The sequence below is a fragment of the Mesorhizobium sp. M0028 genome (assembly GCF_040323855.1).
In the GTDB taxonomy this organism is placed as follows: domain Bacteria; phylum Pseudomonadota; class Alphaproteobacteria; order Rhizobiales; family Rhizobiaceae; genus Mesorhizobium.
Map to the genome: position 1 here is coordinate 57374 of NZ_JAMYVG010000018.1, position 55814 is coordinate 113187.

56 protein-coding genes (2 of these 56 running past the window's edge) are annotated in these 55814 nt (G+C 63.4%); 34 read left to right on the top strand and 22 right to left on the bottom strand.

The annotated features are described in order from the left end of the window. The 3 genes in view from xdhB to uraH are tightly spaced (at most 1 nt apart) and all read right to left on the bottom strand, a layout consistent with a single transcriptional unit that may run on beyond the window. A protein-coding gene (gene xdhB, locus NKJ93_RS25535) for a xanthine dehydrogenase molybdopterin binding subunit (protein WP_352548005.1) crosses the window boundary here: on the bottom strand, window positions 1–91 show its beginning. Its footprint begins 2261 nt before the window's first position; only the first 91 of its 2352 coding nucleotides appear in the window; the start codon lies at window positions 89–91; its stop codon lies off the left edge, out of view. Then, window positions 91–1572 (bottom strand): xanthine dehydrogenase small subunit, encoded by a 1482-nt coding sequence (xdhA, locus tag NKJ93_RS25540; protein ID WP_352547949.1) that lies wholly within the window; start codon window positions 1570–1572, stop codon window positions 91–93. Before xdhA ends, xdhB begins: the two co-directional genes overlap by 1 nt. A 1-nt stretch (window position 1573) precedes the next feature. Next, a complete protein-coding gene (gene uraH, locus NKJ93_RS25545) occupies window positions 1574–1948 on the bottom strand; it encodes a hydroxyisourate hydrolase (RefSeq protein ID WP_023676223.1) in 375 nt (124 codons plus the stop codon). Between the two features lie 173 nt (window positions 1949–2121). On the opposite strand from uraH, the gene puuE reads away from it, so the two are divergent. From puuE to NKJ93_RS25595, 10 genes are all read left to right on the top strand, one after another. After that, the gene (gene puuE / locus NKJ93_RS25550; protein ID WP_023718080.1) at window positions 2122–3555 is read left to right on the top strand and encodes an allantoinase PuuE; all 1434 of its coding nucleotides are present in this window, start codon (window positions 2122–2124) and stop codon (window positions 3553–3555) included. Between the two features lie 63 nt (window positions 3556–3618). Beyond that, window positions 3619–4467 (top strand): bifunctional allantoicase/(S)-ureidoglycine aminohydrolase, encoded by an 849-nt coding sequence (locus NKJ93_RS25555; RefSeq protein ID WP_023718081.1) that lies wholly within the window; start codon window positions 3619–3621, stop codon window positions 4465–4467. After that, window positions 4464–4967: an ureidoglycolate lyase gene (locus tag NKJ93_RS25560; protein ID WP_023718082.1), complete on the top strand. Its 504-nt coding sequence runs from the start codon at window positions 4464–4466 to the stop codon at window positions 4965–4967. The genes NKJ93_RS25555 and NKJ93_RS25560 overlap by 4 nt, the downstream gene beginning before the upstream one ends. Beyond that, on the top strand, window positions 4967–5560 hold the full coding sequence (locus tag NKJ93_RS25565) for a nucleoside deaminase (protein WP_023718083.1): 594 nt from the start codon (window positions 4967–4969) through the stop codon (window positions 5558–5560). Before NKJ93_RS25560 ends, NKJ93_RS25565 begins: the two co-directional genes overlap by 1 nt. An 85-nt stretch (window positions 5561–5645) precedes the next feature. Further along, window positions 5646–7628, top strand: coding sequence for a CocE/NonD family hydrolase (locus NKJ93_RS25570; protein ID WP_352484367.1), 1983 nt, complete (start codon window positions 5646–5648; stop codon window positions 7626–7628). Window positions 7629–7783: 155 nt separating this feature from the next. Then, window positions 7784–9370: an ABC transporter substrate-binding protein gene (locus NKJ93_RS25575; RefSeq protein WP_352484366.1), complete on the top strand. Its 1587-nt coding sequence runs from the start codon at window positions 7784–7786 to the stop codon at window positions 9368–9370. A 16-nt stretch (window positions 9371–9386) separates the two neighbouring features. Next, window positions 9387–10346, top strand: coding sequence for an ABC transporter permease (locus NKJ93_RS25580; protein ID WP_023718086.1), 960 nt, complete (start codon window positions 9387–9389; stop codon window positions 10344–10346). A gap of 11 nt (window positions 10347–10357) precedes the next feature. Further along, window positions 10358–11185 (top strand): ABC transporter permease, encoded by an 828-nt coding sequence (locus NKJ93_RS25585; protein WP_023718087.1) that lies wholly within the window; start codon window positions 10358–10360, stop codon window positions 11183–11185. Then, on the top strand, window positions 11185–12870 hold the full coding sequence (locus NKJ93_RS25590) for an ABC transporter ATP-binding protein (protein ID WP_023718088.1): 1686 nt from the start codon (window positions 11185–11187) through the stop codon (window positions 12868–12870). The genes NKJ93_RS25585 and NKJ93_RS25590 overlap by 1 nt, the downstream gene beginning before the upstream one ends. A gap of 8 nt (window positions 12871–12878) precedes the next feature. After that, a complete protein-coding gene (locus NKJ93_RS25595) occupies window positions 12879–13718 on the top strand; it encodes an alkaline phosphatase family protein (RefSeq protein WP_023718089.1) in 840 nt (279 codons plus the stop codon). An 81-nt stretch (window positions 13719–13799) separates the two neighbouring features. Here the strand turns inward: NKJ93_RS25595 and NKJ93_RS25600 are convergent, their stop codons facing one another. Further along, window positions 13800–14804, bottom strand: coding sequence for a zinc-dependent alcohol dehydrogenase family protein (locus NKJ93_RS25600; RefSeq protein ID WP_352547952.1), 1005 nt, complete (start codon window positions 14802–14804; stop codon window positions 13800–13802). A gap of 602 nt (window positions 14805–15406) precedes the next feature. Further along, window positions 15407–15823 carry an NUDIX hydrolase gene (locus NKJ93_RS25605; RefSeq protein WP_031193706.1) on the bottom strand — a complete coding sequence of 139 codons (417 nt, stop codon included), beginning with the start codon at window positions 15821–15823 and terminating at the stop codon, window positions 15407–15409. Between the two features lie 192 nt (window positions 15824–16015). Here NKJ93_RS25605 and NKJ93_RS25610 point away from each other — a divergent pair, with 192 nt between their 5' ends. The 4 genes from NKJ93_RS25610 to NKJ93_RS25625 all read left to right on the top strand — a co-directional run bounded on the left by NKJ93_RS25610 (window position 16016) and on the right by NKJ93_RS25625 (window position 19310). Continuing rightward, entirely contained in the window at window positions 16016–16579 is a 564-nt protein-coding gene (locus tag NKJ93_RS25610) for a sigma-70 family RNA polymerase sigma factor (protein WP_352484364.1), read from the top strand. Further along, window positions 16576–17244, top strand: a complete 669-nt coding sequence (locus NKJ93_RS25615; protein WP_352484363.1) for an anti-sigma factor — start codon at window positions 16576–16578, stop codon at window positions 17242–17244. The genes NKJ93_RS25610 and NKJ93_RS25615 overlap by 4 nt, the downstream gene beginning before the upstream one ends. Continuing rightward, complete coding sequence (locus NKJ93_RS25620; protein ID WP_023718346.1) at window positions 17234–18691, top strand: S8 family serine peptidase; 1458 nt, start codon at window positions 17234–17236, stop codon at window positions 18689–18691. The genes NKJ93_RS25615 and NKJ93_RS25620 overlap by 11 nt, the downstream gene beginning before the upstream one ends. A 184-nt stretch (window positions 18692–18875) precedes the next feature. After that, window positions 18876–19310 (top strand): YybH family protein, encoded by a 435-nt coding sequence (locus tag NKJ93_RS25625; RefSeq protein WP_023718345.1) that lies wholly within the window; start codon window positions 18876–18878, stop codon window positions 19308–19310. 302 nt (window positions 19311–19612) lie between these two features. Here NKJ93_RS25625 and NKJ93_RS25630 read toward each other — a convergent pair whose 3' ends face one another. Continuing rightward, the gene (locus NKJ93_RS25630; protein WP_352484362.1) at window positions 19613–20107 is read right to left on the bottom strand and encodes a DUF8737 domain-containing protein; all 495 of its coding nucleotides are present in this window, start codon (window positions 20105–20107) and stop codon (window positions 19613–19615) included. Between the two features lie 81 nt (window positions 20108–20188). Between NKJ93_RS25630 and NKJ93_RS25635 the strand changes: the two genes are divergently transcribed. Next, window positions 20189–21097 carry a LysR family transcriptional regulator gene (locus NKJ93_RS25635; RefSeq protein ID WP_023718344.1) on the top strand — a complete coding sequence of 303 codons (909 nt, stop codon included), beginning with the start codon at window positions 20189–20191 and terminating at the stop codon, window positions 21095–21097. Window positions 21098–21169: 72 nt separating this feature from the next. Here NKJ93_RS25635 and NKJ93_RS25640 read toward each other — a convergent pair whose 3' ends face one another. Then, entirely contained in the window at window positions 21170–22192 is a 1023-nt protein-coding gene (locus NKJ93_RS25640; RefSeq protein WP_023718343.1) for a substrate-binding domain-containing protein, read from the bottom strand. Window positions 22193–22555: 363 nt separating this feature from the next. Between NKJ93_RS25640 and NKJ93_RS25645 the strand changes: the two genes are divergently transcribed. The 5 genes from NKJ93_RS25645 to NKJ93_RS25665 all read left to right on the top strand — a co-directional run bounded on the left by NKJ93_RS25645 (window position 22556) and on the right by NKJ93_RS25665 (window position 29115). Next, complete coding sequence (locus NKJ93_RS25645; RefSeq protein ID WP_352495220.1) at window positions 22556–23911, top strand: ABC transporter substrate-binding protein; 1356 nt, start codon at window positions 22556–22558, stop codon at window positions 23909–23911. A 227-nt stretch (window positions 23912–24138) separates the two neighbouring features. Beyond that, window positions 24139–25152: a carbohydrate ABC transporter permease gene (locus NKJ93_RS25650; RefSeq protein WP_023718341.1), complete on the top strand. Its 1014-nt coding sequence runs from the start codon at window positions 24139–24141 to the stop codon at window positions 25150–25152. 1 nt (window position 25153) lies between these two features. Next, window positions 25154–26308 (top strand): carbohydrate ABC transporter permease, encoded by a 1155-nt coding sequence (locus NKJ93_RS25655; protein WP_023718340.1) that lies wholly within the window; start codon window positions 25154–25156, stop codon window positions 26306–26308. Between the two features lie 4 nt (window positions 26309–26312). After that, the gene (gene bglA, locus NKJ93_RS25660; RefSeq protein ID WP_352591831.1) at window positions 26313–27977 is read left to right on the top strand and encodes a beta-galactosidase BglA; all 1665 of its coding nucleotides are present in this window, start codon (window positions 26313–26315) and stop codon (window positions 27975–27977) included. Window positions 27978–28002: 25 nt separating this feature from the next. Then, on the top strand, window positions 28003–29115 hold the full coding sequence (locus NKJ93_RS25665) for an ABC transporter ATP-binding protein (protein WP_352591834.1): 1113 nt from the start codon (window positions 28003–28005) through the stop codon (window positions 29113–29115). Window positions 29116–29194: 79 nt separating this feature from the next. Here the strand turns inward: NKJ93_RS25665 and NKJ93_RS25670 are convergent, their stop codons facing one another. The 9 genes from NKJ93_RS25670 to NKJ93_RS25710 all read right to left on the bottom strand — a co-directional run bounded on the left by NKJ93_RS25670 (window position 29195) and on the right by NKJ93_RS25710 (window position 36584). Then, window positions 29195–29434 (bottom strand): DUF680 domain-containing protein, encoded by a 240-nt coding sequence (locus NKJ93_RS25670; RefSeq protein WP_352495222.1) that lies wholly within the window; start codon window positions 29432–29434, stop codon window positions 29195–29197. A 67-nt stretch (window positions 29435–29501) separates the two neighbouring features. Further along, window positions 29502–29708, bottom strand: a complete 207-nt coding sequence (locus NKJ93_RS25675; protein WP_352495223.1) for a DUF680 domain-containing protein — start codon at window positions 29706–29708, stop codon at window positions 29502–29504. Window positions 29709–29777: 69 nt separating this feature from the next. Further along, window positions 29778–29981, bottom strand: coding sequence for a DUF680 domain-containing protein (locus NKJ93_RS25680; RefSeq protein ID WP_023718335.1), 204 nt, complete (start codon window positions 29979–29981; stop codon window positions 29778–29780). 441 nt (window positions 29982–30422) lie between these two features. Further along, window positions 30423–31169: an FAD-binding oxidoreductase gene (locus NKJ93_RS25685; protein WP_352495224.1), complete on the bottom strand. Its 747-nt coding sequence runs from the start codon at window positions 31167–31169 to the stop codon at window positions 30423–30425. Continuing rightward, complete coding sequence (locus tag NKJ93_RS25690) at window positions 31166–31777, bottom strand: molybdopterin-dependent oxidoreductase (RefSeq protein ID WP_352495225.1); 612 nt, start codon at window positions 31775–31777, stop codon at window positions 31166–31168. The genes NKJ93_RS25685 and NKJ93_RS25690 overlap by 4 nt, the downstream gene beginning before the upstream one ends. A gap of 132 nt (window positions 31778–31909) precedes the next feature. After that, window positions 31910–33448, bottom strand: a complete 1539-nt coding sequence (locus NKJ93_RS25695) for a DegQ family serine endoprotease (protein WP_023718332.1) — start codon at window positions 33446–33448, stop codon at window positions 31910–31912. A gap of 366 nt (window positions 33449–33814) precedes the next feature. Continuing rightward, the gene (locus tag NKJ93_RS25700; protein WP_352495226.1) at window positions 33815–34540 is read right to left on the bottom strand and encodes an MBL fold metallo-hydrolase; all 726 of its coding nucleotides are present in this window, start codon (window positions 34538–34540) and stop codon (window positions 33815–33817) included. Window positions 34541–34556: 16 nt separating this feature from the next. Next, window positions 34557–35723 carry a diphosphate--fructose-6-phosphate 1-phosphotransferase gene (locus tag NKJ93_RS25705; protein WP_352451606.1) on the bottom strand — a complete coding sequence of 389 codons (1167 nt, stop codon included), beginning with the start codon at window positions 35721–35723 and terminating at the stop codon, window positions 34557–34559. A 96-nt stretch (window positions 35724–35819) separates the two neighbouring features. Beyond that, window positions 35820–36584, bottom strand: coding sequence for a L,D-transpeptidase (locus tag NKJ93_RS25710; protein ID WP_352484715.1), 765 nt, complete (start codon window positions 36582–36584; stop codon window positions 35820–35822). Between the two features lie 188 nt (window positions 36585–36772). Between NKJ93_RS25710 and NKJ93_RS25715 the strand changes: the two genes are divergently transcribed. The 3 genes from NKJ93_RS25715 to xylB all read left to right on the top strand — a co-directional run bounded on the left by NKJ93_RS25715 (window position 36773) and on the right by xylB (window position 40377). Further along, window positions 36773–37396, top strand: coding sequence for a LysE family translocator (locus NKJ93_RS25715; protein WP_023718327.1), 624 nt, complete (start codon window positions 36773–36775; stop codon window positions 37394–37396). Between the two features lie 9 nt (window positions 37397–37405). Further along, window positions 37406–38731, top strand: a complete 1326-nt coding sequence (locus NKJ93_RS25720; RefSeq protein WP_352547958.1) for a tetratricopeptide repeat protein — start codon at window positions 37406–37408, stop codon at window positions 38729–38731. 191 nt (window positions 38732–38922) lie between these two features. After that, entirely contained in the window at window positions 38923–40377 is a 1455-nt protein-coding gene (gene xylB / locus NKJ93_RS25725; protein WP_352591837.1) for a xylulokinase, read from the top strand. Window positions 40378–40586: 209 nt separating this feature from the next. Here the strand turns inward: xylB and NKJ93_RS25730 are convergent, their stop codons facing one another. Continuing rightward, window positions 40587–40949 carry a nuclear transport factor 2 family protein gene (locus NKJ93_RS25730; protein ID WP_352484709.1) on the bottom strand — a complete coding sequence of 121 codons (363 nt, stop codon included), beginning with the start codon at window positions 40947–40949 and terminating at the stop codon, window positions 40587–40589. 110 nt (window positions 40950–41059) lie between these two features. Between NKJ93_RS25730 and xylA the strand changes: the two genes are divergently transcribed. Beyond that, window positions 41060–42385: a xylose isomerase gene (gene xylA, locus NKJ93_RS25735; RefSeq protein ID WP_023718323.1), complete on the top strand. Its 1326-nt coding sequence runs from the start codon at window positions 41060–41062 to the stop codon at window positions 42383–42385. A gap of 127 nt (window positions 42386–42512) precedes the next feature. Here the strand turns inward: xylA and NKJ93_RS25740 are convergent, their stop codons facing one another. Next, window positions 42513–43145, bottom strand: a complete 633-nt coding sequence (locus NKJ93_RS25740) for a TetR/AcrR family transcriptional regulator (protein WP_352484707.1) — start codon at window positions 43143–43145, stop codon at window positions 42513–42515. Window positions 43146–43238: 93 nt separating this feature from the next. On the opposite strand from NKJ93_RS25740, the gene NKJ93_RS25745 reads away from it, so the two are divergent. Both NKJ93_RS25745 and NKJ93_RS25750 read left to right on the top strand, forming a co-directional pair. Then, complete coding sequence (locus NKJ93_RS25745; RefSeq protein WP_023718321.1) at window positions 43239–43895, top strand: O-methyltransferase; 657 nt, start codon at window positions 43239–43241, stop codon at window positions 43893–43895. A gap of 166 nt (window positions 43896–44061) precedes the next feature. Then, window positions 44062–44271, top strand: coding sequence for a hypothetical protein (locus tag NKJ93_RS25750; RefSeq protein WP_023718320.1), 210 nt, complete (start codon window positions 44062–44064; stop codon window positions 44269–44271). Window positions 44272–44277: 6 nt separating this feature from the next. On the opposite strand, the gene NKJ93_RS25755 is transcribed toward NKJ93_RS25750, so the two are convergent. Continuing rightward, window positions 44278–45258 carry a GlxA family transcriptional regulator gene (locus NKJ93_RS25755; RefSeq protein ID WP_352591840.1) on the bottom strand — a complete coding sequence of 327 codons (981 nt, stop codon included), beginning with the start codon at window positions 45256–45258 and terminating at the stop codon, window positions 44278–44280. A gap of 76 nt (window positions 45259–45334) precedes the next feature. Between NKJ93_RS25755 and bcoG the strand changes: the two genes are divergently transcribed. From bcoG to NKJ93_RS25790, 7 genes are all read left to right on the top strand, one after another. Then, entirely contained in the window at window positions 45335–46246 is a 912-nt protein-coding gene (bcoG, locus tag NKJ93_RS25760) for a 3-dehydrocarnitine:acetyl-CoA trimethylamine transferase BcoG (RefSeq protein ID WP_023718318.1), read from the top strand. Window positions 46247–46283: 37 nt separating this feature from the next. After that, window positions 46284–46913 (top strand): HD domain-containing protein, encoded by a 630-nt coding sequence (locus NKJ93_RS25765; protein ID WP_352484703.1) that lies wholly within the window; start codon window positions 46284–46286, stop codon window positions 46911–46913. After that, window positions 46910–47983 carry a 3-hydroxyacyl-CoA dehydrogenase NAD-binding domain-containing protein gene (locus NKJ93_RS25770; RefSeq protein WP_023718316.1) on the top strand — a complete coding sequence of 358 codons (1074 nt, stop codon included), beginning with the start codon at window positions 46910–46912 and terminating at the stop codon, window positions 47981–47983. The genes NKJ93_RS25765 and NKJ93_RS25770 overlap by 4 nt, the downstream gene beginning before the upstream one ends. A gap of 4 nt (window positions 47984–47987) precedes the next feature. Continuing rightward, window positions 47988–49151 carry an acyl-CoA dehydrogenase family protein gene (locus NKJ93_RS25775; protein ID WP_352484702.1) on the top strand — a complete coding sequence of 388 codons (1164 nt, stop codon included), beginning with the start codon at window positions 47988–47990 and terminating at the stop codon, window positions 49149–49151. A gap of 64 nt (window positions 49152–49215) precedes the next feature. Continuing rightward, window positions 49216–51294: an acetate--CoA ligase family protein gene (locus NKJ93_RS25780; protein WP_352484700.1), complete on the top strand. Its 2079-nt coding sequence runs from the start codon at window positions 49216–49218 to the stop codon at window positions 51292–51294. Next, the gene (locus NKJ93_RS25785; protein WP_352484699.1) at window positions 51287–52069 is read left to right on the top strand and encodes a carnitinyl-CoA dehydratase; all 783 of its coding nucleotides are present in this window, start codon (window positions 51287–51289) and stop codon (window positions 52067–52069) included. The genes NKJ93_RS25780 and NKJ93_RS25785 overlap by 8 nt, the downstream gene beginning before the upstream one ends. 219 nt (window positions 52070–52288) lie before the next feature. Further along, complete coding sequence (locus NKJ93_RS25790; RefSeq protein ID WP_352591843.1) at window positions 52289–53227, top strand: alpha/beta hydrolase; 939 nt, start codon at window positions 52289–52291, stop codon at window positions 53225–53227. Window positions 53228–53273: 46 nt separating this feature from the next. On the opposite strand, the gene NKJ93_RS25795 is transcribed toward NKJ93_RS25790, so the two are convergent. From NKJ93_RS25795 to NKJ93_RS25805, 3 genes are all read right to left on the bottom strand, one after another. After that, entirely contained in the window at window positions 53274–53540 is a 267-nt protein-coding gene (locus tag NKJ93_RS25795) for a hypothetical protein (RefSeq protein WP_352591846.1), read from the bottom strand. A gap of 98 nt (window positions 53541–53638) precedes the next feature. Then, window positions 53639–54424 (bottom strand): DUF899 domain-containing protein, encoded by a 786-nt coding sequence (locus NKJ93_RS25800; RefSeq protein ID WP_352591849.1) that lies wholly within the window; start codon window positions 54422–54424, stop codon window positions 53639–53641. Window positions 54425–54585: 161 nt separating this feature from the next. Continuing rightward, window positions 54586–55140: an autotransporter gene (locus NKJ93_RS25805; RefSeq protein ID WP_352591852.1), complete on the bottom strand. Its 555-nt coding sequence runs from the start codon at window positions 55138–55140 to the stop codon at window positions 54586–54588. A gap of 100 nt (window positions 55141–55240) precedes the next feature. Here NKJ93_RS25805 and NKJ93_RS25810 point away from each other — a divergent pair, with 100 nt between their 5' ends. Then, window positions 55241–55814 carry the 5' portion of a GntR family transcriptional regulator gene (locus NKJ93_RS25810; RefSeq protein WP_352591855.1) on the top strand. The gene runs 173 nt beyond the window's last position, so 574 of the gene's 747 nt are visible here — the first part of the coding sequence; it begins with the start codon at window positions 55241–55243; its stop codon lies beyond the right edge, outside the window.

The following is a 55814-nucleotide window of genomic DNA, read 5'->3' on the forward strand; positions in this document are numbered from 1 at the left end:
CATGCTTGTGCGCGGAATCATGGCGCTGATCGGTGGCGACGCCGCCGGCGATTTTTTGCGCCTTCAAGTTCGGAGTGGCGTGCTTGTTCATCATGCCGCCTCGTGCCGTGATACCTGGATCGGCGCCCGGGTGCCCATGGTTTCGGCAAAGAAGCGCAGCAGCAGGTTGCGCGCCGCCAGCGCCCGGTATTCGGCGCTTGCCCGCATGTCGGTCAGCGGGGTGAAATCGCCGGCGTACGCGGCCATCGCCGCCTCGACCGTCGCTTCCGTCCAGGGCTTGCGAAGCAATGCCTTTTCTACGCCAAAGGCGCGCTTCGGCGTTGCCGCCATGCCGCCATAGGCGATGCGTATCTCCGCCACCGTGCCGTCCGCGGCCAGCGTCAGGAAAAACGCGCCTAGCGCTGCGGTGATGTCTTCGTCGCGGCGCTTGGTGATCTTGTAGACGGCAAATTTCGTCTCGCTGCCCGGCAGCGGAACATGCACGGCCTCGACGAATTCGCCGGGCTGCCGGTCCTGTCGGCCATAGGCGATGAAAAAATCTTCGAGTGGGATCGTCCGCCGCTTGTGGCCGCGACGCAGCGTCATGCGGGCACCGAGTGCGATCAGCGGCGGCGGCGTGTCGCCAATCGGCGAACCGTTAGCGATATTGCCGCCGATGGTGCCCATGTTGCGCACCTGATCGCCGCCGATGCGGTCGAACAGCGGGCCTAGCGCCGGGATGCATTTTGCCAGCGTCGAGAAGGCTTCGCTATAGGTGACACCGGCGCCGATCGAGATGACGCCCTTGTCCTCGGACATCCCGCACAGACCATCGAGATTGCCGATGAAAACCGCCGGCGAAATATCGCGCATGTGCTTGGTCACCCAAAGGCCGACATCGGTCGAACCGGCGACGATAGTGGCGCCCGGCTCCTCGACCAGCACGCTGGCGAGATCGTCGGCATTGGCCGGCACGATCAGCCGCTTGTTGCCGGAGCCGATCTCAATGCGCGAACCGTCCTTCATCGCGTCGAGCTTGGCCGTGACTGCCTTGCGCTCGGCCGCCAACGGATCCTTTGCCGCCTTGCCGTAGCTGGAGATGGCACGTGCGGCGCGCATGATCGCCTCGTAGCCGGTGCAGCGGCAGAGATTGCCTTGCAGTGCCTTTTCGATGGCGGCGTCCGACGGCTCCGGCGACCGCATCCACAGCGCATAAAGCGACATGACGAAACCCGGCGTGCAGAAGCCGCATTGCGAGCCGTGGAAATCGATCATCGCCTGCTGCACGGGGTGCAGTTTTCCTGCGTCGCCGCGCAGATGCTCGATGGTCACGACATGCGTGCCGTCTAGCGAGCCAAGGAAGCGGATACAGGCATTGACGCTTTCATAGACCAGTGTTCCACCGGAGAGCCTGCCGACCAGCACCGTGCAGGCGCCGCAGTCGCCCTCGGCGCAACCTTCCTTGGTGCCGCGCAGCGAGCGGTCGAGCCGCAGCCAGTCGAGCAGTGTCTGGTCGGGTGCAACCGTGCCGAGCGCGACGTCCTCGCCATTGAGGATGAACCGGATTTCGTTGCGTGTCTTGATCCCGGCCATCTCAGCTTCCCCGGTAGGTCGAATAGCCGTACGGCGACAGAAGCAGCGGCACATGATAGTGCATCGGCTCGGCCATACCGAAGCGGATGGGCACATGGTCGAGGAAGGCCGGTTCCGGCAGTTTTGTCCCCTGCCGGCGCAGATAATCGCCGGCCGCAAAGACCAATTCGTATTCGCCGGTACGGAACTCCGCGCCGGCAAGCAACGGAGCATCGCAACGGCCGTCATCATTGGTGACGACCGTTTTCAGATGCGTCCGGGCCTGGCCGTCAAGATGATAGAGCTCAATCGACAGACCGGCCGCCGGTTTGCCGGCCGCGGTGTCGAGGACATGGGTCGTCAGGCGCCCGCCTTCGGCTTTCGACGTTTCCGCCACTGGCTGCTCCATTCCCTGCACAGTCGAACACTATTCATGAATTGTGCGCCAATTAAAGGCGATGCATAAGTCCCGGTCGAGCGGAGCGCGACAAAAACACTTTCAAAAATTTCGGGGGAATGCGCAGGCACTCCTTTCGACTATCCTGATCACAATTTCCGGCAGGAGCGAGAATGCGTTACGAACGAGACATGCGCGGCTACGGAGCCAATCCGCCGGATCCAAAATGGCCCGGCGGGGCGCATGTCGCGGTCCAGTTCGTCGTCAATTACGAAGAGGGCGGCGAGAATTGCGTCCTGCACGGCGACAAGGCCTCGGAGGCTTTCCTGTCGGAGATCGTCGGCGCCGCGCCCTGGCCCGGCCAGCGCCACTGGAACATGGAATCGATCTACGAATACGGCGCCCGCGCCGGCTTCTGGCGATTGCTGCGCCTGTTCAGCGCAGCACAGGTGCCGGTCACCTGCTACGGCGTCGCCACGGCCCTGGCGCGCTCGCCCGACCAGGTCGCAGCGATGCAGGAGGCCGGCTGGGAGATCGCCTCGCACGGGCTGAAATGGATCGACTACCGCGACCACGCGCCAGAAGACGAGCGCCGCGACATGGAAGCGGCGATACGGCTGCATTATGAGGTGACAGGCGCGCGGCCGACCGGCTGGTACACCGGCCGCACGTCGATCAACACGGTGCGTCTGGCGGCGGAAGAAGGCGGCTTCGACTATGTGTCGGACACCTATGACGACGAACTGCCCTACTGGTTCGAGCATGTGACACCGAACGGGTCGGCGAAGCCGCAGCTGGTCATCCCCTATACGCTCGACGCCAACGACATGCGCTTTGCCACGCCGCAGGGCTTCAACTCCGGCGACCAGTTCTTTGCCTATCTCAGGGATAGTTTCGACACGCTCTATGCCGAGGGCAAGGCAGGGCGGCCGCGCATGATGAATATCGGCCTGCACTGCCGCCTGGTTGGGCGGCCGGGCCGGGTCGCGGCACTGAAGCGCTTCATCGACTACGTCAAATCACACGACAAGGTCTGGCTGGCACGGCGCATCGACATTGCAAAACATTGGCAGGAGACGCATCCGTTCCGGTTGCCGGCATTGCGCCCGTCGAAAATGGAATTCGAGGCCTTCGTCCACGCATTCGGCGGCGTCTTCGAACATTCGCCGTGGATTGCCGAGCGCGCCTACGAGTTGGAACTCGGCCCGGCGCATGACAGTGCCGGCGGCCTGCACAACGCGCTCTGCCGCGTCTTTCGCGCGGCCAGCGAGGCCGAGCGGCTTTCCGTGCTCAATGCCCACCCCGACCTTGCCGGAAAACTGGCGCAGGCCAAGCGGCTAACCGCGGAATCCTCCAGGGAACAGGCTTCGGCCGGGCTAGACGCGCTGACCGACAACGAGCGCGAGCTGTTCGCAAAGCTCAATGCCGCCTACGTCACCGGTTTCGGTTTCCCGTTCATCATTGCGGTGAAGGGCAAGACCAAGGAGGACATCCTGGCCGAGTTCGAAACGCGTATCGGCAACAGCCGCGATGTCGAATTCGAAACCGCCTGCAGACAGGTCGAGCGCATCGCGCTGCTTCGTCTCAAGGACATGCTTCCACAATAGGCTTTGGCTGCCGCGATGGGCCCTGGCTTCCGCAACAGGCTTGAATTTATGGATATGATGAAAATGGCCGAGCGAACCTATTATGCGCCGCAGGGCGGACATCCCGGCCAGAGTGAATTGCTGACCGGACGCGCCGTGTTCACACAGGCCTATGCCGTAATCCCCAAAGGCGTGATGCAGGACATCGTCACCAGCGCCTTGCCGTTCTGGGATGGGACACGGGTCTGGGTGCTGTCGCGGCCGCTGTCGGGTTTTGCCGAGACGTTTTCGCAATACATCGTCGAGCTCGCGCCCGGCGGCGGCAGCGACCGGCCAGAACCGGATGATGATGCCGAGGGCGCGATATTCGTGGTTGAAGGCGAGCTGAGCGTGTCGCTAGCCGGAAAGAAGCATGTGCTCAGGCCGGGCGGGTTCGCGTTTCTGCCGCCAGCGAGCGGGTGGACGGTGCGCAACGAAAGCGGCGCTGCCGTCCGCTTCCACTGGATCCGAAAGGCTTACGATGCGGTCGACGGCATCGAGCTGCCGCAAGCGTTCTTCGCCAACGAACAGGATATCGTACCGACGCCGATGCCAGGTACCGAAGGCCGCTGGGCAACAACGCGCTTCGTCGATCCTGAAGACATCCGCCACGACATGCATGTCACCATCGTGACGCTCGAGCCGGGCGCGGTCATTCCCTTCGCCGAGACGCATGTCATGGAGCACGGGCTTTATGTGCTGGAGGGCAAGGCGGTCTACCGTCTCAACCAGGACTGGGTCGAAGTCGAGGCCGGCGACTATATGTGGCTGCGCGCCTTCTGCCCGCAGGCTTGTTATGCCGGCGGGCCAGGCAAATTCCGCTACCTCCTCTACAAGGACGTGAACCGCCACGCCAAGCTCGGCGGTGTGGGCATCGAGGGTCGCGCGCGGTGATCCGCATCGTCGCGCGGCCGCTGACCCGCGAGAATTTCGCCGAATTCGGCGACGTCATCGATATGGGCGGCGACAACCATTATCCGATCAATGGCGGCAAGGCCGAGCGCTATCACGATCTCGCCACCGCTGAAGCACGAGGGCCGAATGCGCACGTGCTGATCTCGATGGTGCGTGGCACGCCCTATGAGCTGCCGTTGAAGCTTACCATGGTCGAGCGCCATCCGTTTGGCAGCCAGGCCTTCATTCCGCTGTCACCACGGCCGTTCCTGGTCATCGTCTGCCATGACGGCGAGGAAGGCCCGGGCGAGCCGCATGCGTTCATCACCGCGCCCGGGCAAGGCGTCAACTATCCGCGCAATTTGTGGCACGGCGTGCTGACGCCGATCGGCGAGCCCCAGGACTTCCTGGTCGTCGACCGGGGCGGCGACGGCTCCAACCTCGAAGAGTGCCACTTCTCGCACGCTTATGAGATTCATCTTCCCGATGGGAGCCGGTGATGGCTGACATTTCGCTGATCGACCGCCTGCTCGACGTCATAGAGCACGACATCGTGCCGAAGACGGCGAAGGGTGTCGCGCATGGCAACAAGTTGTTCGGCGCGGCGATCCTGCGCAAGGACGACAGCTCGCTGGTGCTTGCCGAAACCAACAATGAGACGGAAAACCCGCTGTGGCACGGCGAGGTGCATTGCCTGAAGCGCTTCTACGAAATGCCGAAGGCCGAGCGCGTCGACACCGCGGATGCCATCTTTCTCGCCACGCACGAACCTTGCTCGCTCTGCCTGTCGGCGATCACCTGGACCGGCTTCGACAATTTCTACTATCTGTTCAGCCACGAGGATTCGCGCGACAGTTTCGCTATCCCGCACGATTTGAAGATCCTGAAAGAGGTCTTCACCCTCGATCCCGGCGGCTACAATGCCGAGAATGCCTATTGGAAGAGCTTTTCGATCCGCAGACTGGTACGATCGCTGTCGGGGCCTGAGCGCGAGCGGCTGGAGGCGCGGATCAGCGCCATCTCTGCAATCTACGACGAACTGTCCGGCGCTTACCAGGCGAGCAAGGCCGAAAACGACATCCCGTTGAATTGACGCGGATTGACCAGCCGAATTCGTTGGCTGGCCCACGACGACATCCTGCGGACTCCATCATCTGGCGCTCCTGGAGTCTGCCGGCATGAAAATCGTCACTGAATTCCCACGAAAGATCGTCGAATTTCCGGATATGGGGATCGTCATGCCGGACGGCTGCCGGCTGTCGGCGCGGGTGTGGATGCCGGCCGATGCCGCCGACGATCCGGTGCCGGCAATCCTCGAACATCTGCCCTATCGCAAGCGCGACGGCACGATCTATCGTGATCAGCTGACGCATCCCTATTTCGCAGGCCACGGCTACGCCTCGATCCGCGTCGACATGCGCGGCAACGGCGATTCCGAAGGGCTGATGGACGATGAATATTCCGAGCAGGAATTGCAGGACGCTTGCGACGTCATAGCCTGGGCGGCGGCGCAGCCCTGGTGCAACGGCAATGTCGGCATGATGGGCATTTCGTGGGGCGGCTTCAACTGCCTGCAGGTAGCAGCCAAGCAGCCGGCGGCGCTGAAGGCGGTTATCAGTCTCTGTTCGACAGTCGACCGCTACGCCGACGACATCCACTACAAGGGCGGCTGCCTGCTGATCGAGAATTTCGGCTGGGCTTCGACCATGCTGTCCTATTCGTCGCGGCCGCCGGATCCGTTGCTGGCCGGCGACAACAGATGGCGCGAGCTGTGGCTGACCCGGCTGGAGAACCAGCCCTTCCTGGCGCCGCTGTGGTTGAAGCACCAGCATCGCGACGCCTATTGGAAGCGCGGCTCGATCTGCGAGGACTATTCCGCCATTCATGCCGCGGTGCTGTCGATCGGCGGCTGGCATGACGGTTATCGCAATACGATTTCCCATCTCGCCGCCAATATCGAGGCGCCGGTCAAGGGCATCGTCGGCCCGTGGATCCACAAATACCCGCATTACGCCGCGCCCGAACCGCGCATCGGCTTCCTGCAGGAGGCGTTGCGCTGGTGGGACCGCTGGCTGAAGGACCTCGACACCGGCGTAGAGGCCGACCCGGCCTACCGCGCCTATGTGATGGACAGCGTGCGTCCGGCGCGCTGGCATCCCGAGCGGCCGGGCCGCTGGGTCGCTGAAACGGAATGGCCGTCACCCAACATCAAGACGCAAGAGGTTGAGCTTATCGCTGAAGGCAACCACGCTATCGTCACTTCGCCGCAAAGCTGCGGCCTTGCCGGTGGCGAATATTTCCCCTTCACCTTTGGACCGGAACTGCCGGGTGACCAGCGCCCCGACGATGCGCTGTCGGTGTGTTTCGACCAGCCGGTGCTGAACGAAGCGATCGACATCGTCGGTGCTCCCGAAGTTGCGGTCAGGGGCTCGGCGGACCGGCGCCAGGCGAACATCGCGGTTCGGCTGTGCGACGTCCATCCGGACGGAGCGTCGGAGCTGATCTCCTACGGCGTGCTCAACCTGACGCATCGCAACTCGCACGAATTTCCCGAAGCGCTGGTGCCCGGCGAAATCGTCAACGCCCGGGTGGTGCTCGACCAATGCGCCTATCGCGTGCCGGCCGGTCACCGCTTGCGTGTGGCCATTTCCAACAGCTATTGGCCGATGATCTGGCCGTCGCCGGAGCCGGTCCGGCTGGAATTGTCGGCCGCGACATTGATGCTGCCGCTGCGCCCGCCGGCGACAGGCGACGAGGTCACCTTCCCCGCCCCCGAAGGCGCCACGCCCTGGGCAACCGAAACGGTCCGCGCCGCCAATTCCGAGCGTCATGTCGATCGCGACGAAAAGACCGGAATGATCACGCTTTCCATCGTCGACGATTTCGGTGAGGTGCGCGACCTGGAACACAGCCTTGCCAATGGCAGCATCGCGAGAGAGACGTGGGCGATCCATCCTGACGATCCGCTGTCAGCCTTGGGCAAGACGCATTGGACCCAGACGCTGTCGCGAAATGAATGGTCGGTGCGCACCGAAACCTTCGCCGAAATGCGCTCCGACGCGCAAAGCTTCATGGTTAGCGCCAGAATTGAAGCCTATGAAGGCGAGAAACTGGTCTTCGAGCGCGACTTCGAGGAGAATATCCCGCGGGTACTGCTTTGAGCACTTATAGCGATTGGTCCAATTGCGACGCACGATTTACGCCACGGCATGTCGCATTCGGTCTTGCTTACCCCTTTCCCTTACGGTCATTATTCTCCCGATTGAAATGAGAAAAAACGACCATAAGGTCGGACCAACAGAGTGAGGAACTCAACATGTCGAACGAACTGGAATATCTGAGCCGGCGCGTTGCGTCCGGCAAGCTGAGCCGTCGCGATTTTCTCGGCCGGGCGGCAGCGCTCGGCGTCACCGCAACCTTCGCCAATTCGCTGCTTTCCAGCGCTTCCCGCGCGGCGGGTCCGGTCAAGGGCGGCACGCTCAAGGCCGGCCTCGTCGGTGGCGAATCCACCAACAGCCTCGATCCGGCGCTGTTCATGACGCAGGTGCCGTTCGCCTTCGGCAAGATGTGGGGCGAACTGATCGTCGAGCTGTCTCCCGAAGGCAAGCTCGAGAACCGCATTGCCGAGGAGATCGGCTCGTCGGACGACGCCAAGACCTGGACGCTGAAGATCCGCGACGGCGTCGAGTTCCACAACGGCAAGAAAGTGACTGCAGAGGACGTGGCCGCCACCCTCGAACGCCATTCGGACGAGAAGTCGAAATCCGGCGCGCTCGGCTATATGAAAGGCATCGAGAGCATCAAGGCCAGCGGCAAGGAAGTGGTGTTGACGCTGAAGGAGCCGAATGCCGATCTTCCCTATCTGCTTAGCGACTATCACCTGATCATCCAGCCGAACGGCGGCAAGGACAAGGCCGATGCCGGCATCTCGGCGGGTCCTTACAAGGTCACCACCAACGAGCCCGGCGTGCGCCATGGCGGCGAGCGCTTCGCCAACTACTGGCAGGGCGACAAGATGGGCCATGCCGACCAGATCGAGATCATCGTCATCAACGACGCCACGGCGCGTACGGCGGCCCTGCAGGGCGGCCAGGTCCACATGATCAACCGCGTCGAGCCGAAGATCGTTGACCTGATCAAGCGTGTGCCCGGCGTCACCATCCGCAACCATTCGGGACCCGGCCACTACGTCTTCATCATGCACTGCAACACCGCGCCGTTCGACAACAACGATTTGCGCATGGCGCTGAAGCTGGCGATCGACCGCGAGGAGATGCTGAACAAGGTGCTGCGTGGCTATGGCTCGCTCGGCAACGACTTCCCGATCAATGCATCGTACCCGCTATTCACCGAGATCGAGCAGCGCAAATACGATCCCGACAAGGCCAAGTTCCACTACAAGAAGTCGGGCCATGACGGTGCCGTCCTGCTCCGGACGTCGGACGTCGCCTTCCCCGGTGCCGTCGATGCCGCACAGCTGTTCCAGCAAAGCGCGGCCAAGGCCGGCATCAAGCTGGAGATCAAGCGCGAACCGGGCGACGGCTACTGGTCGGAAGTCTGGAACAAGCAGCCCTTCTGCGCCTCCTACTGGGGCGGCCGGTCGACGCAGGACCAGATGTACTCGACTGCCTATCTGTCGACGGCCGACTGGAACGACACACGGTTCAAGCGTCCGGATTTCGACAAGATGGTGCTGGCGGCTCGCGCCGAGCTCGACGAGGCCAAGCGCAAGGCAATGTACCACGACATGGCTGTGATGGTGCGCGACGAGGGCGGCCTGATCCTGCCGATGTTCAATCAGTTCATCGACGCGACGGGCGCCAAGGTTACCGGCTGGGTGGATGATCCGCATCAGGAGTTGATGAACGGATATGCTCTCGCGAAGTGCTGGCTCGAAGCCTGAGCCCGGCCTTGCGGATATGTCCTCACCCATCGTGAAACTGGTGGCCCAGCGCATTGCGCTGGGCATCATCCTTCTATTGGCCGTTTCGGTCCTGATCTTCGCCGGCACCCAGATCCTGCCCGGCGATGTTGCGCAAGCCATTCTCGGGCAGTCGGCGACACCGGAGTCGCTCGCCAATCTGCGCGAACAGCTCGGGCTCAACGATCCGGCTTACATCCGTTATTTTCGCTGGCTCGGCGGCATTCTGACCGGTGATCTCGGCACGGCTATGTCGAGCGGTCAGGATATCGCAACCTCTATCAAGGGAAGGCTGTGGAACACACTGTTCCTCGCCTTCTGGGCGGCGGTCGTCGCGGTGCCGCTGGCGATCATCCTCGGGCTGATCGCGGTGCGCTACCGCAATGGCTGGGTCGACAAGCTGATCTCGGGACTGGCGCTGGCCTCGACGTCCTTCCCGGAATTCTTCGTCGGCTATGTGCTCGTCTTTTTCTTCGCGGTGCAACATCAATGGTTTCCCGCCATTTCCACCGTCTATGACGGAATGCCGTTCGGCGAGCGCATCCAGGCCATAGCACTGCCGGCGGCGGCGCTGACCTTGGTGGTGCTCGCCCATATGATGCGCATGACGCGCGCCGCGATCCTCAATGTCATGCAGTCGGCCTATGTCGAAACCGCCGAACTCAAGGGGCTTTCGGCCTTCGCCGTCATCCGCAGGCATGCCTTCCCCAATGCGATTGCGCCGATCATCAACGTCGTCATGCTCAACCTGGCCTATCTCATAGTCGGCGTCGTCGTTGTCGAGGTGATCTTCGTCTATCCGGGTATGGGCCAATATCTCGTCGACCACGTCACCAAGCGTGACGTGCCTGTGGTGCAGGCGGTCGGGCTGATCTTCGCCGCCGTCTACATCAGCCTGAACATCATCGCGGACATAGCGGCAATCGTCGCCAATCCGCGCCTTAGACATCCGAAATGAAGGGGTCGGGTATGCTCGTCATCAAACGCATCCCCATCCCGGCATTGATCGGCATCGTGCTGACGGCGCTGTTCGTTCTGGCGGCGATTTTTGCGCCGTGGATCGCGCCGCATGGCAATGCCGAGATCGTCAGCGACGTCCCTTGGGAACCGATGTCGGCGGCGCATTGGCTGGGCACCGACAATCTGGGCCGCGATCTGTTGTCGCGCATGATCTATGGCGCCCGCATCACCCTGTTCATCGCGGTGCTGGCGACCGCGCTATCGTTCTCGCTCGGCGCCATACTCGGCTTCTCGGCGGCGGTTTTCGGCGGCTGGTTCGACACGCTTCTGTCGCGTCTCGTCGATCTCCTGATGTCGATCCCGACGCTGATCATGGCCCTTGTCGTGCTTTCGGTGCTGCCATCCAATCTGGTGACGCTGATCCTGGTCATGGGCGTTCTGGATTCGACCCGCGTCTACCGCCTGTCGAGGGCGGTCGCCGTCGACATCAACGTCATGGATTACGTCGAGGCGGCCAAATTGCGCGGCGAAGGCAGCGGCTGGATCATCTTCCGCGAAATCCTGCCCAATGCGCTGTCGCCGCTGGTTTCGGAACTCGGCCTGCGCTTCATCTATGCCGTGCTGTTCCTGTCGACGCTGTCCTTCCTTGGGCTTGGCGTACAGCCGCCGGACGCCGATTGGGGCGGTATGGTCAAGGAAAACAAGGATGGTATCGTCTTCGGCATAGGCGCCGCCCTCATTCCGGCGGCGGCGATCGCAGCGCTGGCGATTTCCGTCAATCTCGTCGCCGACTGGGTGCTCAACCGCACGACAAGCCTGAAGGGAGGACGCGGGTAATGGCTGACAAGCAACCGAAGCCCGGGCAACCGAAGCCCGGGCAACCGAGGTCCGGCGTGCTGCTCGACATCCGCAATCTGCGCATCGAGGCCACGGTATATCCGCCGGGCGAGGCGCCGAAGAACATCGTGCTGGTGCACGATGTCTCGCTGACGCTCGAAAAGGGCAAGGTGCTCGGATTGATCGGCGAGTCCGGCGCCGGCAAATCGACCATCGGCCTGTCGTCGATGGGCTACGGCCGCGGCGGCGTGCGCATCACCGGCGGTGAGGTCATCCTCAATGGCCGCGACATCCTGAAGGGCGGCAACGAAGGGTTCCGCAAATTGCGCGGCCGCGAGGTCTGCTATGTCGCGCAATCGGCGGCAGCTGCCTTCAACCCGGCGCACAGGCTGATGGACCAGGTGGTCGAGGCAGCACTGCTGCACGGCACGGCGACGCGGGCCGAAGCCGAAAAGCGCGCCGTGGCGCTGTTCAAGAAGCTCAGCCTGCCGAACCCCGAAAGCATCGGCGAGCGCTTCCCCCACCAGGTGTCGGGCGGTCAGCTGCAGCGCGTGATGACGGCAATGGCGCTGTGCTCGGAGCCCGACCTGATCGTCTTCGACGAGCCGACCACGGCGCTCGACGTGACGACGCAGATCGACGTCTTGGCGGCGATCAAGGATGCCATCCGCGACACGCATGTCGCGGCGCTCTACATCACCCACGATCTTGCCGTCGTCGCCCAGGTATCGGACGAGATCATGGTGCTGCGCCACGGCCGGCTGGTCGAATGGGGCGGCACGCGCCAGATCATCAAGGAGCCGCGCCAGGAATACACCAACGCGCTGGTTTCAGTGCATGAGATCGAACATCAGGAGCAGAAGCCCGGCACGAGCCCGTTCCTGTCGGTCAAGAACATCACCGCCGCCTATGGCCGCAGCCACATCAAGGTGTTGAAGAACGTCTCGGTCGATATTTTCCCGGGCCAGACGCTGGCGGTGGTCGGCGAGTCCGGCTCCGGCAAATCGACGCTGGCGCGCGCCATCACCGGCCTCTTGCCGCCCGAACAAGGCACCGTCACCTTCGACGGGCGGCCGCTCGCCAACCGGCTTGCCGACCGGCCGAAAGAGGATCTGCGCCAATTGCAGATGATCTACCAGATGGCCGATGTGGCGATGAACCCGCGCCAGACGGTCGGCACCATCATCGGCCGGCCGCTGGAATTCTATTTTGGGATGCGCGGGCGCGAGCGCGACAAACGCGTCGCCGAACTGCTCGACAAGATTGAAATGGGCAAAGGCTATATCGACCGCTATCCGGCCGAGCTTTCGGGCGGCCAGAAGCAGCGCGTCTGCATCGCCCGCTCGCTCGCCGCCAAGCCGAAGCTGATCATCTGCGACGAGGTGACCTCGGCGCTCGACCCGCTGGTCGCCCATGGCATACTGGAGCTGCTGCTCGGGCTGCAGAAAGAGGAAAACGTCGCCTATCTGTTCATCACCCACGACCTGGCCACGGTCAAGTCGATCGCCGATTCAATCGCGGTGATGTATCGCGGCGAGGTGGTGCGCTACGGCGCCAAGAGCACCGTGCTGACGCCACCCTTCGATGCCTACACCGATCTTTTGCTGTCGTCGGTGCCCGAAATGGAGATCGGCTGGCTGGAAAAGGCGATCAAGGGACGGCGCATGGCCAGCGCGGGAAATTAGACACTCCCGTGGCGCTCAAGACAAAACTTTTGGTCATCATCCTCGACGGCGTGCCTTACCGGAACTGGCGGCGGCTGATGGGCAATCTCGAAGGCTGGGTGCAATCAGGCGAAGCCCGCGTATGGAAAATGCGCTCCGTCCTGCCGTCGACCTCGGCATCCTGCTACGCCTCGATCCACACCGGCGTGCCGCCCCAAGTGCACGGTATCCTGTCGAACGAGAACCGGTTTCGCGTCGAACAGCCTGATATTTTTTCCGAAGTCAGCAGGGCCGGCGGCAAGACGGGTGCGGTCACCCATTCCTACTGGTCCGAATTCTTCCGGGCCTATCCGTTCGACCTGGTCGAGGACATGGAGTTCGACGAGCCGGGCGGGCCGATCGGCCACGGCCGGTTCCACACCATGACCGGCTATAATGCCAGGAACCAGATGACGCCGAGCGACGTCGACCTGTTCGCTACCTTGACCATGCTGACCAGGCGCTACGGCATCGACTACGGCATCCTGCACAGCTGCACGCTGGACTCGATGGGCCACCGCTTCGGCCATGACTGCCATGAGATGGATCATGCCGTCTATGCAATGGACGCCATGCTCGCCGGCTTCCTGCCGCGCTGGCGGGAGGCCGGCTACGAGGTGATCGTCACCGCCGATCATGGCCAGACCGATCGCGGCCATCATGGCGGCCACGACGAGGAGATGCAGGATTTCGCACTTTACTACTTCGGATCCGGCGAGGGTCCGGAAGCCAAGACGCTGCTCGATCAGCTGCAGCTCGCGCCAACGGTGCTTGCGCGCCTCGGCGTGCCGGTGCCGGCGACGATGAAGGCAAAGCCATTTCTCGACTGATTGGTGCCTGGCCTGCTTTGCTTGCGGAGAACATAAAGCCGGTCGAAATGCGCGACGCCAAATGGAGGCCAGATACAGGAGTCAAAGTTCGAGACAGACCTTGCCAAAATGCTTTTGGGACTCGTAGTGCTTGAAGGCATTGGCGATCTCCTGCAGGGGAAAACCGCGGTCGATCGCAGGCTTCAAACGGTTGGCCTCTATGGCACGGATCATGTCGTTCTGGTCTGCCCTGCTGCCAATCGAGATTCCGCTGATCCTGATCTGATTGGAAAACAGGGCCGGGATCGAAACTTGCCCGGCAAAACCAGTCAAGACACCGATCAGTGCGATGTGGCCGCCCATCCTGCAAGCTGTTATCGACTGCGCCAATGTGCCGGGCCCGCCAACCTCGATCACATGATCGACGCCGCGTCCGTCCGTCAATACCCTTGCCTTCTGGCCCCAATCCGGCACCGCCTTGTAATTGACGACAATGTCGGCTCCAAATCGCTTTAACTTTTCCAGCTTCTCCTCCGATGAGGAGGTGGCAATAACCCGAGCGCCTGCAATTTTTGCGAATTGCAGCGCGAACAGCGATACACTTCCCGTGCCAAGGACCAGCACCGTATCACCAGGCTTCACCTGGCCGCACACCATCAGGGCTTTCCAGGCGGTGACGCCGGCACAAGTAAGCGTTGCCGCCTCCACATGCGTGAAGTCTGCCGGTGCCCTTGTGAAGGCATGCCAGGGCATGCACACATACTCGCGGGCATAGCCGTCAACATCATCTCCCAATTCGCCCTTCTTATTGGCTGGCGTCGGTTCGCCTGCCAGCCAATGGGGCCAATAGGTGCTGACGACGGCATCTCCGACCTTGAATTCTTGGACATCGTCTGAGACCGCAACCACCTCTCCGGCGCCATCGGACAGCGGGATACGGCCATCGGCGCACGGTTTCTTTCCCAGCGCCACCATACTGTCGTGGAAATTCAACGAACACGCTCGTATCCTGACAAGCAACTCACCCGGCCCTGGTTCTGGGCAATCTTCCTCGACCAGCTTGAGATTTTCCAAGCCTCCCGGCGCTTTCAGCCTAATCAATCTCATGGAAAGCTCCTTCCGACCGCGCAAGGCTTCATGCGCCCCACCACTCGCGTGGACGCTTGACCGCGGCGAACACCGCCATGGGCGACTGATCCACGAGAATCGCGGCCGCAAAGCTGTTGTTGGTCATAACATTTCGTTTCTTCAGGCTGGATTGCCATTTGCGATCGGGACCTTAGTCGCCCGGCAGCGGACTGTTGAGTTACAAAACTGTCGGGAATCCCTGCACGGCGATGGCGTCCAATTACGCCTCGCCCGAGGCTGAACGACTGCACCTTACCCGATGGTTATGAGCCGCCTTGTGGCCGCCGTCATTGCGAGCCTGACGGCCGAGACAGTATCGCTAAAAAGGGGGAGAACGGTACACTCTGGCAACCTCTCCGCTCTTCGGTTAGCCTCCGCAAATATCCGGCGGAGGCGGTGAACCCTTTTTGGGCCGATCAGCGACAGATGCCCGAAGTGGAGATCGGCGGGCTGGAGAAGGCGAATCAAGGGACGGCGGATGGCAAGCGCGGGAAATTGAGCACCTAGGGATTCCCTCGCGTCACGGGAAATGCCGAGGATCGGTGCGCGGATCACGTGCGAGAACGGGTACTTTCGGGAGGTCACGTCGCGGCGAGCTTTGCGAGCCGGCGATAATCGCAATCCACCAGATTGGGGAGGCGCTGAAGTTCCTCGACATCAAACCACCGGATCTCGGTGTGTTCCTCGCAAATGTTGCTTGGATCCCCGCCTTCCCAGCCGATGACCTTGAAAACGTGGTGCAACGCCTTCCCATAGAGCTCGGGATGGCGCTCTCCAATGCACCGCATCCAACCGAAATCTGTTGGCGTCACTCCAATTTCTTCCTGAATCTCGCGAACGAGTGCCTCTTCCAGCGTCTCTCCGGCTTCAACGCGGCCGCCGATCGTGTCCCAATGCCCAGGCCACGCGCTCTTCCAGGCAGCGCGAAGACCCATCAAGACCTTCCGGTCGTGGTTCACCAGCAATGCACCGACCGTAACTGTGGGATTCCTGATCATTTGCGGAGCGTATTCGCTGCAGCGATGTTTGCAAAGGCGGCGTCTTCCCTCCCCCGCAGGGAGAAGGAGAAAGCGCACCTCTGGCAACCTCTCCGCTCTTCGGTTAGCCTCCGCAAATATCCGGCGGAGGCGGTGAACCTTTTTGGGCCGATCAGCGACAGAGCAGGCAGGAGCCAGGCGGCTCGACCGGCGATGACAGCCGCGGAGACCGATCGCGCGCTCGTCGAGCGGGTCGCGAAGGGCGACCGTGCAGCCGTGCGGCTCCTGTTCATGCGCCACCACGCGCGGGTCTACCGCTTCGTGGCACGCCAGACGGGATCGGAACTGATGGCCGACGATATCGCGAACGAGGTGTTCCTCGAGCTCTGGCGGCAGGCGCCGGCCTTCGAGGGGCGCTCGGAGGTCTCGACATGGCTGCTCGGCATTGCCCGCTTCAAGGCGCTGTCCCTGCTACGCAGGAAGAAGGAAGACTGGATCGACGACGATGACGCGGCCCAGGTCGCCGACGGTGCCGACACGCCGGAAGTCGTGACGATGAAGGAAGACAAGGCCGCTGCCTTGCGACGCTTCATCGATGCCATGCCGGAAGAGCATCGCACGGTGATCGACCTTGCCTATTATCACGGGCAATCGGTGAGCGAGATCGGCGAGGTGCTCGGTATTCCGGTCGCCACGGTCAAGACCAGGATGTTCTACGCCCGCAAGAAACTCGGCGAAGCTCTCAAGGCCGCCGGTTACGACAGGGGGTGGCCATGAGCGCCGCTGAAAAAATGTCACGCCGCGACGAAATGGAAATGCTGCTGCCGTTTTATCTGAACGGCTCGCTGGAAGGCGCCGAGCTGGAAGCCATCGAGGAATGGCTGGAGAGCGATCCGGCGGCGATGGCCGCGCTTGGCGAGGCCGAGGCCGAATTCTCCGGCACTGCTGCCGCAAACGAGGCAATCCGCCCGCCGGCCGATGCGCTCAGCCGCTTTGCCAAGGCGCTCGACGCCGAGGCCGGCCCGGCCCGCGCGCCGGCGGCGTCGCCCTGGCTGGCGCAGGCCTGGAGCCGCTTCATGGCGGTGCCGGCCGGCGTCGCCTGGGCCGCGGCCGCGGTGCTGCTGGCCCTGGTCGTCGCGCAATCCTTTGTCCAGACCGGCAGCAGAGGTGGCGACTTCAAGATTGCCGGATCGGCAGACGATCTGGCCAAAATGCCGTTTGCACTGGTGAAGTTCAAACCGGATGCGAAGCTGTCCGATATCGTCGCTTTTCTCGACCAGAACCAGTTGAAGATCGCCGGCGGGCCGACCGCCGACGGTGTCTTCCGCCTCGGCGTTCCGGCCAAGACCGCCGCCGACTATCAGAAGCTGCTTGGCCTTATTGCCGCCCAGCCTTTCACCGAAGCTGCCCTGGAGGGAAGGAAACCGGCTGATGGCGGCTAAGGCGGTCATTCGATTGACGGCGGCGATGACAATCTTCGCCACGTCCGCGATGGCGCAGACCAACGACCCGAACCTCACCCAGGCGGAGATCGACTGCCTGAACCGGGCAAGTGCCGCCGGCACCGACTGCGCCAAGGACGGCGACGACGGGAAGGATAGCGGCGGCAAAACGCCGGCTAAGGCTTCAACGGTGAGTGCCGTGTTTCTTCCCGCGCTGATCGTCGACTTGTTCCCCAATCCTACCCTAGTCACCGAGGCGCCGATACCTCCCGGCAATACCGCGGCCCCGCCGACCGCTCCGCCTTCGGGCCTGCCGGCAATACCGGCGGCCGCGCCGGGCGGTCCGATCGTAGCACCCACCGATCTTGTCGCAACCGAGCCGCCGCGCGCCGTGATCGGCGATTTCGTGCCCGACGAGGTGCTGGTCACGGTCAATGGCGATGCCGGCGCGGTCCAGCAGATCGCCGCCTCGTTCGGCCTCGAAATACGCTCGCAGCGGCAGTCGCGGCTGCTCGGCAACACGCTGGTGCGCTTCGGCATTCCCGATGGCCGCCCAGTCGGCGTCGTGCTGGCGCAGCTTGCCGCCGACGGCCGCACTTTGCGGCGTGAGGCCAACCACGTCTATTCGCTGCAGCAGGCGGCCAGCATCGTCAATTATGCGTTCGAGCGCATCGCGCTCGACGCCAAGGAAGCCAGCGGCGAGAATGTCCGCGTCGGCGTCATCGACACCGGCATCGACGACAGCAATCCCGCGCTCTCCGGTGTCATCGCCGAGCAGTTCGATGCCATGCCCGACGTGCCGATCAAGGCACGCGACCACGGTACTTCGGTCGATGGACTGATCGCCGGCACCGGCGCGTTCAAAGGCATGGCGCCGGGCGCCAGGATCTATCACGCCCGCGCCTTCGAGGGCGGCAAGTCGACCATGGACGTCATCCTTTCGGCGCTCGACTGGGCGGCGGAGCAGGATGTCCGTATCATCAATATGAGCTTCGTCGGCCCGAAGAACGACCTGCTCGGCATCGCCTGCCGCAATGCGCGCGCGCTCGGCATCGTGCTGGTCGCCGCCGCCGGCAATAACGGGCCGAAGGCGCCCTATGGTTATCCGGCCGCCTTCGACGGCGTGATCGCGGTGACGGCCACCGATGCCAAGGACGGGCTGATGCCGCAGGCCAATCGCGGCGCCTACGTCTTCATCTCCGCTCCCGGCGTCGAGATGGTGGCGCCAAGCGGCGCCGGCTCGGATGTGGTGACCGGGACGTCCTTTGCAGCGGCGATCGTGACCGGCGCGGTCGCCAACCTGTTGCATGCCGCGCCCGACCGTTCGGCCGACTGGGTCGAGAAAGCACTGGCCGCCACGGCAAAGGATCTCGGCCCCAAGGGGCGGGACAATGATTTCGGCTTTGGGCTGCTGGACACCAAGGCGGCCGAGGCGGCCAAGGACTAAGTCTCGTGTTTGAACCGAGCCGTCTCATAACGCTGTCGCGAAACTTGTCTCACGCCGTGCTATAATGACCAAGCCAACCTGCACTACGCCGCCGTAGGGAAAATGCTTCACCGCTGCGGGCGCACAGAATGTAGACCTGTGGTCGCCAGTCCGGATCAGAAATAAAAACGACAGGGAGGATGACGTGTCCCTCGACGCCAGTGGCTTCGATCAAGCAGTTGAAGAATACCACCTGGCTCTGGATGAGTTCATGAAAGGAAACCCCGCGCCAGCGAAGAAGCTCTTTTCCCAACGAGACGATGTAACACTGGGCAATCCCTTTGGCCCTTTCGCTCATGGATGGAAGCAGGTCGTTGAGACGATGGAGCAGGCGGCATCGAACTACAGGGACGGCGACGCTAGCGGCTTCGAGAACATAGCGAAGTGTGTGACGTCTGAGCTGGCATACATCGTCGAAGTGGAGCGGCTCAGGTCCAAGGTTGGCGGTCGGAGCGATGTCACGCCTCTTGCGTTACGCGCGACGAGCGTCTTTCGCCCAGAAGATGGTCTGTGGAAGATTGTGCATCGTCATGCCGATCCGATAACGACGGCTCAGCCGGCCGATTCGGTACTCCGATAGCGGTTGTGGTATTGGGGAAGCGATCGATCTCCTTTGCTGCTGCAGCGCGGCTATTCTTCAGTCCGTTTTCTGCTAAGGGTTGGCCAGCGTCATCGGGCTCGCAGGGTCGGACGGCCGCTCTGGGTCGAACTCGGTCGCCGGGAGTGATCGAGTTTTGACCTTTACATCGGCGCGCCGGCCCTGGATGCCCTGACCACTGGTCGAACGGCCAGACCTCGCCGCGCGCGGCCTGCTCCGGCCGGAGATTCGCGACGCCAGCCGTTCGGCAATGCGCGCCGGCCAGGCGGATCGACTACGATGGCTTAAGTCGCGTTTTGCCGAGGACGCGCCAGAAAATAGAATGCGGCGATGTGCGTTATCATCAGCAGCGGTACGTAGATGATCGGGATCGCGTAGGTTGCGCCCAGTTCCCCCGCGCGTGCAGGAAGGCCGATCTGAATGGCGTGGTAATAGTCGACGATGAGGTCGACCGTCCCTACGACGTTGAAGGCGACGACCAACGGCCAGAAGAGCGGGCGTATCCTCACTGTGAGCAGCGCCAGCATGGCCAGCACGCCAGTCGCGAAATCGCCGTAGGCGGCAAACACGGCGAAATCGGCGGGCAGATTGGGGCTTACGACGCCCGGAACGATGAAGACGAGCCCGAAGAAGCGGAAGCTGTGCAGCGTAGCGATAGCACGTTGCGCTGCGACCCGGTCCATCGACCTGAGCCACGGCAAACCGTATGCGCCGAAGCAAAGCAGCCATGCGACATAGCCGAGAACAAGATGGGTTTGGAACACTATTTCCGTGGACATTTGGCCTTCTCTCAACAGTTGATTCACGCGGCTTTAAGCCCGCTACCGCAATTCGACTATCCGGTGTAATCACAACAACCTATGAAGCAGAACTACACAGTCCGACATGGTGCGCTGGAGGGCGTCGAGGCGTTCCTGGCCGTCGCCAGGCGCCGCAACTTCCGCCGTGCTGCCGCCGATCTCGGCGTGACGCCGTCCGCTGTGAGCCAAGCGGTGCGCGCGCTGGAAGCTCGCCTGGGTACGGCGCTGTTCGTCCGCACGACGCGGAGCGTCGGTTTAACCGAGCCTGGCCAGCGGTTCCTCGACCGTGCCGGCCCTGCATTCGAAGAGCTCGTCGCGGCCGGCGAGGCTGCCCGCGATATCGGCCAACGGCCGACCGGTCTGCTGCGTCTGTCTGTGCCCCGCGCCATCGTGCCATTGATGTTGGAGCCGGTGCTCGCGTCGTTCTGCCAAGCCTATCCTGAGATCGAACTGGAGATCGCCGTGAGCGACCAGATGGTTGATCTGGCGACCGGCGGGTTCGATGCCGGCATCCGCCTCGGCCAGTTCATCGCCGCCGACATGGTCGCGGTGCGGCTGACTCCGCCGTTCTCGTTCGTGGTCGTCGGCAGCCCTGATTATCTCGAGCGCCACGGCCGTCCCGAGCGTGTCGAGGACTTGCGCCGCCACGCCTGCTTACGCTTGCGCCGCTCGAATGGCGCGATCGCGCCCTGGTCCTTCGTCGACGGCAATGGCGCGATCGAAGCGATCGTCTCAGGCCCGCTGATCGCGCACGACTATTCGACATTGGTCGGGGCTGCGACGCGGGGCGTTGGGCTGGCGCAGACACCACGACCACTCGCCGAAGGTCTGATAGAAGAAGGAAAACTCAAGTCGGTGCTGGACAGCATCGCCACGACGACGCCGGGTGTCTTCCTCTATCATCCAGGCAAGCGCCAAGTCCTGCCGAAGCTGCGCGCCTTCATCGATCACCTCAAATCTGCGGCCTGACACCAGGACGCACTCGCTGGTGCTGGCCAACAGCCGCCAAGAGTCGACCTCGGCCGTTCAGAGTGATTGCCTCTAGGCCGGTGCGCCGGCGACCGATCCCCTGACCACCAGGTCGACCGGCCAGACCTCGCCGCGAGCCCCCTCCTCCAGGCCGGAAATCCGCGCCGCCAGCCGTTCGGCGATGCGCGCGCCGGCCAGGCGGATCGACGAACGCGTCGTCGACAGCGGCACCGAAAAATTCTCCGGCTTCAGCCAGGGAAAGACGTCGTCATGGGCGATCAGCGACAGGTCGCCCGGAATGGTCAGGCCGAGATCGCGCACCGCGCGCACCACGCCGAGCGCCATGATCAGGCTGGAGCAGGCGATCGCCGTCGGCGCGTCGCTTTGTTCCAGCAAGCGCCGGGCAGCGCGGTAGCCATTCTCCTCGGTCATGGTGAGGGAACAGACATGCTGATCACCAAGCACCAGGCCGCTTGCCGCTAGCGCGCGCCGAACGCCGCGCTCGCGGTGGATGGCGAAGGTCTCGCGATCGTCGCCATTGATCAGCGCCAGACGCCTGTGACCGAGCTGGACGAGAAGCCGCGCCGCCTCGTGGAAGGCGCCCTCATTGTCGATGTCGGTGAAGGGATAGTGGAAATCGAAGCCTTCGCTGCGGCCATGGACGATGAAAGGAATGCCGAGCGTATTGACCAGCGCCACCCGGCGGTCGGCCGGCCTCGGCGACGAGATATAGACCGCGTCGACCTGCCGGTTGGCGACAATACGGCGGTAGGTCGTCTCCTGGTCGTCGGCATCGGCCGGTGACAGCACCAGGTCGAGCTCGTGCGAACGCGCATAGTCGCCGAGGCCGGACAGGAACTCGACGAAATGCGGGTCGATGTCGACGGTCGTCCCCGTCGGCAGCACATAGCCGATCATGCCGGTCTTGCCGGTCGCCAGCCGGCGCGCGCTCGGATTGGGGCGATAGCCGTGACGCTTGGCGGCATCGACCACCCGCCGGCGCGTTTCCTCGTTGACTTCCGGGTAGCCGTTCAATGCGCGGCTGACCGTGGTCTGCGAAAGCGCCAGCATGTGGGAGAGCTGCTTGAGGTTCACCGGAGGCCTCCAAAACCTCAAAGCGCTTTTAATCTGAATCGAGCTGGCCGCTACGAACCGCCTTGCCGAGCGCAATGACCATACGCACGGTTCAGACCGGTTTGAAGCCGAATTTGCTGCTGCACCGCCAGAAAACTGTGCTGCAGCGCACTTTCGCTGGCACTCGGCCGCAGAAATCAAATCGATTAGCGTGGCTTTCTCTTGACTCCGGATCAATTCAGTGGCGTGATCAAAATCACCAAAGCGCTTTGGAAGACTCTACGAAAGGTTGCAGTTCCTTTCCGACTGAGTCACAGTCCTGCAGCGCCGCCGGACGGAATGGAGGTTTCGTTCGGTGTTTGTCACCACTGGGAGGGAATACCGATGAAGAAAATGCTTCTGCTGGGCGCTGCGTTTGCCACGCTCGCCCTGGCCATGCCGGCGCAAGCCGAACTGAAGTTCAAGCCGGGCGAAGATCCCCGTTTCAACTGGGCCAACTACGAGGAGCTCAAGAAGGTCGACCTCAAGGGCGAGACGCTGACGATCTTCGGACCGTGGCGCGGCGAGGACGAAGGGCTTGTCCGCACCGTTCTCGATTATTTCTCCGAAGCCACCGGCGCCGAGATCAAGTACTCCTCGTCGGAGAATTACGAGCAGCAGATCGTCATCGACACGCAGGCCGGCAGCCCGCCCAACATCGCCGTGCTGCCGCAGCCGGGTCTGATCCAGGATCTGGCATCGAAGGGGCTTTTGACGCCGCTCGGCGACGACACCGCCACCTGGGTCAAGGACAATTACGGCGCCGGCCAATCCTGGGTCGACCTCGGCACCTTCAAGGACAAGGACGGCAAGCCCGGTTTCTTCGCGTTCCCCTACAAGGCCGACGTGAAATCGCTAGTCTGGTACTCGCCGGATAATTTCGAGGAAGCCGGCTACAAGGTGCCGAAGACGCAGGAAGAGCTTGCCGAGCTCGAAAAGAAGATCATCGCCGACGGCGGCACGCCATGGTGCATCGGGCTTGGTTCGGGCGGCGCCACCGGCTGGCCTGCGACCGACTGGGTCGAAGACATCATGCTGCGCACCCAGACGCCCGAGACCTACGACAAATGGGTGAAGAACGAAATTCCGTTCAACGATCCGGCCGTGGTCAACGCCATCGACATTTTCGGCAAGATCGCGACCGACGACAAAATGGTCGAGGGCGGTGCAAAGGCGGTTGCGGCGACCGATTTCCGCGACAGCCCGAAGGGCCTCTTCTCGGTGCCGCCAAAATGCTATCTGCACCACCAGGCATCATTCATCCCGACCTTCTTCCCGCAAGGCACCAAGATCGGCGAGGATGCCGACTTCTTCTATTACCCGCCCTACGCCTCCAAGCCCGATCTCGGCACTCCGGTGCTGGGCGCCGGCACGCTCGCCATGATCACCAAGGATAGCAAGAGTGCCCGCGCGTTCATCGAATTCCTGAAGCTGCCGCTCGCTCATGAGATCTGGATGGCGCAGGGTGGCTTCGTGACGCCGTTCAAGTCGGTCAACAAGGACGCCTATGCCAGCGACGCGCTGAAGAAGCAGGGCGAAATCCTGGCCAACGCCTCGACCTTCCGCTTCGATGGGTCCGACCTGATGCCGGGCAAGATCGGCGCCGGCGCCTTCTGGACCGGCATGATCGACCTGGTCGGCGGCAAGTCCGCCCAGGACGTCGCCACCGATATCCAGAAAAGCTGGGACGCGATCAAGTAAGCGGCCGGCTTGCGTTCCCAATGTGATGCGGTCCGGGCCTCAAACGGCCCGGACCTTATCCGGTGCTTGGCGTCGCGTCGATTGTCGTGAGCACAACGCATTCCGGCATGATGCGCGCCCAGTGACCTGCTTTTCGGCTGGTCGCGCTCCAGACAACTGAATCGGCGCATGATCCCGTCGCCAAAGCCATTCTCGACTGGCGGATCCGTGCGCAGGGGGAGGGACCCATGGCGGCTCAGATTTTTTCGGCGATATTCGTCATCATCATCGGCGTGGGCGGCTGCGTCGCCTATTTCTGGGGCGCCAACAAGGCACTCGATACGATCTTTCCGGCACGCGGCGTTTCCGGCAAGGCGGCGATTAACAATCTGCGGCGGCAGGGGGTGATCCGGCCGTGGCTGTTCGTCGGGCCGGCGATGATCATCCTCACCATCTACCTGATCTACCCGGTGGTGGAGACGCTGAGGCTGTCGTTCCTCGATCGCGGCGGTGGCCATTTCGTCGGCTTGGCCAACTATCAATGGGCGTTCGGCGACCGCGAGTTCCGCAACTCGATCCTCAACAACATCATCTGGCTGGCAGTGGTGCCGGCCGCCTGCACCTTCCTCGGGCTGATCATCGCCGTGCTCACCGACAAGATCTGGTGGGGCACCATCGCCAAGAGCCTGATCTTCCTGCCGCTGGCCATCTCCTTCGTCGGCGCCAGCGTCATCTGGAAATTCATCTACGAGTACCGCGGCGACGGCCAGACGCAGATCGGCCTGCTCAACGCCATCATCCAGTATTTCGGCGGCCAGCCGCAGGTCTGGATATCGCTGCCGTTCTGGAACAACTTCTTCCTGATGATCATCCTGATCTGGATCCAGACCGGCTTTGCCATGGTCATCCTGTCGTCGGCCTTGCGCGGCATTCCGGAAGAGACGCTGGAAGCCGCCGTCATCGACGGCGCCAATCCTTTCCAGATCTTCTGGAAGATCATGGTGCCGCAGATCTGGGGCACCATCGCCGTCGTCTGGACCACCATCACCATCCTGGTGCTGAAGGTTTTCGACATCGTGCTGACCATGACCAACGGCCAGTGGAACAGCCAGGTGCTGGCCAATCTGATGTTCGACTGGATGTTCCGCGGCGGCGGCGATTTCGGCCGCGGCGCCACCATCGCCATCATCATCATGATCGCGGTCATTCCGATCATGGTCTGGAACATCCGCCAGGCGAACAAAGAGACGGAGGGACATTGAGATGGCCGTGGCGACCGGAAAGTCCTTTGTCAGCCGTTTCGGCGTCCATATCGCCGTCTTCATCTTCGTTGCGATCTGGACGATCCCGACGCTCGGCATCCTGGTCTCGTCGCTGCGCGACAAGGACCAGATCATCGCTTCGGGCTGGTGGAACTCGTTCACCAGTTCCAGCCAGACGGAAGCCGGACGGCTGCCGCCCGCTTCGGCGCAGGTCGAGAAGGACGGCAAGTTCGTCCTGCAAGGCAATATCTTCGGCGACGGTCCTGCCCGCAACATCAGCGCCTTCGGCGTCAAGTCGGCCGCACCGACGCAATATCCCGCCGGCACGACAGCCGATCTCGGCGACGGCGTGACCCTGCAGCTCAATGCCGACGGCAGTTTCGTCATGACCTCGCCGAAGGCTTTCGAAAGCGAACGCGGCCAGCGCGTCTATTACGCCTCGTCGGCGCCGCCGAAATTCACCACCGACAACTACGACACGGTGCTGTTTTCGGAAGGCATCGGCCGCTCCTTCATGAATTCGCTGACCGTCACCATTCCGGCGACCGTGATCCCGATCCTGATCGCCGCGTTCGCCGCCTACGCTTTGGCGTGGATGCGCTTTCCCGGCCGGGCGCTGCTCATCGCCGTCATCATCGGCCTCCTGGTCGTGCCGCTGCAGATGTCGCTGATCCCGCTGTTGAAGCTCTACAACGGCGTCGGCAGTTTCTTCGGCGTGCCGTCGAAAACCTATCTCGGCATCTGGCTGGCACATACCGGCTTCGGCCTGCCCTTCGCCATCTATCTGTTGAGGAGCTATATCGCCGGCCTGCCACGCGAGATCATGGAATCGGCGCGCATCGATGGCGCCAGCGATTTCGAGATCTTCGTCAAGATCGTGCTGCCATTGTCGTTCCCGGTGCTGGCCTCGTTCGCCATCTTCCAGTTTCTCTGGGTGTGGAACGATCTGCTGGTGGCGATGGTTTTCCTCGGTACCGAGGGCGACCAGATCGTGCTGACCGCCAAGCTCAATGCGTTGCTCGGTTCGCGCGGCGGCGACTGGGAGATCCTGACGACATCGGCCTTCGTCACCATCATCGTGCCGCTGATCGTGTTCTTCTCGCTGCAGCGTTATTTCGTCCGCGGGCTGCTTGCCGGCTCGGTGAAAGGAGGTTGAGATCATGCAATCCGCTTTGAAGGCGACCCCGAAGCCCGATCTCGCGATCGATCGCGACTGGTGGCGAGGTGCCGTGATCTACCAGATCTACCCGCGCAGCTACCAGGATTCGAACGGCGACGGCATCGGCGACCTCAGGGGCATCATCGGCCGGCTGCCCTATATCGCCTCGCTCGGTGTCGACGCCATCTGGATCTCGCCATTCTTCAAATCGCCGATGAAGGATTTTGGCTACGACGTGTCGGATTATTGCGACGTCGATCCGATGTTCGGGACGCTCGCCGACTTCGACGCGCTGACCGCCGAGGCGCATCGGCTTGGCCTCAAGGTGATGATCGACGAGGTGCTGTCGCACACCGCCGACATCCATCCATGGTTCAAGGAAAGCCGTTCGAGCCGCAGCAATCCAAAAGCCGACTGGTATGTCTGGGCGGATGCCAAACCGGACGGCACGCCGCCCAACAACTGGCTGTCGATCTTCGGCGGCTCGGCCTGGCAGTGGGACACCAGCCGCCAGCAATATTACCTGCATAATTTCCTGGCCGAGCAGCCCGACCTCAATTTCCACAACCGCGCGGTCCAGGACGCGCTGCTCGATGTCACCCGCTTCTGGCTGGAGCGCGGCGTCGATGGCTTTCGCCTCGATACCATCAATTTCTACTTCCACAGCCAAGGGCTGGAAGACAATCCGCCGCTGCCGCCCGAGCAGCGCAACGACCAGACGGCGCCGGCCGTCAACCCCTACAACTACCAGGACCATCTCTACGACAAGAGCCGGCCTGAAAACCTCGGCTTCCTCGAACGCTTCCGCGCCCTGCTCGACGAATATCCGGCGACGGCCGCGGTTGGCGAAGTCGGCGATTCGCAGCGTGGGCTGGAAGTAGTGGCGGCCTATACGGCCGGCGGCAAGCGCGTGCACATGTGCTACTCCTTCGACTTCCTGGCGCCGGAGAAGATCAGCGCGGCAAAGGTACGCTCGGTGCTGGAAACCTTCGGCAAGGTGGCCAGCGACGGCTGGTCGTGCTGGGCCTTCTCCAACCATGACGTGATGCGCCCTGCCTCGCGCTGGGCTGCCGGCGAGCCCGACCCGACCGCCTACCTCAAGGTCATCTCGGCGCTGCTGATGTCGTTGCGTGGCTCGGTCTGCATCTATCAGGGCGAGGAGCTCGGGCTTAGCGAGGCCGAGCTCAGCTTTGAATATCTGCAGGACCCATACGGCATCCGCTTCTGGCCGGAATTCAAGGGCCGCGATGGCTGCCGCACGCCGATGGTTTGGGACGGCGCTGCCCGCAATGGCGGCTTCTCGACGGCAAAGCCCTGGCTGCCGGTGCCCAGCAAGCATCTTGCGCAAGCGGTCAATGTGCAGCAGGGCGACGACGGCTCGCTGCTCGAGCACTACCGGCGCTTCCTGGCTTTCCGCCGCGCTCATCCGGCACTGGCCAAGGGTGATATCGAGTTCATCGAAAGCGACGACGACACCGTCGCCTTCACGCGCCGCGAAGGCAACGAGCAGATCGTCTGCGCCTTCAATCTCGGCGCAAAGCCGGCCGAGGTCGATCTTGGCGGCCGCTCACTGCAGCCCTTGCCGGGGCACGGGTTTTCGGGACAGACTGACGCCGGCACTATCCGCCTGGGCGGCTACGGCGCCTGGTTCGGGCGTATCGACTGAATTCAAGGAAGAACTGGAGGGTACCATGGCCGATGTCACGCTAAGGCAAGTGAAGAAATCATACGGCAATCTCAACATTCTGCACGGCGTCGACCTCGACATAAAGTCGGGCGAATTCATCGTCTTCGTCGGTCCGTCTGGTTGCGGCAAGTCGACCTTGCTGCGCTGCATCGCCGGGCTGGAGGAGATCACCTCGGGCGAGCTCAAGATAGACGGCGAAATCGTCAACGACGTGCCGCCGTCGAAGCGCGGCATCGCCATGGTGTTCCAGTCCTATGCGCTCTATCCGCACATGACCGTCTACGACAACATGGCGTTCTCGATGAAGATCGGCAAGGAAAGCAAGGCCGAGATCGACAAGCGGGTGCGCCAGGCGGCCGAGATCCTGCAGCTGACCAAATATCTCGACCGTCTGCCCAAGGCGATGTCGGGCGGCCAGCGCCAGCGCGTCGCTATCGGCCGCGCCATCGTGCGCAATCCCAAGGTCTTCCTGTTCGACGAGCCGCTGTCCAACCTCGACGCGGCGCTGCGCGTCGCTACCCGCATCGAGATCGCCAAGCTCAAGGAATCGATGCCGGCCACAACGATGATCTACGTCACCCACGACCAGGTCGAGGCGATGACGCTGGCCGACCGCATCGTGGTTCTGAAGGAAGGCCATATCGAACAGGTCGGCACGCCGATGGAGCTCTACAAGCGGCCCGGCAATCTGTTCGTCGCCCAGTTCATCGGCTCGCCGGCGATGAACATCTTGCCGGCAACGATCGACAAGACCGGCAACCCGACGCTCGTCAGCCATGTCGGCGGCCGCAAGGCAACGGTGCCGATCGCAACGCGTGCCTCGGCGAAAGGCGCTGCGGTGAGCTTCGGGGTGCGGCCGGAGGATCTGATGATTGCCACCGGCGCCGACTATTTGTTCGAAGGGACGGTCGATTATGTCGAGCAGCTCGGCGAGGTCCAACTCGTCTATGTCGACATCGGCCGCGCCGACCTGCCGCTGGTGACCAAGCTGCCGGGCAATGTCGAGGTCAAGCGCGGAGCGACGCTGCGGCTGACGGCGGACGCAGGCGACCTGCATATTTTCGACGCCGACGGGCGCTCTTTCGCGCTCCATGAAGCAGAAGCAAAGGCGGCTTGAAGCAGGCGTTTTTCCGCCATACAAAGACAAGAGCGGCGGGCATGGCCCGCCGCTCTTGTTTGGAATTCCAGTTCGGCTGTTAGTTGTTACCGAAGAGGTTGCGGTCGGCGCCCTGAGGCGCGGACTTGGGCACATCGCCAGACGAATTCAGCAGTTTGTAGATCGGCGAATTGGTGTCACGTACCGAAAACGTCTGCGTCTTGTCGACGTTGACGGTCGACTGCTTGTTGATGTCGGTCCCGCCAACATTGTCGTTGCGGGCATAGGCGCTGCCGGCGGCAATCAAGAGAGCGGCGGCAGTAAGAACAATCTTTTTCATTTGGGTACTCCTGGATTTTCGAATCAAGCGGCGGGCTCACCCGCCGCTTTGATGCTGGGATCGGCTATTAGTTGTTGCCGAAGAGGTTGCGGTCGGCGCCCTGGACGACCGGCTGCTTTTCAGCATGGTCCGACGTCTTGACGGAAGCCGTGTACGAGCTATCGACGAAAGGCGCAGGCTGGTTGGCACCGTTGGAACCATAATTGTCGCTAGCGGCGAAAGCGCTGCCGGTGATGGCCAGAACGGCGGCGGCAGCAAGAACGATCTTTTTCATTTTAATACTCCTGAATTTCTCGGGTCCCAGGCGGGATAATGCCCGCCGCCCTGATGCTGGGATCGGCTGTTAGTTGTTGCCGAAGAGGTTACGGTCGGCGCCCTGGACAGGCTGCTCGTCAGCATGAGCCGGCTTCTGAATGGAAGCCGTGTACGAGCTGTCGACCGAAGCGGCAGGCTGGTTCGCACCCTTGGAACCAAAGTTGTCGCTGCCAGCGAAGGCGCTGCCGGTGATGGCCAAAACGGCGACGGCGGCAAGAGCGATCTTTTTCATTTTAGTACTCCAGTATCTCAGTTTTTCCGTCCGGCGAGCGGCGTGTCTTGGGAGGAATTCGCGTCGTCCGGACAGCCCCGATGTGGGAAAGCCAATGGCCAGTTTCCAATCACGAAGTTGTTTGGTGTGGACCAAGAATCTACACCTTGAAATTGTGCCAGAGATTCCCTCCGCCACAATTTTATTGCTAAATATCAAGTAGATAGCCCATAGCATCGGTCTGGCTGCAAGGTGGCTTGGAGAGGCAGCGTTCACAGCGTCCTGCACGCATTGTCAACAGAAACGAACCGTTCGGTTCGATTTTTTAAACCGATAAAAGTAGCAGCAGGGGTTGTTTGTCGAATCGTTAACCATTTCAGCCAAACGCGACCTTGCCGTTCTACCTGTTTTCGGCCTGTTTATGCCGGGCAGCGAAGACTGCAACGGGCAAGCAGAACCGGGTCAGACCCCGTAGCGTTCGGTGCGGATGAGTGCCGCCGGGACGCCGGCATCGATCAGTGCCTCGGCGGCGGCCGTCACGAATGCGTTCGAGCCGCAGACGAAGGCCAGCTTCGGCGGCGCGGGCAGCCTCGTCATGGCTTGCACCATCATCGCGGCGTCGATCCGCCGCGCATAATCCGCCGGACGGCGGGCCGGCTCGCGCGTCAGCGTCAGCACCAGGTCGAAGCCATCCCGGCGCTCGGCGAGGTCGATCAACTCGTCGCGAAAGATCACCTCGTCCCAGACCCGCGCGGAAAACACCAGCGCGGCGGCGACCAGCGACTCCCGCATCGCCCGGTGACGGACCATTGACATCAGCGGCACCACGCCCGACCCGCCGCCGACGAGCAAGAGCGGTCCGCCATCGCTGTCGGACCAGACGAAATGGCCGCCGAGCGGCCCGCGCAATTCGACGTCGTCGCCCACCGCCGCGATCTCGTGAAAGAACGGCGAGACCTCGCCGTCCTCGAGTTTTTCAATCGCCAGCTCGATGGTCTCGCCGGTCTCCGGTGCCGAGGCGATGGAATAGGAGCGGCGCGCCTGATAGCCGTCAGGCGCTGTCAGCCTGACGTCGACATGCTGTCCGGCACGGTAAGCGAAGGGCCGCGATGGCTGTAGGAAAAAGCTGGTGACGCGCGGCGTGCGCTTTTGGATGCGGGTGATGGTGACTGTCTGCCAGGGCGACTGCGCCGCCGGTGCGTCGCTCATAGATCGTTCGTGTAGCGCTGTTCGCGCCACGGGTCGCCATAGATATGATAGCCTCGCAGCTCCCAGAAACCCGGCTCGTCACGCTCGGTGAACTGCAGCCCGTTCAGCCATTTGGCCGATTTCCAGAAATAGAGATGTGGAACGAGCAGCCGCGCCGGCCCGCCATGATCGGGGGTGATCGGCTTGCCCTCGTAAAGCAGTGCCACCATCGCCTTGCCGCCGGTGAGATCCTTCGTCGGCACGTTGGTGGAATAGCCGTCGAAACCCAGCGCCAGCGTGAAGGCGGTGGGCGGCTCGATGCCGGCGTCGGCAAGGATGTCATCGACCAGCACGCCCTGCCACGCGGTGTCGAACTTGGTCCATGCGGTCACGCAATGGATGTCGCGCGTCATCTTGGTCAAGGACAGCGCATTGAACTCGGCCCAGTTCCACTTCTTGATCGGCCGCGGCCCGTGCTTAAGCGTGAACGACCAATCCTCGGTGCGCACATGCGGCGTCGGGCCGGCCGACAGGACCGGGAAACCTTGCTCGAGATACTGCCCCGGCGGGATACGTGCATTCGTATCCGTCGGGGGCTTTCGTCCGGAAGAGAAGCCTCGGGTAACCATCGAGAATATCCATTTGCGCAAGGTCCAATCGACCCTTGTCAGTTTTCTCGAAGACGCGCCCGCGGGCAACCGAAATCTTGGCTCGGCCTGGCGGCAGTGCTCTACGTCGATCTTGGCAGCGCGGCGCGTGCCTCAGCCACTGGCAAAGGGCACGGCGACAAACATCTGGGCGTCGCCGCGCTCGACAAGCAGCAGCACCGATTTCTTGCCGGATTTGGCAGCCTGAGAAATCGCCTGGTTAGCCTGCCTGGCGCTCCTCACCGGATGCTGGTCGACGGCGACGATGATGTCGCCGGGCTGAATGCCGGAAGCCGATGCCGCCTTGTTCGGGTCGACGCGCTCGACCAGTGCGCCGTGCTGGTTGCCTGCCAGGTTCATTGCCTGGCGCACATCCGGGGTGACGTCCATCAGGCCGAGACCGAGCGTCGGTGCGCGAAGGCCCTGCCCCGTCGACGGCTGACCCTGATCGCCGGCCACCGATCCCGTCGCCATATCGTCTTCGTTGCGCCCGATCTCGACGGAGATCTGCAGGCCCTTCCCCTTGCGCCAGACATTGAGCGCTTCCCTCGTGCCGGGCGCAATGTCGGCGACGGCGCGTGACAGGTCCCTTGGATCCTTTATGTCCTGGCCGGCGAAGCTGGTAATGACATCGCCGGTCTCGATGCCGGCCTTGGCGGCCGGCGATCCGTCGCTGACCTGCGCGACCAGCACGCCGGCGGGGTGATCGAGGCCGATGGCGCTCGCCATATCAGGCGTCACCGGCTGGATCTGGACGCCGAGATAGCCGTACTGGATGGAGCCGCCCTTCATCAGCTTGGCGACGACCTTTTGCGCCTGGTCCGAGGGGATGGCGAAGCCGACGCCGACGCTGCCGCCATTCGGCGAAAAGATCGCCGTGTTGATGCCGACGACATTGCCGTTCACATCCGTCAGCGGGCCGCCGGAATTGCCCCGGTTGATCGGTGCGTCGATCTGGATGAAATCGTCAAACGGCCCGCTGTGCAGGTCGCGGCCGCGCGCCGAGACGATGCCGGCCGTGACGGTGGTGCCAAGGCCGAAAGGATTGCCGAAGGCGAGCACCTGATCGCCCGGCATGAGCTTGTCGGAATCGCCCCATTTGACGGTCGGCAAGGGCTTGCCGGCTTTGACCTCGAGCACGGCAAGATCGTTCTTGGCGTCATGGCCGATCAATTTGGCGGGAAGCTCGGTGCCGTCGTCGAGCGTCACCTTGATCGACTGGGCGCCGTCGACTACGTGATTGTTGGTGACGATGGTGCCGTTGGCGCCGACGATGAAGCCTGAGCCGAGGGCCTCGGTGCGCGGCGCCTGTTCCGGCGGCGTCTTGGGGGCGGGCTGTCCCTGGTCATCGAAGAAATGGCGGAAATAATCGTCGAAAGGCGAGGTTCCGCCAAAGGGAGAGCCATCGCTCGTGGTGTCCGGCTGTTGGGCTTTCATGACCGTCGTGATGGTCACCACTGCCGGTTTGTCGGCCGCCACGACCGGAGCGAACGAACCGCTGGGAGCGGTCATGCCGGTGACAGGTGGCGTCACTGTTGCCGCCAGGACATCATTCAGCCTGGGAGCGAGAGGCAGGGCGAAGGGGCTGACGATCAGCGCGGCGCCCAGCAAAGCGGCGACGCGATGTCTGCGAAGGGTCTGGATTGGTGACATGGCCGTTGTCCGGGCGAGAGATTGATCGGGCGCCGCAGCGTTCCGTCACCGGAACGCTCCATCGGCGTGTCGGCCTTGCCTGTCTCGCCTGGCACGGCGGCCGACCGAATCGACAGCCCCGCATCTAGGGCGCCGATCGTGGTTTCCAGATAATATTACGAAGATTTAATTTCCGGCTGGCAGCCGCCTTGCCGGGCTGGCGCCGAAAGCCGAAAACAAAAACCCGCCTTGCGGCGGGTCGTTGGGGCAAATCAGCACCATACCCAAATTACTAGCATAGCTGCCGGCACAAAGCAAGAACAAAATAGCTACCCAAGAAAAATCGCCTCAGGTTGTGCCGCCCCTCACCGCCCCTGCCGAGGCTTCCTATGCCGCTGTCCCGTCCGTTCGCCTGAGATACGCCGAGGCGATCTCGCGCATCCGCCTGCCGTCGAAGCTCGGTCCATGACCGCCATGGCCGATGCGGATCGGCAGATCGAGCAGCCGCTGCATCGTGTGGCGGTAGGCGGCACGATCCGAATCCGGCAGGTCGTCGATCAGCGTGGCGTCGTAGATGGCGTCGCCGGCGAAGAACAGGCCGTCGGCCTCGTCGAACAGCGCGATCGAATCAGGAGAGTGGCCGGGCAGATGCAGGACGCGGAATTGGCGGTCGCCGAGGTCGACCCTATCGCCCTCGTCCAGGGTCCTAGTCAGCGGCGCCGGCGGAATCCTGTAATCGGCGGCTTTCCAGCCCTCCGCCGGCAGCCTGGAGACAGCCCCTTCCAGGTCATGGAACATGTAGGCGTAGGTAATCGCTTCATCCATGCTGCCGAACTGCGCGGCGCTGTGGCGCGGCCCTGCCCGCAACGGAAACTCGTGCAGCGAGCCGACATGATCGAGATGGATATGCGTGGCGACGACGAGCAGCGGCTTGCCGGCCGGCGTGTCGATCTGCGGCGCCAGTGGGCAGATCCCCATGCCGGTGTCGACCAGCAGGTCGACGTCGCGGCCGCGCAAATGCCAGATATTGGCGCGCACGAATTCATGCACGAAGGGCTCGGTCAGCATGGTCGTCTCTGCGTCGACGATGGTTTTGCTGAACCAGTTGTCCATCAGATCAAGGCCGGCATCAGACGAACGGCTTGCCGACCTTGTATTTTTGCGGGACCAGCCGCTTCAGATAGGCCATCCCCGCATCGGACAGCCGGTTGACATCGGGCAGCATGAAATCATCCGGCATATGGCGCGTCTTGCCGGCGACGTTCTTCAGCGGCACCTTCTTCAGCACGGTTTTCTTGCCGTCATATTGCAGCGCCACCGAACCGCCGCCCTCGTCGGCGACCGTGACCGCGAAGGCGCCGGCGTCGAAGGCCTCCTGCGCGTCCACCGCGCTGATGGCGCCGACATAGCCGCGCGGCATGTAGCCGAGCGCATCGACGCGCGCCCGCTTGCCCGGCAATCCCTCGGCCAGCGCGCGCTCCAAGGCTGCCGGCAGGTCGCTGCCCGACAGCTTGACGTTGCCGTGCTGGTCGCGCTCCAGCCTTTCCGGCGGCACCAGGCTTTCGACCAGCGCCTTGCCGTCGGCGGTGCTGACGCCTTCGGAGACGGCAACGATGCAGCGCTTGTGGCGGTCGAGCGTGGCGCGCACGTCGTCGATGAAGCCGGCCGCCGAGAACGGCCGCTCCGGCACGTAGACGAGATGCGGGCCGCTGTCCTGGTCGAGCTGCCATGCCGCGGACGCGGCCGTCAGGAAACCGGCATGCCGCCCCATGACGATGCCGACATAGATGCCCGGCAGAGCGCGGAAATCGAGATCGACCGAAAGAAACGCCCCGGCGACGAACTCGGCCGCCGACATGAAGCCGGGCGTGTGGTCGTTCTCCTCGAGATCGTTGTCGATGGTTTTCGGCGCATGGACGAAGGCGATCTTGCCGCCGGCGGCGTCGGTCAGGATCTGCTGCGTGCCCGACGTGTCGTTGCCGCCGATGTAGATGAAGGCGTCGGCGCCGGCTTTCTTCAAGCCGTTGAGGATGAGGTCGCAATAGGCGGCATCCGGCTTGTCGCGCGTCGAACCAAGCGCGGCGCTCGGCGTCGCCGCGATCAGCCGCAAACGGTCCTCGGGGATGGCGGAAAGATCGACGTAATTGCCGTCACGAATGCCGCGCACGCCGTGGATGGATCCCAGCACCTTGGCGCCGGGATGCCGCTTGCGGATTTCGAGCGCGGCGCCGACCACCGTCTGGTTGATGACGGCGGTTGGGCCGCCGCCTTGCGCGATGACAAAAGTTCCGGCCATTGGTCACGTCTCCCGGGCGATGAAAATCGCAGGCACATTCGCCTGTCTTGCGGCATCGCGCAACGGCAGAGTGATCGCTGAAAGCGAAGCCGCCGGTCAGACGACGACGACCGGATTCTTCTTGGAGACGCGGCTGTAGAGATCGATGATGTCCTGGTTGATCAGGCGCACGCAGCCCGACGACATCGCCTGGCCGATGCTCCGCCATTCGGGCGAGCCGTGGATGCGATAGCCGGTATCGCTGCCGTTCTGATAGATGTAGAGGGCACGCGCGCCGAGCGGATTGTCGAGGCCGCCCGGCTGTCCGCTCTGCCATTTCACCAGCTCCGGCTTGCGGGCGATCATCTCGGGCGGTGGGGTCCAGACCGGCCATTCCTTGCCGTACTGGATGTTGGCGCGGCCCGACCAGCGGAATCCGTCCTTGCCGATGCCGACGCCGTAACGGATCGCTTCGCCGCCGGGCTGCACCAGATAGAGCAGCCGCTCCTGCGAGTGAACGACGATCGTGCCGGGTTGCTCGCCGGTCGGATCGACGACAATCTGGCGGCGGAACTCCGGCTTGACCTTGAGGTAGGGCACCTCCGGTACATTGAAGCCACCGTCGGTGAGCGAAGCGTACATCACGTCGGGGCTGGTGATGTTCTTGTCGACGCTGATGCTCGGACGCACGGGCCGGATCGAGCCGGTGGTGACGTCGTCGAGCTGGAGCGACGGCAGATCCAGCGTCTGGCTGCAGCCGGCGACGCCGAGCAGCGCCAGCGCACCGGCGCCGGACAGCACCGTGCGGCGGGAAAGCTGTATTTCGGTTTCGATTGCGTCGCCATTATGCGGCAGCGACAGACCGTGCGGCAACTCACGCATTTACCCAAACCCTACGCTATCGGCGGGAAACACGGTCCGGCCGGATAGCAGGCATTTTCACCAATCATGGTTGAAAAAGCGTGAAGGCCAGCCATCTGCCGTTAACGAGGGGCTTTTTCGGTTTTTGCCTCTTTACATCTTCGCGAGGCCAAGGATTTATCCTCTTCTTTGAGCTCAAGGAGAAGAAAATGTCCTTCGAAAACTGGGCCGCATTTGCCGCCGCCTCGGCAGTCCTTCTGGTCATTCCGGGCCCGACCATCCTGCTGGTGGTGTCCTATGCGCTCGGCCAGGGCTGGCGCACCGCGCTGCCGATGGCAGTCGGCGTGGCGCTCGGCGACTTCACCGCAATGACACTGTCGATGCTGGGCATCGGCGCGCTGCTGGCGGCGTCGGCGACCGTATTCACCGTGCTGAAGGTGATCGGCGCCGGCTATCTGATCTATCTCGGCATAAAGCTGTTTCGCGCCGGCGGCGCGCTGCGGGCCGAACCGCGCACCGATGCGGTGTCATCGGCCAAGATGACGGCACATGCCTGGCTGGTTACCGCGCTCAATCCGAAAAGCATCACCTTTTTCGTCGCCTTCCTGCCGCAGTTCCTCGACCGGCATGCGGATTTCTGGACACAGATGCTGATCTTCGAGACGACCTTCCTGGCGCTCGCCTTCGCCAATGCCTTCGGTTATGCGCTGATCGCCGCAAGGGCGCGCAACGTCGTGCGCAATCCAAAGGCGATCCGCATCTTCAACCGCACCGGCGGCACGCTGCTGGTCGGCGCCGGCATCGCCACGGTGGCGATGCGCTCGGGCAACTGAGGACAAGCCATGGCGGTCAGGGATGCATTTGGCCTAGCGCTGTCTGGCGCGACGGAGGCCGGGTTTTCGTCCTACAGCCAGGCTGTGCGCGAATTGCAGTGCTTCATCGGCGATCCTGTCGGTTCCGTTGACCGGGCAATCGCCGAAGATCCCGGCTTCGTCATGGCGCATGTGTTCAAGGGTTATCTCTTTGGCCTCGCCACCGAGCGTGAAGCGACGGCGGTGGCCAAGGCATGTCACGAGGCAGCGCTGCCGCTTGCCGCGACGACGCGCGAGCAGGCGCATGTCGCCGCGCTTGGCCACCTTGCGGAGGGCCGCTGGCACGAGGCCGCCCGCGTGCTGGAGGATATCGCCATCGAGTTCCCGCTCGATGCGCTGGCGCTGCAGACCGGCCACCAGATCGACTTCTTCACCGGCAACGCCCGCATGCTGCGCGACCGCATCGGCCGCGCGCTGCCGTCCTGGCAGAGCGGCATGCCGGGCTACCACGCCATACTCGGCATGCAGGCCTTTGGGCTGGAGGAAATGGGCGACTACGCGCGCGCCGAAAAACTTGGCCGCACGGCGGTCGATATCGAGCCGCGCGACGGCTGGGCCCAGCATGCCGTTGCCCATGTCATGGAGATGCAGAGCCGGCAAAAGGACGGCATATTGTGGATGCGCGCCAATCCCGAAGCGTGGACGCGGGAGAGCTTCCTGCAGGTGCACAATTGGTGGCACCTGGCGCTGTTCCATTACGACCTCGGCGAGACCGACGAGGTGCTGGCGCTCTATGATGGGCCGATCTATGGCGAACGCTCGACGCTGGCGCTCAACATGGTCGATGCCTCGGCGATCCTGTGGCGGCTGCATCTCGGCGGCGTCGATGTCGGCGACCGCTGGACGGCACTGGCCGCCAACTGGGTGCCCAAGGCCAGCGCCGGCAACTATGCCTTCAACGACGCCCACGCGATGATGGCGTTTGTCGGCGCCGGCCTCGAAGCGCCGGCCCGCAGCTTGCTCGAGGCGCAGCGCGAGGCGATGCGCGGCAAAGACGACAATGTGGGTTTCACCAGGGATGTCGGCCATCCCTTGACGCTCGCGATCAAGGCGTTCGGCGAGGGCAATTATGCCGAGACGATACGGCTGATCCGGCCGATCCGGGCAATCGCCCATCGCTTCGGCGGCAGCCACGCCCAACGCGACGTCATCGACCTGACGCTGGTCGAGGCGGCACTGCGTTCGGGCGATGGCGCGCTGGCGAGGGCGCTTGCGGCGGAACGCGCGCTGGCACGGCCGGACAGCCCGCTGTCGGCACTGTTTTCACGGCGCGCAACCGCTCTCGCGGCGAATTGACCAAGGCCACATCTTGCCTTAAAAACTGCCCCGGCAAGATTTTTTCGAGTGTCGAAAAAATCTTCACGTGTTGACCGGAGCGCTTGTCCGGCGGCACGATTGCCGGGATATCTTCGCCTCTCTGTCGCAGGGCAGAGGCGGGGGAGCAAGAAAGACCGTCGCCGCCAGGCCTGACGGACATGGGAGGAAACATGTATCTCGGCCTCGATCTCGGCACGTCGGGCGTCAAGGCGCTGCTGATCGATGCAAGGCAGAGCATCGTCGGTTCCGGCCATGCGCCGCTCGACGTGTCGCGGCCGCATCCCGGCTGGTCCGAGCAGAACCCGGCCGAGTGGATCCGCGCCTGCGAAGCGGCGATCGCCGAGCTGCGATCCGCGCATGCGAAGGAGCTCGCGGCGGTCAAAGGCATCGGCCTTTCCGGCCATATGCATGGCGCCACCCTGCTCGACGCCGCCGACCAGGTGCTGCGCCCCTGCATCCTGTGGAACGACACACGCAGCCACGCCGAGGCGGCCGCACTCGACGCCGACCCGCGCTTTCGCAAGCTGACCGGCAACATCGTCTTTCCCGGTTTCACCGCGCCGAAGCTCGCCTGGGTGAAAAACAACGAACCGGCTGTTTTCGCCAAGGTGGCAAAGGTCCTGCTGCCGAAGGACTTTTTGCGGCTCTGGCTCGCCGGCGAGCATATTTCGGAAATGTCGGATTCGGCTGGCACGTCGTGGCTCGCCGTCGGCAAACGAGCCTGGTCCGCCGAACTGCTCGCCGCCACGTCGCTCGACGAAAGGCAGATGCCGTCATTGGTCGAAGGCACGGCAAAGGCCGGTGCCTTGCGCAGCGAACTGGCTGCGAAATGGGGCATGCAGGCGGGCATCCCGATCGCCGGCGGCGCCGGCGACAACGCGGCCTCGGCCTGCGGCATGGGCACGGTCGGTGCCGGCCAGGCTTTCGTCTCGCTCGGCACGTCAGGCGTGCTTTTTGCCGCCAATGCGTCCTATCTGCCCAACCCGGAAAGCGCCGTGCATACATTCTGCCATGCCCTGCCCGGCACCTGGCATCAGATGGGCGTCATCCTCTCGGCAACCGATTCGCTCAACTGGCTATCGGCAATCGCGGGCAAAGGTGCTGGCGAGTTGACCGCCGAACTCGGCGATGCGCTGCAGGCGCCGACCGGTGTCTCCTTCCTGCCCTATCTCTCAGGCGAACGGACGCCGCACAATGATTCCGCCATTCGCGGCGCGTTTACGGGGCTTGCACACGAATCCGGCCGCGCGGCGCTGACCCAGGCCGTGCTCGAAGGCGTCGCTTTCGCTTTCCGCGACAGCCTGGAAGCTCTGGCCAAGGCCGGCACGACGCTGACCCGGGTGACGGCGATCGGCGGCGGCTCGCGTTCGCGCTACTGGTTGAAGGCCATCGCCACCGCGCTTGGCCTGCCCATCGATATTCCCGCCGAGGGCGATTTCGGCGCCGCGTTCGGTGCGGCCCGGCTTGGCCTGATCGCGGCGACCGCTGCCGATCCGCGCGCCGTGTGCACGGCGCCGGCGACGGACGCCACGGTCGAGCCGGTCGCCGCCCTCGGCGACGCCTATGCGCAGGCCTATCAGCGCTACCGCCAGCTTTACCCGGCGATCAGGGCTGTAACCGCGTGAGCTGGCGCTTACCCCCCTCTGGCCTGCCCTCTTTGCCACCACTTGGCATCTCCCCCTCAAGGGGGGAGATCGGCAGCGTCGACGGCTATGCCAGTCTTGCAAGATCGGTGATTGGCGAAGGCGGAAAGGCCAGCCAATCTCCCCCCTTGAGGGGGAGATGCCCGGTAGGGCAGAGGGGGGTGCTTGGCCCCCACTTTGCCGAGATTTCCTCACTGCGCCGGCACCTTGTCGAGAAAGCCGGTGACGCTTTTCAGCCGGCCATTTTCGATGATACCGATATCGGTGCCTTCGATGACGGGCTCGGTGCCGTCCGGCCCAAGGTTCCACGAAAAGCGGATGGCGTCAGCGAAGCCGTCCGGCTCGCCTTTCAGCGAGAACCTGAAGCCGGCAAAGCGCTGCTGCACGCCTTCGATCAGCGCGGCGATGCCGTCATGGCCGTCGCCCTGCATGATCGGATCGCGGTAGCCGACATCCTCGGTGAAGGTCGTCTTGAGCAAGGCTTTCCTGCGCGCGGCGTCACTCTCGTTCCAGGCGGCGATGTAGTTTTCGGCAATGGTGTTGAGGTCGGTCATGGTCTGTCTCCTTCGTTGGATGCTCTTGACATGAGCCTTTTCGACCAACGCCAGCGCGAAACCAATTACGCTTGAGGTAATCAGGCCGAACCATGCGAGAGGAAAAGAACATGACCAGCGGTTTTTTCGGCGACATCCAACAGATCAAATATGAGGGACCGGATTCGACCAATCCGCTGGCCTACCGGTTCTACAATCCCGACGAGATCGTCGCCGGCAAGCGGCTGGAAGACCATCTGCGCTTTGCCGTCGCCTACTGGCATTCCTTTGCCTGGCCAGGCGGCGATCCGTTCGGCGGCCAGACGTTTGACCGGCCGTGGTTCCCCAAGGCCGGCGGTACCGACACGATGGAGCTGGCCAAGCTCAAGGCCGACGTCGCCTTCGAGATGTTTTCGCTGCTGGGCGCGCCTTATTTCTGCTTCCACGATGCCGATGTGCGGCCGGAGGGCCGGGACTTTTCCGAAAGTGCGGCGCGGCTCGACGAGATCGCCGATTATTTCTCGGGAAAGATGAAGCAGACTGGCGTCAAGCTGTTGTGGGGCACGGCCAACCTGTTCTCCAACCGCCGCTTCATGTCGGGCGCCGCCACCAATCCCGATCCGGACGTCTTTGCCTATTCGGCCGCGACGGTGAAACACTGCATCGACATCACCAAGCGGCTGAACGGCGAGAACTACGTGCTGTGGGGCGGCCGCGAGGGCTATGAGACGCTGCTCAACACCGACCTTGCCCGCGAGCAGGAACAGGCCGGCCGCTTTCTCAATCTGGTCGTCGACTACAAGCACAGGATCGGCTTCGAAGGCACCATCCTGATCGAGCCGAAGCCTCAGGAACCGACCAAGCACCAGTATGATTACGACGTCGCCACCGTCTATGGCTTCCTCAAGCGTTTCGGACTGGAGAACGAGGTCAAGCTCAACATCGAGCAAGGCCACGCCATCCTGGCCGGCCATTCGTTCGAGCATGAACTGGCGCTGGCCAATGCGCTCGGCATTTTCGGCTCGATCGACATGAACCGCAACGACTACCAATCGGGCTGGGACACCGACCAGTTCCCAAACAATGTACCGGAGATGGCGCTCGCCTATTATCACGTACTGCAGGCGGGCGGCTTCAAGACCGGCGGCACCAATTTCGACGCCAAGCTCAGGCGCCAGTCGCTCGATCCGCAGGATCTGCTGATCGGTCATATCGGCGGCATGGATTGCTGCGCTCGAGGCCTCAAGGCAGCGGCACGCATGGTCGAGGACAAGGCGCTGTCGGCGCCGCTCGCCGAGCGCTATGCCGGCTGGGATTCGGCCGAGGCCAAGGCGATGCTTGCCGGCAAGCGCACGCTGGAGGAAATTGCTGATCGCGTCGTCAAGGAGAAGATCGAGCCGCAGCCCCGATCCGGCCGCCAGGAACTGCTCGAGAATATCGTCAACCGGTACGTCTGAGGCGTACCGATTCGCGGCCGCATTGTTCAGCGGCCGCCGGCTGACGACTTTCCGCGGGGCCGAAACCGACAAGGTTTGCCCCCTGCGAAACTTTCGGTCTGCTTGCTGACCGGGCCTGGCATTTGCCCTAGCCGTGATCGAGGCCTCTCAAATAGGCGCAGAACATGTCGGCCATGGCGTCGGCGTAGGCTTCAATCTCCGTGGCGGTTCGAGGCGCCTCCGAGAACTGCTTCCCCACCGTGCTCAGCGTCGTCATGACGAGGTCGCCGGCCAATTCGCGGGTCACTTGCGCGGCGTTGGGCAACGCCTCCTGCATGAAGAGCTGGATGGTGCGGTCTCCGGACGCCCTTGCCGCCCGCGCCTCAGGCGCGTCGCGGTAAAGCGGTGCGGCGTCGTCGAGCGCCACACGCACCGCGGCCTCGTCACACTCCGAGCGGAGGAAGGCGTGGACCAGGCCGCGCAGCCTTTCAAGCGGCGGTTTCCTGATATCCTCGAGGATGTCGCGCAGCAAATCGGTCGTCTGCCGCCATTCGTCACTCTGGAGCCGGAACAGGATCGCCGCCTTGTTCGGAAAATACTGATACAGCGATCCGACGCTGACACCGGCCTTCTCGGCCACCCGCGCCGTGGTGAAGCGCTGCGCGCCTTCCCTCGCCAAAACCTGAACAGCAGCCTCCAAAATCGCAGCAACGAGCTCCGCCGAGCGGGCCTGCTTGGGCTGTTTTCGCGAGGAAATCCGCGGACTTCGGTGATCGCTCATTGAGAGGCGCGCCAATGCGATTAGTGAATGCGAATGATTAGTCGTATTTTGAATGCCGCACAAGAACGCATTCAATTTTGACTGGAGACCAATATGACCACACTGACGACAACGCCGCTGGCGCCCCTGCTGGACCGCCTGTTCGAGGAAGCCGCTGCGGCAACGAGCCCTGCCGTGGCGGAGCTCTCCGCCGAGGAGCGGAGCCGCTTCATTCGGAGCAAGACCGAATACCTCGATTTCTACGGGCGGCTAAAGGATCTCTGGCTTCCCGTTTCGCGAGAGACCGGCACGCTGCTCTACATGCTGGCACGGAGCAGCGGCGCCCGGACGATCGTCGAATTTGGAACCTCGTTCGGCATCTCGACCCTGCACCTTGCCGCAGCCTTGCGGGACAATGGCGGCGGCCGCCTGATCACCAGCGAGTTCGAGCCATCCAAGGTGGCGCGCGCCAGGAGCAACCTCACAGCAGGCGGTCTCATCGACATGGTGGAAATCCGAGAGGGAGACGCGCTGCAAACATTAAGCGTCGATCTTCCCGAAACGGTCGACCTGCTGCTGCTTGATGGCGCCAAAGCGCTCTATCCCGAGGTCTTGACCCTAGTTGAAAGTCGCCTCAGGCCGGGCGCCTTGGTCGTTGCCGACAATGCCGATCTTTGCCCCGAATACCTCTCGCGGGTGCGCTCGACCGGAAGCGGCTACATGTCCACGCCGTTCGGCGAGGATGTCGAACTGTCCATGCGGCTCGGCTGACGCACCGCCTGATCTGTCGGAAAGATCGTGCCCAAGATGGGCGGCGGCGGACAAAACTTTGCCCGGCATCGCCCATCAATCGCCTCGCTCTTGCCTTCAAACAGCCGTCACGGAGTTCCTATAGTGTGGTTCGTGGCGGGAATCAGAAAGAAGGAGGCGAAACGATATGCAGCACGAACGCGAAATCGACGCCCTGCTCTCATCTGGCGAGGCCGGATCGATCATCGACCGGCTGATGGCGCTGCCGCACCCCAAGCATGGTGCGCTGAGTGCAAACGAATGGGATCGCGCGGTCGCCAGCCGCTTCGAGACCCATCTGGCGAGACAGATGCGCTCGCAGATCGACGGCAACAGCGTCCGCCAAGACGCTGCCTGATCCCCACTATCTCAGGCGCAGCCTGACCGGCGCCTCGCCGAACGCTCTTGAAAACGCTCTGGAAAATGCCGCGGCGGACGAAAACCCCGTTCGCCCGGCAATGTCCGCCATGGCGATGCGCGTATCGACCACCAGCCGGCGCGCGGCGCCGAGGCGCAGCCTGAGATAATAGGCGCCCGGCGTTTCGCCGATCGACTTGCGAAAGATACTTTCCAGCGTCCGCGCCGTCACCCCGGCGCGCTTGGCCACGGCGGCGACAGTCAGGGGCTGGTCGACATGCGCTTCCATCAGCCGGATGGCTTGCGCCAGCCTGGGATCGTAGCCGTCAAGACGGCCGAGCGAGACCAGCGGCTGCGCGTCCGTCGCGGCGCGCGCCTGGTCGTAGATGAAGACGCTCGCGACATCGAGCGCCACGGCCATGCCGAGCCGCGTGCGGATCAGATGCAGCATCAGGTCGAAGGTCGGCGAGGCGCCGCCAGAGGTGAATACGGGACCGTCGATGACGTAGCGGTCGGGGCGCACGTCGACGCCGGGAAAGGCCGAAGAAAAATCCTCCATATCCTCCCAGTGGGTGGTGGCGCTGCGCCCCTCCAGCAAGCCCGCGCGCGCCACCAGCCAGGTGCCGGCCTCGACGCCGCCGCAGGCGCGTGCCGCGCGCGCCGCCCGGCGCAGTCCGGAAAGCAAGGCTGAAGTGGCGTAGTTCTGCGTGCCGAAGCCGGCGACGACGACCAGCATGTCGGTTGTGTCAGCCGCATCGAAGCGGCCGCTGACCGCCACCGGCAGGCCGCATGTGGTGACCGGCGCCTCGCCTGTGACCGAGACCAGCCTGAAATCGAACAGCGTCTCGCCGGCAATACGGTTGGCGGCGCGCAACGGGTCGACGGCCGACGCGACGCACATGATCGACGAGCCGGAGAATACCAGCAGCGTCACCTTGAGCGGCAGACGTTCGGCACGAAAGATCGTCGGTTTTTCGGTTTTGGTCACATGATCTTCGTAAAACGCAAAACAGTTTCCGGCAAGTCAGGCATTCTTGCCCTACGTTCTATTGGGAGAGAGTCCGATGCCGTTAGCGATGAACCGTGAGGTCTTCATTACCTGTGCCGTGACCGGGTCCGGCAGTTCGCAGGACCGCAGCCCGCACGTGCCGCGCTCGCCCAAGCAGATCGCCGATTCGGCCATTGAGGCGGCAAAGGCAGGGGCTGCGATCGTGCACTGCCATGTGCGCGATCCCGAGACCGGCAAGCCTAGGCGCGACGTGCACCTCTACCGCGAGGTGACCGAGCGCATCCGCGCGGCTGACGTCGACGTGGTTTTGAACCTGACCGCCGGCATGGGCGGCGACATGGTGTTCGGCCCACCGGAAAAGCCGCTGCCGCTGAACGAAAAAGGCACGGACATGGGCGGCGCGACCGACCGCATGGAACATGTGCGCCAGTGCCTGCCGGAAATCTGTACGCTCGACTGCGGCACGATGAATTTCGCCGAGGCCGATTATGTCATGACCAACACGCCCGGCATGCTGCGCGCCATGGGCGGCATGATGACGACGCTCGGCGTCAAGCCGGAGATCGAGGCCTTCGACACCGGGCATCTGTGGTTTGCCAAGCAATTGGTCGAGGAACAAGTGCTGAAGCCGGACGCGCTGGTGCAATTGTGCATGGGTGTGCCGTGGGGGGCGCCGGACGACCTCAACACCTTCATGGCCATGGTCAACAATGTACCGTCGACCTGGAACTGGTCGGCGTTCGCCATTGGCCGAAACCAGATGGCCTATGTCGCTGCCGCGGTGCTGGCCGGCGGCAATGTCCGTGTCGGGCTGGAGGATAATCTCTGGCTCGATAAGGGGGTGCTGGCGACCAATGCGCAGCTGGTCGAGCGGGCGGTCAGTATCGTGTCGAATATGGGCGCCAGGGTCATCGGCCCGGATGAGGTGCGAAAGAAGCTGAACCTGACGAAGCGCGCACCGCTTTGAGCAAGGGCGGGAAGAACCCGGTTGGGAGGAGCCGCCGATGAAGACCGTGAAGTTCACCGCCATGAAGGACGGCGACCGCGAGGATTATGCCTTCCTCACCGAGCATGAGATCGACCATGCGGCAAAGACCGGCGAGCGTCTGCTCGACGCGCTTGTCCAGCTCGACGAAGGGCTGTCGGGCTACAAGATCACCCGGCTCGGCCATTCGCTGCAGGCGGCGACGCGGGCCTGGCGCGACGGCGCCGACACCGACTGGATTGCCTGCGCCTTGCTGCACGACATCGGCGACATCTACGCGCCCTATAATCACGACGAGTATGCGGCGTCGATCCTGAAGCCCTTTGTACGCGAGCAATGCACCTGGGTGGTGGAAAAGCACGGCGACTTCCAGCGCCTCTATTACGCACATCACCTCGGCGGCAACCCGCACGCCCGCGACCGTTTCGCCGGGCACATCTACTTCGACGATTGCGATGAGTTTTGCGAGCGCTGGGACCAGTCGAGCTTCGACCCGGATTACGAGACATTGCCGATCGATTTCTTCCGGCCCTTCGTGCTCGAAGTGTTCGCGCGCAAGGCCTATGACGCGTCCGTGATCCGTGCCGGCGAGCGTGTCGCCCTCACCGACCCCGCAACAGCCAGCACAAGAACCGGAGCCTCCGCATGAGCATCATCAACAAGGCGGCAGCCATCGGCGGCGGCGTCATCGGCGCCGGCTGGGTCGCGCGGCTGCTGCTCAACGGAATCGACGTGTCGATCTTCGATCCCGACCCCGAGGCGTCACGCAAGGTCGGCGAGGTGATGAAGGGAGCGCGACGCGCCTACAAGCAGATGCTGCCCGGCGGCCTGCCGAAAGCGGGCAAGCTCACTTTCGCCAAGACGATCGCCGAGGCGGTCGCCGATGCCGACTTCATCCAGGAAAGCGTGCCGGAGCGGCTCGACCTCAAGCACCGCGTGCTGGCCGAGATCGACCTTTATGCGCCGGCCAACGCCATTGTCGGCTCCTCCACCTCCGGCATCAAGCCGACCGACATGCAGGTGGCGATGAAGAAACATCCGGAGCGGTTGGTGGTCGGCCATCCGTTCAACCCCGTCTATCTCTTGCCACTGGTCGAAATCGTCGGCGGCGAACAGACCTTTCCCGAGGCGATCGAAGTCGCCAAGGAGATGTATGCCTCGATCGGCATGAAGCCGGTGGTGATCCGCAAGGAGATCGAAGCCTTTGTCGGCGACCGCCTGCTCGAAGCGGCCTGGCGCGAGGCGCTGTGGCTGGTCAAGGACGGCATCTGCACGGTCGAGGAGCTTGACGACATCATGCGCTATGGCTTCGGCCTGCGCTGGGCGCAGATGGGCATGTTCCAGGTCTATCGTGTCGCCGGCGGCGAGGCCGGCATGCGCCACTTCATGGCGCAGTTCGGCCCGTGCCTGAAATGGCCATGGACCAAGCTGATGGATGTGCCGGAGTTCAACGACGAATTGGTCGAGCTGATCGCGACCCAGTCGGACGACCAGGCGCACGGTCTGTCGATCCGCGAACTCGAAAAGATCCGCGACGACAATCTGGTCGCGATCATGGAGGCACTGTCGAAGCAGAACAAAGGCAAAGGCTGGGGCGCCGGCGCCCTGCATAAGGACTATACCAGGCAGCTGGCCAAGCTTGCGGCGAAGAAGCCCACCGCCTCCAAGGCTGCCGAGAAGGCCAAGGCTGAAAAGCCGAAGAAAAAGAAGAAAGGCTGAGACCATGGATTTTGGTCTTTCGGAGGAACAGAAGCTCATCGTCGAGACGACGCGGGCCTTCGTCGAGAACGAGCTTTACCCGCATGAGCGCGAAGTGGAGCGCACCGGCGTGCTGCGCCGTGAGCTGATCGAGGAGATCAAGGCCAAGGCGATCGAAGCTGGTCTCTATGCCGCCAACATGCCGGCCGATGTCGGCGGCGCCGGGCTCGATACGGTGACCTGGCTGCTCTATGAAAAGGAGCTCGGCCGCGCCAATTACGCGCTGCACTGGACCTGCGTGGCGCGGCCTTCCAACATCCTCCTTGCCGGCACGCCGGAGCAGCGCGAGAAGTATCTGTTCCCGTGCATTCGCGGCGAAAAATGGGATTGCCTGGCAATGACCGAGCCGGGCGCCGGCTCCGATTTGCGCGGCATGAAGGCAACCGCCGTGCAGGACGGCGACGACTGGGTGCTGAACGGCACCAAGCATTTCATAAGCCACGCCGACCTCGCCGATTTCGCCATCGTCTTCATGGCCTCGGGTGAAGAGGATTCTGCGCGCGGCAAGCGTAAGAAGATCACCGCCTTCTTCGTCGACAAGGGCACCAAGGGCTTTACCGTGCGCGACGGCTACCGCAACGTCTCGCATCGCGGCTACACCAATGCCATCCTCGAATTCGACGATTGCCGTCTGCCGGCCACTCAGGTTCTGGGCGAGGTGCACAAGGGCTTCGACGTCGCCAATTCATGGCTTGGCGCGACGCGCCTGCAGGTCGGCGCCACCTGCCTCGGCCGCGCCGAACGGGCGCTTGGCCACGCCATCGAATACGCCGCGCAGCGCCAGCAATTCGGCCAGCCGATCGGCAAGTTCCAGGGCGTGTCGTTCAAGCTCGCCGACATGGCGACCGAGCTGAAGGCCGCCGACCTGATGGTGTTCGAAGCCGGCTGGAAGTACGATCAGGGCACCGTTACCGACCAGGACATGGCCATGGCCAAGCTGAAGGCCACCGAGATGCTCGCCTTCGTCGCCGACGAGGCGATCCAGATCCATGGCGGCATGGGGCTGATGGACGATCTGCCGCTGGAACGCATCTGGCGCGACGCCCGCGTCGAGCGCATCTGGGAAGGCACCTCGGAAATCCAGCGCCACATCATCTCGCGGGCGCTGCTGCGCCCGTTCGGGGGCTAGAGCATGATCCCAAAAAGTGGAATCCGGTTTTTGGAAAAGATCATGCTCAAACGAAAAGATGACGATGCACAAACTTGAGCGGCTTTTGCGCCCACGAACGATCGCAGTCTTCGGTGGCGTGCAGGCTGCTGCCGTCGTCGCGCAGTCGATCAAGATGGGCTTTGCCGGCGAGATCTGGCCCGTGCATCCGAGCAAGGACGAGGTCGCCGGCCGCAAGGCGTATCGCTCGGTGGCCGAATTGCCCGGTGCGCCGGATGCCGCTTTCATCGGCGTCAACCGGCACTTGACCATCGAAGTGGTCAAGGCGCTGGCCGAGCGCGGCGCCGGCGGTGCGGTCTGCTTCGCCGCCGGCTTCCTCGAAACCGAGGCCTATGACGAGGACGGCGAGCGGCTGCAGGCCGAGCTGGTCGCGGCGGCGGGTCCCATGCCGATCATCGGGCCGAACTGCTATGGGCTGATCAATTACGCCGACGGCGCGCTTTTGTGGCCCGACCAGCATGGCGGCATCAGGCTGCCTGAAGGCGGTCGCGGCGTTGCCATCATCACCCAGTCGTCGAACATCGCCATCAACATGACGATGCAGAAGCGCGGCCTGCCGATCGCCTTTCTGATGACCGCCGGCAACCAGGCGCAGACCGGGCTTTCCGAAATGGCGCTCGGCCTGATCGAGGACGACCGCGTCACCGCGCTCGGCCTGCATATCGAGGCCTTCGACTCGGTAGCCGGCTTCGAAAGGCTGGCGGCACGGGCACGAGAGCTGAAGAAGCCTGTTATCGCCATGAAGGTCGGCCGCTCCGAGCAGGCGCGGCAGGCGACCGTCTCGCATACCGCGTCGCTGGCCGGCTCGGACGCAGCGTCCGGCGCGTTCCTGAAGCGGCTCGGCATCGCCCGCATCGATTCGATCCCGGCCTTCATCGAGGCGCTGAAGCTGCTGCACGTCACCGGTCCCCTGCCCGGCTACCGGCTGTCGTCGATGAGCTGTTCGGGCGGCGAGGCGTCCGTCATGGCCGACAGCGCCGAAGGCCGCTGGGTGACCTTTCCGCCTCTCACCGCCGAGCATCGCATTCAGGTCAAATCGACGCTCGGCCCGCTGGTCGCGGTGGCCAACCCGCTCGACTACCATACCTTCATCTGGAACAACGAGCCGGCGATGACCGCCACCTTCACCGCCATGGTGTCTGGCGGCTTCGACCTCAACATGCTGGTGCTCGACTTTCCGCGCCCCGACCGCTGCTCCGACACCGACTGGTGGGCGACGCTGCGCGCCTTCGAAGCGGCGCTGAAGACCAACAGCGCGCAAGGCGCGATCGTCTCCTCGCTGCCGGAGAACCTGCCCGAGGAATACACTGCAGGGCTGATGGCGCGGGGCATGGTGCCGCTGTTCGGCATTTCCGAGGCCATGGACGCCGCCCAGGCGGCAGCCTTCATCGGCTGGGCGTGGCGCGAGCCGCTGGCGCAGCCGATCGACACCTCGGCGTCTGGCGCGCCGGCCGGCGACCATGTCACCCCGGACGAGGCGGAGGCGAAAGCGCGGCTCATCGAGGCCGGGCTCCCGGTGCCGAAGGGCGAGCGCGCCGGCAACGCGGTCGAGGCTGTGATCTCCTCGATGGCGCTCGGCTTCCCGGTAGCGCTGAAGGCTCTTGGCGTCATCCACAAATCCGAGCTCGACGCGGTCCGGCTCAATTTGAGGGATGCCGAATCCGTCAGCACCGCCGCCCATGATCTCGGCCCGCTCGGCACCGGCCTTTATGTCGAGCGCATGGTGCGCGATGGCGTCGCCGAGCTGCTGGTCGGCTTCACCCGCGACCCGATGTTCGGCGCGGTGATGACGCTCGGCACCGGTGGCGTGCTGGTCGAGCTGTTGCGCGACAGCGTCACGCTGATGCTGCCGGCGACCCGTGACGACATCGAGGCCGCTTTGCGCGGGCTGAAACTGTTCCCGCTGCTCGACGGCTATCGCGGCCGGCCGAAGGCCGATGTCACGGCGGCAATAGAGGCGATATCGGGCATTGCCGGCTTCGTGCAGCAAAATGCCGGCGAGATCGAGGAACTCGACATCAATCCGCTGATCGTCTGCGCCGAGGGCAAGGGCGCCTGGATCGCCGATGCGCTGCTGGTGCTGGGAGGCAAGAAGAATGGCTGAAATCATCACCACCCGCCGCGAGGGCACGATCCTCGAAGTCACGCTCGACCGGCCCAAGGCCAACGCCATCGACCTGAAGACGTCGCGGCTGATGGGCGAGACGTTCAAGGCGTTCCGCGACGATCCCGAGCTGCGCGTCGCCATCGTCAAGACCGCCGGCGACAAGTTCTTCTGCGCCGGCTGGGACCTGAAGGCCGCGGCCGGCGGCGACGCGGTCGACGGCGACTATGGCGTCGGCGGCTTCGGCGGGCTGCAGGAACTGCGCGACCTCAACAAGCCGGTGATAGCCTGCGTCAACGGCATGGCGGTCGGCGGCGGCTTCGAGCTGGCGCTGTCCTGCGACCTCATCTATGCGTCGGACCACTCCTCCTTCGCGCTGCCCGAAATCCGCGCCGGCACGCTGGCCGATGCGGCGACGATCAAGCTGCCGAAGCGCATCCCTTATCATGTCGCAATGGACCTTCTGCTCACCGGCCGCTGGATGGATGTCGCCGAGGCGCATCGCTGGGGCCTGGTCAACGAGGTGCTGCCCAAGGAAAGACTGGAGGACCACGTCTGGGAGATCGCGCGGCTGCTCGCCAGCGGCCCGCCGCTGGTCTTCGCCGCGATCAAGGAGACGGCTCGGGTCGCTGAATCGCTGACGTTCCAGGACGCGATGAACCGGGTGACGCGCCGGCAGCTGCCAACGGTTGACGCACTCTACGGCTCGGAGGACAATCTCGAGGGTTTTCGCGCCTTCGCCGAGAAGCGCGACCCGGTGTGGAAGGGGAAGTGACGCTGCGGAGATGATGGCGATCCTTCACACCCCCCTCTGCCCTGCCGGGCATCTCCCCCGCAAGTGGGGAGATCGGATGTCGCATCGGATTTCGCCAATTTCCAGCGTTGCAGGACAAGCGGCAAGGCCAAAGCTGCCGATCTCCCCCCTTGCGGGGGAGATGGCCGGCAGGCCAGAGGGGGGTGTCCAAGCTCAACCTTGGCGGCCCATTCGGCGCCCATGACCAACTACAAAACCCTCATCGACGCCGAGACCTGGGCCTTCATCGAGCGGACCAATTCCTATTATCCACCCGATACGATCGACTACACCATCGCCGAGCAGCGCGAGATCTATAACCGGATGTGCCGCGAGTTCTTTGCCGGCTATCCCCAAGGCGTCACCGCGGAAACCACAGCCATTGCCACACCCTGGCACATCCCGACCCGCGTCTACCGCGCCCCGGCGCCGGAAACGGCGGCGATGGTGCTTTATTTCCATGGCGGCGGTTTTATCCTCGGCGGGCTCGACAGCCATGACGACCTATGCGCCGAGCTTTGCAGCCGCACCGGCTACGAAGTGGTTTCGGTCGACTACCGGCTGGCGCCGGAACACCTTCATCCGGCCGCCTTCGACGATGCCATCAGCGCCTTCGAATGGGCGTCGACCACCTACGAGCGTCCTATCCTGCTGTGCGGCGATAGCGCCGGCGGCAATCTCGCCGCCGCCGTCAGCCACGCGACGCGCGGCCATGCGCGCAAGCCGATCGGCCAGATTCTGGTCTATCCCGGCCTTGGCGGCGACAGCTCCGCCGGCTCCTACGTCACCCACGCGGAAGCGCCGATGCTTAACGTGCGCGACCTCGTTTTCTACAGGGACATCAGGACCGGGGGCGAGGACCGCACCGGCGATCTCACCTTGTCGCCGCTCGCCGACGCCGACTTTGCCAATCTGCCGCCTACCGTCGTGATCACCGCCGAATGCGACCCGCTGTCGTCGGACGGCGAAGCCTATCGCGACCGCATCATTGCTGCAGGCGGGCGCGCCTGGTGGTTCGAGGAGCCGGGACTGGTGCATGGCTATTTGCGCGCCAGGCACACGGCCGGCCGCGCCCGCTCGAGCTTTACCCGGATTGTCGATGCGGTAGCGGTCTTGGGAAGGGGCGAGTGGATCTGGTGAGGGATGTCTTCCCGACCAGAACGGGCCTTTGTCGGCCGGTACAGCTCTATTTGCGGCGGCGTCGTCGGCCGGAAACCTGCTTCAACCAAGGTCCTAAATGAAAGCCGCTCATCAGCAGGTACATCGGGACCATGCCGCCCAGCGGTGACGCCTCTTGCCCGGTCGAGCACATCATATCCGGCGCTCCGCCGAGAAACGTCAGCAGCGCCATGGTTGCGAAGGTCGGCGCGGCCGCAAAGGACAGCCAATCGGCTGCGCTATGGCCGGCCGGGCTCGCATCGCCGGTGGATCCGCCTGCATGAATCTCGCTCATGTCCGTAGTCCTACATAGCGAGCGGGATGCGGTCGAATGAACCGTGCATCCCGCTCCTCCAATTGTCCTAGCCGCATTTCCGCGACGCCAGAGACGTTCTATTCAGTGCGGTTCCGGAACGCAGCCTCTCCGGCGTCCGACACTTCGACCCACTTTTTGTCGGGAACGGCTTCGGCGCCGTAATTGTCGTGCCAGTTCCACCACTTGTATGTCGGCGTCTGCGGATAGCCCTCGGGCGAATCCTCCCAAACCTCCTGGCGGCCGAGCGGCGTCAGGTCGAGGTAGCTCCATACGGTCCCCATCGCCTCGTCGCCGCGGTTGTTGATGAAGTAGGTGCGGAACACGCGATCGCCGTCGCGGATGAACACGTTGTGGCCGTGCCACTCGTCAACGCCGAAATCAGCATCGAAGCTGTCGGTGATGGTGTACCAGGGCATCTTCCAGTCCATCCGCGCCTTTAGCCGCGCAATGTCGGCCTGCGGTGCGCGCGAGGCGTAGGCAAGCGTGGTGTCGCGCGCGTTCAAATGGGCGAGATTGCCGACCTGATCCGCCCCCAGCGAACAGCCGCGGCAGGCGTGATCGGGCCAGCCAAATACGCCGGGCTCGAAGAAGGCACGGTAGACGACCAGCTGGCGGCGGCCCTCGAACAGGTCGAGCAGGCTCACCTTTCCGTCAGGCCCTTCGAACATATAGGACTTCTCCACCGCCACCCATGGCATCCGCCGGCGCTCGGCGGCCAGTGCGTCGCGAGCCCGGGTCATGGTCTTCTCCTTCACGAGCAGCTGCTGGCGCGCGGCCTCCCATGCGTCAGGCGAAACGACCGGTGGTGTCTTCATCGCGAGCCGCGTCGCCTGCTCGCCTGTGCCATTCTGATGTGCCGTCATTGTGCATCTCCCTTGCTGGTTTGTCGCCCGCACCGGCGCGACGTGTTGGGTCGTGAGATAGGATAGGGGCTGATAGCGGATTGGCGAGAGTGACAAGTGTGACGCGATTCCGACGGGTTCGCTGATCACGGCCAATTTCGCCGCCAGCGACGCCTCTGCGCTCATTCGCGCCCGGACTGCTGAATGGGCCGTGCGCCGGCCAGGTAGCGATCATTGTCAAACGGCTCGGCCTGGTTGCTTTCCGGGCTCCACAGCTGCCGGTGGGTTCGTGTGAGATCGCCGAGATAGACATGCAGCGCACCTGATCGCGCGCTGCCGGTATTCGCAACCGAATGCACGGTATTTGACGCCATGTGCACCACGGCAGGCGCTGCGATGTCCTGCCTTTCGGGGACATCGAGTTCGCTGCCGGCAACAGGATAGATGAAGTTCGTCTCGCTGCCCTTGTAGATGCCGATCAAGGCATCCATCAGGTGGTTATGAGGCGGGTACTGAAGGCCGGGCGACAGCGTGATGTGATAGATCGTCAGGTTCGGGCCCGCATGCAGAAGCACCTCGTCGTCGTCCTCTTCGTGAGCGAGTGTTCCCGATGCGTGAAAACGGTTGGTGTAGTCGCCCAGGACCGTCCTTACCGCTTCGAGGGGATCTGGCCCCTTCGCGGCATTGACGATATCGTCGGCAACGGCGTAGAGAGGCGAGTTGGCGGGCAAAGGCATATCAGTTTATCCTCCCTGAAATGCTCAGATTTACAATCTGAGATGCTCACGCTAGCGAATGCTGAGGCCAGCGTCAACGGGACAGCCAGACGGACAGAATATGAAAACGACGAAGTTGACCGCCGAACCGGCAAGACCGGCCACGGTCGAGGCGACAGCACTGTCAGCCGCCGACGTCCTTCGCAGGGAACAGGCATATGAGCAGCTGAGGAACGACATCATTGCCTGCGTGCTGCGCCCCGGCGAAGCGCTGACCGAGAAACAGATCGGCGATCGATACCTGATCAAAAAGGCGACCATCCGCGCGGCGTTGGCCCGCCTGATGCAGGAAGGGCTGGTCAGGAGCGAGCCGCGCCGCGGCTACGTCGTTGCGACGCTCAGTCTGCGGGACGTCAACGAGATCTTCGATGTCCGCAGCTTGATCGAGCCGGAAGTGTTCAGGGTGGCGGCATCGAACATGACCGAGCGCGGGCTGGAGGATATCAGGCTGGCAGCGAAAAAAGTGCTGAAGCCGGAGACGCTACGCAGCCACATTGCCTTCCTTGCGGCCGATCGTGCTTTTCGTCTGGCCCTGGCGGAGCTCTCGGGAAATTTACGACTGGCGCATCTACTGGACCAGATACTCGACCAGTCGGCGCGGGTTCTCCACCTGGGCTTCAAGTCGCGCGACTTCA

What these genes read in the sequence shown, in the direction of transcription:
- NKJ93_RS25665 (WP_352591834.1), top strand. Translation starts at nt 28,003, where the DNA reads ATGGCCGATGTCACGCTAAGGCAAGTGAAGAAATCATACGGCAATCTC.
- NKJ93_RS25610 (WP_352484364.1), top strand. Translation starts at nt 16,016, where the DNA reads ATGACAGCCGCGGAGACCGATCGCGCGCTCGTCGAGCGGGTCGCGAAG.
- NKJ93_RS25720 (WP_352547958.1), top strand. Translation starts at nt 37,406, where the DNA reads ATGGCGGTCAGGGATGCATTTGGCCTAGCGCTGTCTGGCGCGACGGAG.
- xylB (WP_352591837.1), top strand. Translation starts at nt 38,923, where the DNA reads ATGTATCTCGGCCTCGATCTCGGCACGTCGGGCGTCAAGGCGCTGCTG.
- bcoG (WP_023718318.1), top strand. Translation starts at nt 45,335, where the DNA reads ATGCCGTTAGCGATGAACCGTGAGGTCTTCATTACCTGTGCCGTGACC.
- NKJ93_RS25585 (WP_023718087.1), top strand. Translation starts at nt 10,358, where the DNA reads ATGCTCGTCATCAAACGCATCCCCATCCCGGCATTGATCGGCATCGTG.
- NKJ93_RS25705 (WP_352451606.1), bottom strand. Translation starts at nt 35,723, where the DNA reads ATGGCCGGAACTTTTGTCATCGCGCAAGGCGGCGGCCCAACCGCCGTC.
- NKJ93_RS25650 (WP_023718341.1), top strand. Translation starts at nt 24,139, where the DNA reads ATGGCGGCTCAGATTTTTTCGGCGATATTCGTCATCATCATCGGCGTG.
- NKJ93_RS25785 (WP_352484699.1), top strand. Translation starts at nt 51,287, where the DNA reads ATGGCTGAAATCATCACCACCCGCCGCGAGGGCACGATCCTCGAAGTC.
- NKJ93_RS25680 (WP_023718335.1), bottom strand. Translation starts at nt 29,981, where the DNA reads ATGAAAAAGATCGCTCTTGCCGCCGTCGCCGTTTTGGCCATCACCGGC.
- NKJ93_RS25600 (WP_352547952.1), bottom strand. Translation starts at nt 14,804, where the DNA reads ATGAGATTGATTAGGCTGAAAGCGCCGGGAGGCTTGGAAAATCTCAAG.
- NKJ93_RS25655 (WP_023718340.1), top strand. Translation starts at nt 25,154, where the DNA reads ATGGCCGTGGCGACCGGAAAGTCCTTTGTCAGCCGTTTCGGCGTCCAT.
- NKJ93_RS25580 (WP_023718086.1), top strand. Translation starts at nt 9,387, where the DNA reads ATGTCCTCACCCATCGTGAAACTGGTGGCCCAGCGCATTGCGCTGGGC.
- NKJ93_RS25770 (WP_023718316.1), top strand. Translation starts at nt 46,910, where the DNA reads ATGAGCATCATCAACAAGGCGGCAGCCATCGGCGGCGGCGTCATCGGC.
- NKJ93_RS25775 (WP_352484702.1), top strand. Translation starts at nt 47,988, where the DNA reads ATGGATTTTGGTCTTTCGGAGGAACAGAAGCTCATCGTCGAGACGACG.
- NKJ93_RS25605 (WP_031193706.1), bottom strand. Translation starts at nt 15,823, where the DNA reads ATGATCAGGAATCCCACAGTTACGGTCGGTGCATTGCTGGTGAACCAC.
- NKJ93_RS25750 (WP_023718320.1), top strand. Translation starts at nt 44,062, where the DNA reads ATGCAGCACGAACGCGAAATCGACGCCCTGCTCTCATCTGGCGAGGCC.
- NKJ93_RS25765 (WP_352484703.1), top strand. Translation starts at nt 46,284, where the DNA reads ATGAAGACCGTGAAGTTCACCGCCATGAAGGACGGCGACCGCGAGGAT.
- NKJ93_RS25555 (WP_023718081.1), top strand. Translation starts at nt 3,619, where the DNA reads ATGGCCGAGCGAACCTATTATGCGCCGCAGGGCGGACATCCCGGCCAG.
- bglA (WP_352591831.1), top strand. Translation starts at nt 26,313, where the DNA reads ATGCAATCCGCTTTGAAGGCGACCCCGAAGCCCGATCTCGCGATCGAT.
- puuE (WP_023718080.1), top strand. Translation starts at nt 2,122, where the DNA reads ATGCGTTACGAACGAGACATGCGCGGCTACGGAGCCAATCCGCCGGAT.
- NKJ93_RS25795 (WP_352591846.1), bottom strand. Translation starts at nt 53,540, where the DNA reads ATGAGCGAGATTCATGCAGGCGGATCCACCGGCGATGCGAGCCCGGCC.
- xdhA (WP_352547949.1), bottom strand. Translation starts at nt 1,572, where the DNA reads ATGGCCGGGATCAAGACACGCAACGAAATCCGGTTCATCCTCAATGGC.
- NKJ93_RS25700 (WP_352495226.1), bottom strand. Translation starts at nt 34,540, where the DNA reads ATGGACAACTGGTTCAGCAAAACCATCGTCGACGCAGAGACGACCATG.
- NKJ93_RS25800 (WP_352591849.1), bottom strand. Translation starts at nt 54,424, where the DNA reads ATGACGGCACATCAGAATGGCACAGGCGAGCAGGCGACGCGGCTCGCG.
- NKJ93_RS25695 (WP_023718332.1), bottom strand. Translation starts at nt 33,448, where the DNA reads ATGTCACCAATCCAGACCCTTCGCAGACATCGCGTCGCCGCTTTGCTG.
- NKJ93_RS25745 (WP_023718321.1), top strand. Translation starts at nt 43,239, where the DNA reads ATGACCACACTGACGACAACGCCGCTGGCGCCCCTGCTGGACCGCCTG.
- NKJ93_RS25805 (WP_352591852.1), bottom strand. Translation starts at nt 55,140, where the DNA reads ATGCCTTTGCCCGCCAACTCGCCTCTCTACGCCGTTGCCGACGATATC.
- NKJ93_RS25790 (WP_352591843.1), top strand. Translation starts at nt 52,289, where the DNA reads ATGACCAACTACAAAACCCTCATCGACGCCGAGACCTGGGCCTTCATC.
- NKJ93_RS25615 (WP_352484363.1), top strand. Translation starts at nt 16,576, where the DNA reads ATGAGCGCCGCTGAAAAAATGTCACGCCGCGACGAAATGGAAATGCTG.
- NKJ93_RS25715 (WP_023718327.1), top strand. Translation starts at nt 36,773, where the DNA reads ATGTCCTTCGAAAACTGGGCCGCATTTGCCGCCGCCTCGGCAGTCCTT.
- xylA (WP_023718323.1), top strand. Translation starts at nt 41,060, where the DNA reads ATGACCAGCGGTTTTTTCGGCGACATCCAACAGATCAAATATGAGGGA.
- NKJ93_RS25590 (WP_023718088.1), top strand. Translation starts at nt 11,185, where the DNA reads ATGGCTGACAAGCAACCGAAGCCCGGGCAACCGAAGCCCGGGCAACCG.
- NKJ93_RS25670 (WP_352495222.1), bottom strand. Translation starts at nt 29,434, where the DNA reads ATGAAAAAGATTGTTCTTACTGCCGCCGCTCTCTTGATTGCCGCCGGC.
- NKJ93_RS25630 (WP_352484362.1), bottom strand. Translation starts at nt 20,107, where the DNA reads ATGTCCACGGAAATAGTGTTCCAAACCCATCTTGTTCTCGGCTATGTC.
- NKJ93_RS25620 (WP_023718346.1), top strand. Translation starts at nt 17,234, where the DNA reads ATGGCGGCTAAGGCGGTCATTCGATTGACGGCGGCGATGACAATCTTC.
- NKJ93_RS25730 (WP_352484709.1), bottom strand. Translation starts at nt 40,949, where the DNA reads ATGACCGACCTCAACACCATTGCCGAAAACTACATCGCCGCCTGGAAC.
- NKJ93_RS25635 (WP_023718344.1), top strand. Translation starts at nt 20,189, where the DNA reads ATGAAGCAGAACTACACAGTCCGACATGGTGCGCTGGAGGGCGTCGAG.
- NKJ93_RS25780 (WP_352484700.1), top strand. Translation starts at nt 49,216, where the DNA reads ATGCACAAACTTGAGCGGCTTTTGCGCCCACGAACGATCGCAGTCTTC.
- NKJ93_RS25570 (WP_352484367.1), top strand. Translation starts at nt 5,646, where the DNA reads ATGAAAATCGTCACTGAATTCCCACGAAAGATCGTCGAATTTCCGGAT.
- NKJ93_RS25575 (WP_352484366.1), top strand. Translation starts at nt 7,784, where the DNA reads ATGTCGAACGAACTGGAATATCTGAGCCGGCGCGTTGCGTCCGGCAAG.
- NKJ93_RS25690 (WP_352495225.1), bottom strand. Translation starts at nt 31,777, where the DNA reads ATGGTTACCCGAGGCTTCTCTTCCGGACGAAAGCCCCCGACGGATACG.
- NKJ93_RS25685 (WP_352495224.1), bottom strand. Translation starts at nt 31,169, where the DNA reads ATGAGCGACGCACCGGCGGCGCAGTCGCCCTGGCAGACAGTCACCATC.
- NKJ93_RS25740 (WP_352484707.1), bottom strand. Translation starts at nt 43,145, where the DNA reads ATGAGCGATCACCGAAGTCCGCGGATTTCCTCGCGAAAACAGCCCAAG.
- NKJ93_RS25675 (WP_352495223.1), bottom strand. Translation starts at nt 29,708, where the DNA reads ATGAAAAAGATCGTTCTTGCTGCCGCCGCCGTTCTGGCCATCACCGGC.
- NKJ93_RS25565 (WP_023718083.1), top strand. Translation starts at nt 4,967, where the DNA reads ATGGCTGACATTTCGCTGATCGACCGCCTGCTCGACGTCATAGAGCAC.
- NKJ93_RS25710 (WP_352484715.1), bottom strand. Translation starts at nt 36,584, where the DNA reads ATGCGTGAGTTGCCGCACGGTCTGTCGCTGCCGCATAATGGCGACGCA.
- NKJ93_RS25645 (WP_352495220.1), top strand. Translation starts at nt 22,556, where the DNA reads ATGAAGAAAATGCTTCTGCTGGGCGCTGCGTTTGCCACGCTCGCCCTG.